At 70.9% G+C, this 57,485-nt stretch carries 50 protein-coding genes (2 of these 50 cut by a window edge); 31 read left to right on the top strand and 19 right to left on the bottom strand.

The annotated features are described in order from the left end of the window. Nucleotides 1–331: the 3' end of a cytochrome P450 gene (locus tag ACFWHU_RS01410; protein ID WP_387223087.1), read on the top strand. It extends 1,259 nt beyond the left edge of the window; 331 of the gene's 1,590 nt are visible here — the last part of the coding sequence; its start codon lies beyond the left edge, outside the window; the stop codon is at nt 329–331. A gap of 49 nt (nt 332–380) precedes the next feature. On the opposite strand, the gene ACFWHU_RS01405 is transcribed toward ACFWHU_RS01410, so the two are convergent. Together ACFWHU_RS01405 and ACFWHU_RS01400 are read right to left on the bottom strand one after the other, a co-directional pair. Further along, nucleotides 381–1,463 (bottom strand): terpene synthase family protein, encoded by a 1,083-nt coding sequence (locus ACFWHU_RS01405; protein ID WP_387223085.1) that lies wholly within the window; start codon nt 1,461–1,463, stop codon nt 381–383. A 383-nt stretch (nt 1,464–1,846) separates the two neighbouring features. Next, complete coding sequence (locus tag ACFWHU_RS01400; protein ID WP_387223082.1) at nt 1,847–3,475, bottom strand: CAP domain-containing protein; 1,629 nt, start codon at nt 3,473–3,475, stop codon at nt 1,847–1,849. Nucleotides 3,476–3,780: 305 nt separating this feature from the next. On the opposite strand from ACFWHU_RS01400, the gene tdh reads away from it, so the two are divergent. From tdh to ACFWHU_RS01370, 6 genes are all read left to right on the top strand, one after another. After that, entirely contained in the window at nt 3,781–4,812 is a 1,032-nt protein-coding gene (gene tdh, locus ACFWHU_RS01395; RefSeq protein WP_385798974.1) for an L-threonine 3-dehydrogenase, read from the top strand. Nucleotides 4,813–4,914: 102 nt separating this feature from the next. After that, nucleotides 4,915–6,096, top strand: a complete 1,182-nt coding sequence (locus ACFWHU_RS01390; protein WP_387223080.1) for a glycine C-acetyltransferase — start codon at nt 4,915–4,917, stop codon at nt 6,094–6,096. Nucleotides 6,097–6,185: 89 nt separating this feature from the next. Continuing rightward, nucleotides 6,186–7,100: a LysR family transcriptional regulator gene (locus ACFWHU_RS01385; protein ID WP_387223078.1), complete on the top strand. Its 915-nt coding sequence runs from the start codon at nt 6,186–6,188 to the stop codon at nt 7,098–7,100. 215 nt (nt 7,101–7,315) lie between these two features. After that, nucleotides 7,316–7,507: a hypothetical protein gene (locus tag ACFWHU_RS01380; RefSeq protein ID WP_387223075.1), complete on the top strand. Its 192-nt coding sequence runs from the start codon at nt 7,316–7,318 to the stop codon at nt 7,505–7,507. 187 nt (nt 7,508–7,694) lie between these two features. Continuing rightward, the gene (locus ACFWHU_RS01375; protein WP_385798983.1) at nt 7,695–8,429 is read left to right on the top strand and encodes a D-Ala-D-Ala carboxypeptidase family metallohydrolase; all 735 of its coding nucleotides are present in this window, start codon (nt 7,695–7,697) and stop codon (nt 8,427–8,429) included. Nucleotides 8,430–8,452: 23 nt separating this feature from the next. Further along, nucleotides 8,453–9,766: an ABC transporter substrate-binding protein gene (locus ACFWHU_RS01370; protein ID WP_387223073.1), complete on the top strand. Its 1,314-nt coding sequence runs from the start codon at nt 8,453–8,455 to the stop codon at nt 9,764–9,766. Between the two features lie 192 nt (nt 9,767–9,958). Here ACFWHU_RS01370 and ACFWHU_RS01365 read toward each other — a convergent pair whose 3' ends face one another. Beyond that, entirely contained in the window at nt 9,959–11,077 is a 1,119-nt protein-coding gene (locus ACFWHU_RS01365) for a hypothetical protein (RefSeq protein WP_387223070.1), read from the bottom strand. 174 nt (nt 11,078–11,251) lie between these two features. Next, nucleotides 11,252–12,727 carry a xylulokinase gene (gene xylB / locus ACFWHU_RS01360; protein ID WP_387223067.1) on the bottom strand — a complete coding sequence of 492 codons (1,476 nt, stop codon included), beginning with the start codon at nt 12,725–12,727 and terminating at the stop codon, nt 11,252–11,254. A gap of 250 nt (nt 12,728–12,977) precedes the next feature. Between xylB and xylA the strand changes: the two genes are divergently transcribed. Next, entirely contained in the window at nt 12,978–14,147 is a 1,170-nt protein-coding gene (gene xylA, locus ACFWHU_RS01355; RefSeq protein ID WP_385798990.1) for a xylose isomerase, read from the top strand. 520 nt (nt 14,148–14,667) lie between these two features. Next, a complete protein-coding gene (locus ACFWHU_RS01350; RefSeq protein ID WP_387223063.1) occupies nt 14,668–15,696 on the top strand; it encodes a beta-propeller fold lactonase family protein in 1,029 nt (342 codons plus the stop codon). 284 nt (nt 15,697–15,980) lie between these two features. On the opposite strand, the gene ACFWHU_RS01345 is transcribed toward ACFWHU_RS01350, so the two are convergent. Beyond that, nucleotides 15,981–17,219, bottom strand: a complete 1,239-nt coding sequence (locus ACFWHU_RS01345) for an ROK family protein (RefSeq protein ID WP_385798994.1) — start codon at nt 17,217–17,219, stop codon at nt 15,981–15,983. Between the two features lie 162 nt (nt 17,220–17,381). On the opposite strand from ACFWHU_RS01345, the gene ACFWHU_RS01340 reads away from it, so the two are divergent. The 11 genes from ACFWHU_RS01340 to ACFWHU_RS01290 all read left to right on the top strand — a co-directional run bounded on the left by ACFWHU_RS01340 (nt 17,382) and on the right by ACFWHU_RS01290 (nt 30,253). Continuing rightward, nucleotides 17,382–19,550: a glycoside hydrolase family 27 protein gene (locus ACFWHU_RS01340; protein ID WP_387223060.1), complete on the top strand. Its 2,169-nt coding sequence runs from the start codon at nt 17,382–17,384 to the stop codon at nt 19,548–19,550. 107 nt (nt 19,551–19,657) lie between these two features. After that, nucleotides 19,658–20,965 (top strand): ABC transporter substrate-binding protein, encoded by a 1,308-nt coding sequence (locus ACFWHU_RS01335; protein WP_387223058.1) that lies wholly within the window; start codon nt 19,658–19,660, stop codon nt 20,963–20,965. Nucleotide 20,966: 1 nt separating this feature from the next. Next, nucleotides 20,967–21,914 carry a carbohydrate ABC transporter permease gene (locus ACFWHU_RS01330; RefSeq protein ID WP_385799000.1) on the top strand — a complete coding sequence of 316 codons (948 nt, stop codon included), beginning with the start codon at nt 20,967–20,969 and terminating at the stop codon, nt 21,912–21,914. Then, nucleotides 21,914–22,765, top strand: coding sequence for a carbohydrate ABC transporter permease (locus ACFWHU_RS01325; protein ID WP_385799002.1), 852 nt, complete (start codon nt 21,914–21,916; stop codon nt 22,763–22,765). The genes ACFWHU_RS01330 and ACFWHU_RS01325 overlap by 1 nt, the downstream gene beginning before the upstream one ends. Continuing rightward, nucleotides 22,762–24,918 carry an alpha-galactosidase gene (locus tag ACFWHU_RS01320; protein WP_387223054.1) on the top strand — a complete coding sequence of 719 codons (2,157 nt, stop codon included), beginning with the start codon at nt 22,762–22,764 and terminating at the stop codon, nt 24,916–24,918. Before ACFWHU_RS01325 ends, ACFWHU_RS01320 begins: the two co-directional genes overlap by 4 nt. Before the next feature lie 78 nt (nt 24,919–24,996). Further along, entirely contained in the window at nt 24,997–25,755 is a 759-nt protein-coding gene (locus tag ACFWHU_RS01315) for an SDR family NAD(P)-dependent oxidoreductase (RefSeq protein ID WP_385799006.1), read from the top strand. A gap of 77 nt (nt 25,756–25,832) precedes the next feature. Then, entirely contained in the window at nt 25,833–26,585 is a 753-nt protein-coding gene (locus ACFWHU_RS01310; RefSeq protein WP_387223052.1) for a FadR/GntR family transcriptional regulator, read from the top strand. Beyond that, the gene (gene dgoD / locus ACFWHU_RS01305; protein ID WP_387223049.1) at nt 26,582–27,727 is read left to right on the top strand and encodes a galactonate dehydratase; all 1,146 of its coding nucleotides are present in this window, start codon (nt 26,582–26,584) and stop codon (nt 27,725–27,727) included. Before ACFWHU_RS01310 ends, dgoD begins: the two co-directional genes overlap by 4 nt. Beyond that, nucleotides 27,721–28,551, top strand: a complete 831-nt coding sequence (locus tag ACFWHU_RS01300) for a hypothetical protein (RefSeq protein ID WP_387223047.1) — start codon at nt 27,721–27,723, stop codon at nt 28,549–28,551. Before dgoD ends, ACFWHU_RS01300 begins: the two co-directional genes overlap by 7 nt. An 83-nt stretch (nt 28,552–28,634) precedes the next feature. After that, nucleotides 28,635–29,273, top strand: a complete 639-nt coding sequence (locus ACFWHU_RS01295; protein ID WP_387223045.1) for a bifunctional 4-hydroxy-2-oxoglutarate aldolase/2-dehydro-3-deoxy-phosphogluconate aldolase — start codon at nt 28,635–28,637, stop codon at nt 29,271–29,273. Further along, a complete protein-coding gene (locus ACFWHU_RS01290) occupies nt 29,270–30,253 on the top strand; it encodes a sugar kinase (RefSeq protein WP_387223043.1) in 984 nt (327 codons plus the stop codon). The genes ACFWHU_RS01295 and ACFWHU_RS01290 overlap by 4 nt, the downstream gene beginning before the upstream one ends. A gap of 69 nt (nt 30,254–30,322) precedes the next feature. Here ACFWHU_RS01290 and ACFWHU_RS01285 read toward each other — a convergent pair whose 3' ends face one another. Together ACFWHU_RS01285 and ACFWHU_RS01280 are read right to left on the bottom strand one after the other, a co-directional pair. Continuing rightward, nucleotides 30,323–30,745 (bottom strand): hypothetical protein, encoded by a 423-nt coding sequence (locus tag ACFWHU_RS01285; RefSeq protein ID WP_385799113.1) that lies wholly within the window; start codon nt 30,743–30,745, stop codon nt 30,323–30,325. Further along, nucleotides 30,745–31,206 (bottom strand): ATP-binding protein, encoded by a 462-nt coding sequence (locus tag ACFWHU_RS01280; protein WP_385799018.1) that lies wholly within the window; start codon nt 31,204–31,206, stop codon nt 30,745–30,747. The genes ACFWHU_RS01285 and ACFWHU_RS01280 overlap by 1 nt, the downstream gene beginning before the upstream one ends. Before the next feature lie 200 nt (nt 31,207–31,406). Here ACFWHU_RS01280 and ACFWHU_RS01275 point away from each other — a divergent pair, with 200 nt between their 5' ends. The 4 genes from ACFWHU_RS01275 (at nt 31,407) to ACFWHU_RS01260 (ending at nt 34,178) form a co-directional block, all read left to right on the top strand. After that, complete coding sequence (locus ACFWHU_RS01275) at nt 31,407–32,267, top strand: helix-turn-helix domain-containing protein (RefSeq protein ID WP_385799020.1); 861 nt, start codon at nt 31,407–31,409, stop codon at nt 32,265–32,267. After that, entirely contained in the window at nt 32,268–32,504 is a 237-nt protein-coding gene (locus ACFWHU_RS01270; protein WP_078074169.1) for a DUF397 domain-containing protein, read from the top strand. A 189-nt stretch (nt 32,505–32,693) separates the two neighbouring features. Then, nucleotides 32,694–33,494: an SAM-dependent methyltransferase gene (locus ACFWHU_RS01265; RefSeq protein WP_387223039.1), complete on the top strand. Its 801-nt coding sequence runs from the start codon at nt 32,694–32,696 to the stop codon at nt 33,492–33,494. Between the two features lie 225 nt (nt 33,495–33,719). Further along, nucleotides 33,720–34,178 (top strand): YchJ family protein, encoded by a 459-nt coding sequence (locus ACFWHU_RS01260; RefSeq protein WP_387223036.1) that lies wholly within the window; start codon nt 33,720–33,722, stop codon nt 34,176–34,178. A gap of 15 nt (nt 34,179–34,193) precedes the next feature. Here the strand turns inward: ACFWHU_RS01260 and ACFWHU_RS01255 are convergent, their stop codons facing one another. Further along, nucleotides 34,194–35,258, bottom strand: coding sequence for an ATP-dependent DNA ligase (locus ACFWHU_RS01255; RefSeq protein ID WP_385799026.1), 1,065 nt, complete (start codon nt 35,256–35,258; stop codon nt 34,194–34,196). A 75-nt stretch (nt 35,259–35,333) separates the two neighbouring features. Between ACFWHU_RS01255 and ligD the strand changes: the two genes are divergently transcribed. After that, nucleotides 35,334–36,365: a non-homologous end-joining DNA ligase gene (ligD, locus tag ACFWHU_RS01250; RefSeq protein WP_387223033.1), complete on the top strand. Its 1,032-nt coding sequence runs from the start codon at nt 35,334–35,336 to the stop codon at nt 36,363–36,365. 52 nt (nt 36,366–36,417) lie between these two features. On the opposite strand, the gene ACFWHU_RS01245 is transcribed toward ligD, so the two are convergent. The 3 genes from ACFWHU_RS01245 to ACFWHU_RS01235 all read right to left on the bottom strand — a co-directional run bounded on the left by ACFWHU_RS01245 (nt 36,418) and on the right by ACFWHU_RS01235 (nt 42,716). After that, on the bottom strand, nt 36,418–37,851 hold the full coding sequence (locus ACFWHU_RS01245; protein WP_387223030.1) for an MFS transporter: 1,434 nt from the start codon (nt 37,849–37,851) through the stop codon (nt 36,418–36,420). A 168-nt stretch (nt 37,852–38,019) separates the two neighbouring features. Beyond that, nucleotides 38,020–40,176: an OmpL47-type beta-barrel domain-containing protein gene (locus ACFWHU_RS01240; RefSeq protein WP_385799115.1), complete on the bottom strand. Its 2,157-nt coding sequence runs from the start codon at nt 40,174–40,176 to the stop codon at nt 38,020–38,022. A gap of 62 nt (nt 40,177–40,238) precedes the next feature. Then, a complete protein-coding gene (locus ACFWHU_RS01235) occupies nt 40,239–42,716 on the bottom strand; it encodes a ThuA domain-containing protein (RefSeq protein ID WP_387223027.1) in 2,478 nt (825 codons plus the stop codon). Between the two features lie 203 nt (nt 42,717–42,919). Between ACFWHU_RS01235 and ACFWHU_RS01230 the strand changes: the two genes are divergently transcribed. The 3 genes from ACFWHU_RS01230 (at nt 42,920) to ACFWHU_RS01220 (ending at nt 45,251) form a co-directional block, all read left to right on the top strand. Further along, the gene (locus ACFWHU_RS01230) at nt 42,920–43,948 is read left to right on the top strand and encodes a multicopper oxidase domain-containing protein (protein ID WP_385799117.1); all 1,029 of its coding nucleotides are present in this window, start codon (nt 42,920–42,922) and stop codon (nt 43,946–43,948) included. A gap of 129 nt (nt 43,949–44,077) precedes the next feature. Further along, a complete protein-coding gene (locus ACFWHU_RS01225) occupies nt 44,078–44,875 on the top strand; it encodes a VOC family protein (protein WP_385799034.1) in 798 nt (265 codons plus the stop codon). A 79-nt stretch (nt 44,876–44,954) separates the two neighbouring features. After that, a complete protein-coding gene (locus ACFWHU_RS01220; RefSeq protein ID WP_385799036.1) occupies nt 44,955–45,251 on the top strand; it encodes a WhiB family transcriptional regulator in 297 nt (98 codons plus the stop codon). Nucleotides 45,252–45,353: 102 nt separating this feature from the next. Here the strand turns inward: ACFWHU_RS01220 and ACFWHU_RS01215 are convergent, their stop codons facing one another. The 7 genes from ACFWHU_RS01215 to ACFWHU_RS01185 form a co-directional block, all read right to left on the bottom strand. After that, nucleotides 45,354–46,271 carry a chitosanase gene (locus tag ACFWHU_RS01215; RefSeq protein WP_385799038.1) on the bottom strand — a complete coding sequence of 306 codons (918 nt, stop codon included), beginning with the start codon at nt 46,269–46,271 and terminating at the stop codon, nt 45,354–45,356. A gap of 168 nt (nt 46,272–46,439) precedes the next feature. Further along, nucleotides 46,440–47,414, bottom strand: coding sequence for an acyl-ACP desaturase (locus ACFWHU_RS01210; protein WP_385799040.1), 975 nt, complete (start codon nt 47,412–47,414; stop codon nt 46,440–46,442). Nucleotides 47,415–47,529: 115 nt separating this feature from the next. Next, nucleotides 47,530–48,306, bottom strand: a complete 777-nt coding sequence (gene ddaH, locus ACFWHU_RS01205; protein ID WP_387223021.1) for a dimethylargininase — start codon at nt 48,304–48,306, stop codon at nt 47,530–47,532. Nucleotides 48,307–48,396: 90 nt separating this feature from the next. Beyond that, on the bottom strand, nt 48,397–50,685 hold the full coding sequence (locus ACFWHU_RS01200) for an ATP-binding cassette domain-containing protein (protein ID WP_385799044.1): 2,289 nt from the start codon (nt 50,683–50,685) through the stop codon (nt 48,397–48,399). 57 nt (nt 50,686–50,742) lie between these two features. Further along, nucleotides 50,743–52,377: an ABC-F family ATP-binding cassette domain-containing protein gene (locus ACFWHU_RS01195; RefSeq protein WP_387223019.1), complete on the bottom strand. Its 1,635-nt coding sequence runs from the start codon at nt 52,375–52,377 to the stop codon at nt 50,743–50,745. A 268-nt stretch (nt 52,378–52,645) separates the two neighbouring features. Next, nucleotides 52,646–53,062, bottom strand: a complete 417-nt coding sequence (locus ACFWHU_RS01190) for an SsgA family sporulation/cell division regulator (protein ID WP_387223016.1) — start codon at nt 53,060–53,062, stop codon at nt 52,646–52,648. Between the two features lie 131 nt (nt 53,063–53,193). Continuing rightward, nucleotides 53,194–53,496, bottom strand: a complete 303-nt coding sequence (locus tag ACFWHU_RS01185; protein ID WP_387223013.1) for a YciI family protein — start codon at nt 53,494–53,496, stop codon at nt 53,194–53,196. A 128-nt stretch (nt 53,497–53,624) separates the two neighbouring features. Here ACFWHU_RS01185 and ACFWHU_RS01180 point away from each other — a divergent pair, with 128 nt between their 5' ends. Then, the gene (locus tag ACFWHU_RS01180; RefSeq protein WP_385799052.1) at nt 53,625–54,320 is read left to right on the top strand and encodes an endonuclease V; all 696 of its coding nucleotides are present in this window, start codon (nt 53,625–53,627) and stop codon (nt 54,318–54,320) included. A 98-nt stretch (nt 54,321–54,418) separates the two neighbouring features. Here the strand turns inward: ACFWHU_RS01180 and ACFWHU_RS01175 are convergent, their stop codons facing one another. Next, nucleotides 54,419–55,609 (bottom strand): saccharopine dehydrogenase family protein, encoded by a 1,191-nt coding sequence (locus tag ACFWHU_RS01175; RefSeq protein WP_387223010.1) that lies wholly within the window; start codon nt 55,607–55,609, stop codon nt 54,419–54,421. A gap of 323 nt (nt 55,610–55,932) precedes the next feature. On the opposite strand from ACFWHU_RS01175, the gene ACFWHU_RS01170 reads away from it, so the two are divergent. Then, nucleotides 55,933–57,105, top strand: coding sequence for a CaiB/BaiF CoA transferase family protein (locus tag ACFWHU_RS01170; protein WP_387223007.1), 1,173 nt, complete (start codon nt 55,933–55,935; stop codon nt 57,103–57,105). Further along, nucleotides 57,102–57,485, top strand: partial view of an acetyl-CoA C-acetyltransferase gene (locus ACFWHU_RS01165; RefSeq protein ID WP_387223005.1) — the 5' end (the start) only. It continues 831 nt past the right edge of the window; only the first 384 of its 1,215 coding nucleotides appear in the window; its start codon is at nt 57,102–57,104; the stop codon falls past the right edge of the window. Before ACFWHU_RS01170 ends, ACFWHU_RS01165 begins: the two co-directional genes overlap by 4 nt.

The raw sequence follows: 57,485 nt of genomic DNA, 5'->3' as shown, positions 1-57,485 counted from the left end.
GCGGCACCTCCAGGAGTTGCCGGTGACGTTCGCGGCACGTCCGCCGCAGGACGTCGCCGGACCGCCGTCGGCCACACCGGGGTACGCGCCGCGCACCGAGTGGCAGGTGGAGTCGCCCCGGCCGGTGCCCGCGCAGGGCGCGCCCGGTGCCTTCGCCGTACCGTCGCCTGCTCGGCCCGCCGGGTCGCCGCCGTCAGCGGCCGCGTCCGTGTCGCCGTCCGACGCCCCGTCCGCGGCGCCGACGCCGGCCGGTTCGATCCCGGCGCAGCGCGGGCCCGGCGCGCCGGCGCGTGCGTGGCAGGCCGTGGTGCGGTGGTGGCGAGGCTACTGACGCCGGGGCGGTGACGAGTGGGGGCGGGCGAGGTGGGAGCGGCCGGAGGTCAGCTGGTGACGTCCAGTTGCTCCCACCACCAGGAGATCGTGGGGATCGGCAGCGGCTCCCGGCCGGAGTCGGAGGGGTCCGGCTTCCACCAGCCGCCCGGCTCCGCCGCCGGACCCGACGGCACCGAGTAGCGGGGACAGACCGACGCCCAGTCCAGATGGCCCCGCACGAACTGCCCCAACCCCTCTGTGTAACCGCGCAGTTCGTCGCTCGCGTCCAGGAGTACCTGCTCGCTCAGCCGGCCGTGGAGCACCATCACCCGGTCCCGCATCGCCACCGCGTGCTTCAGCGCCTCAGGTGGCTCGCAGCCCAGCTCCTGGCAGAGCACGTCGATCAGATTGAGATCGTCGCCCGCCCGCAGCAGTTCCTTGTTCCGGGAGTAGAGGTCGTTGTCCCAACTGACCAGCGTCCAGGCCATTTCGGTGAGCGCCTGGACACGCGGATCCGCCAACTCCTCGTCCCGTACGGAGAATCCGCCGACGATCTCGATCATCGCCGTGGACGGTGCCATCCCTATGGCCCGCATCCACAGGGTGATGTAGTCGTTCAGGGACGGCAGTTCGGCGCTGCGGCGCCAGGACGCCTCCCACACCAGACCCGAGGTGTACACCCGCATGGCGTCCGTCCAGCGGCGCAGCTGCTGCGGGGACGCGTACTCCTCCAGCTCCGTGCGCAGGGCGCGCAGCGCGGCGGTGTGCGGGGAGTCGGCGCGGGAGTTCGCGGCCGGGGCCTCGACCGCGCGGAGGATGCGGGAGGTCTCCTGTGCCATCAGATCCGTGGTGGCGTCCGTCTCGTCGCAGACACCGTCGTCGAGCGAGAAGAGCACGGCGTGGAACTTGGCCATCAGGGTGAGGGGTTCGATTTTTCCGTACGGCATCGTCCAGGCGGTGAGTCCGCCGAAGTCGCAGACGGCGAGGCGCTTGCGCTGCTGCTCGTCGGTGTCCAGATTCTGACGCAGCATCCAGTCCACCGTCAGGTCGTTGAGGACGTCGACGCCGGGATGTACGGCGGGTTCCACCGGGCAGTAGAACGGCACGGCCGGGAGCTGCCGGGACAGGACCTGTTCCTCGACGCACGTCATGACCGGCCTCCTGGGAAACATGTAGGCACAGGGTGGGTTCGGTGAGAATCCGGTGCGGTGTGGTGTAAGTCGGCGGTTGTTCGAGTGGAGCGTATATGCCCATGACGGTTCGTCAATAACAGGGCAACTGATCTACGCCTGGCCGGATTTGACCATATGTGGGGTGGCCGGGATCACTCGGTGCGGCCATATGGCCGGGCTCCCACGTCAGGGCGGTACCGGCGCCACCGTCCGGAGAGGGGAGTGATCGGTTCCGGTGGTGCCTGTTCGGTCGGATTCGATCCTGGCCGAAAACATACTGATGGTGATCACTACGTCACGATCAGGTGGCCGGGTGGGACGAAGTGCGTGGGTTCCGTCAGTCCACGCCACTCGCCCTTCCGTCAGCCGCGCGCGCCGAACGCCTGGGTCCACCACGGTCCGCCGGACTCGTTGTGGACGCCGACACCGATCTCCTTGAAGGCGCAGTTCAGTATGTTGGCCCGGTGGCCCGGGCTGTTCATCCAGCCCTCCATCACCTGGGCGGCCGTCTGCTGCCCCCGCGCGATGTTCTCGCCGTAGGTGCTCCACTGGTAGCCCGCCGCCGTGATGCGGTCGCCGGGGTCCTTGCCGTCCGGGCTGTTGTGGTCGAAGTAGTCCTTGGCCGCCATGTCCTGGGAGTGGCGCAGCGCGGCGGTGTCCAACTGTGAATTGGCACTTACCGGTCCGCAACCGGCCTTGGAACGCTCGGAGTTGACGAGAGTGGTGACCTGGTCGGCGAGGCCGCCGCCACCGCCCGGCTTGGGGTCGTCCGCCGTCGGTGTCGGATCGGGCTTCGGGGCCGGATCGGCGGTGGAGGGGCGCGGGGCGGGAGTTGACTTGCTCGGCTTGGCCGCCTTCTTGGACGGCGAGCGGGTCGGCGAGGGCGACGGGCTCGCGCTGCTGCGCGAGGGTGAGGGGCTTGCGGACTCCGCCGTACGGCTCGCCGCCGACTTGGGCTCCAGCGTCTCCGGTTCGACGGCGGTCGACGCGCGTGACTCGTCCTTGTCCCGGTCGCTCGCGACGAGCTGGGCGACGCCCCCGGCGGTGAGCAGCGCGGCGACGGCCGCGGTCACGGTGACGGCGCGGCGCCGCTTCGCCCGCCGGTCGCGGCGCAGCGCGTCCCTGGCGCCGGTACGACTCCCGTCGCCCGGAACGCCGCCCGAAACGCCACCGTCCGAAGCGCCACCACCGAAACCGCCATCGCCCGAAGCACCGCTACCGAAACCGCCCTCGCTGTACGAGGCGGCGGCCGGGGCCTCGCGGTTGCCCACCGGCACCAGCGGAAGACCGGCCACCAGGGCGTCGGCGGGCGCCAGTCCGGCCGCGTACCCGGAGCAGACGGTGCAGTCGTACGTGTGCCGAGCCGTGCGCTCACGCCAGAGCGGGGACGGTACGCCGTCCCAGCCGCCGACGAGTTGCTCCAGCAGGACGCACGGCGGCTGCGCCGACAGCGCGCGGACCACCACGCGAGCGGTGTCCAGTTCGTGCCACATCCGCTCGATTCGCGCGTCCATCTGCTGCGAGTTGGCGGCCAGGGCGGCGGCGACCTCGGGCCGGGTGAGTTCACCGGCGGTCTCCAGCCACCACAGCGCCACGAGCGCGTGGTGCTCGCGGTCGACCCAGCGCGTGGCCTCGGCGACCTCCCGGTGCTGACCGGAGAGTCCGAGACGGCTGATCATCAGATCCACGAAGTCGAAGTCGGGCCGGGGGAGCGCCGGGTCGTACACGTAGTCCGCGTGCTCACGGATCCGGGCGACCGTGGTGGTGACCAGGTACGAGCGGAAGTCGGCCGGGCGGCGCAGCCCGCCGAGGCCGCCGAGCACGTGGTGCAGCGTCTCCCGCGCCAGCGCGTCCACTTCCGGGTGGCCGTGCAGGGCGTGGCCGACGAGCTGGTGGACAAGCGGCAGCGACTCGACGCCGAGTCGGTCGACCGCCGACCGGTCCCCGGCCTGCGCCGCCTTGACCACTGAGGTCTTGAACGGACTGCTCACGCTGTCTCACTCCCACTCGTGACTCGCGGTGGGCACCGATCGTAAGGGGAACGGCGGGCCCGTGCCCCCTTGATACGGCACGCGGCGCCGCACAAGTGGGCGAATTCATATTCGGCCGCCTGGCCGGATCCCGGCCGGATACCAGTTCGGCGTGAAGCTCAGCTGTCGACCCGCTTAAGAAATCCTCGATGGACTGAACGGTCACGGCGGCGGCAGATTGGTGCCGACATCGATCAGTGCCGCCCGCGTCACGCACCCGCGTGCGTCCGCGTGTCCGCGCACCCGCACCGCCTGGAGCCGCCCCGATGAAGGCACTTGTGAAGCTGACTGCCGAGCCGGGGCTCCGGCTCACCGATGTGCCCGAGCCGGAGGCCGGCCCCGGAGACGTGCTCATCAAGGTCCTGCGTACCGGTATCTGCGGCACCGATCTGCATATCCGCGCGTGGGACGGCTGGGCCCGCCAGGCGGTTCAGGCGCCGCGTGTCCTCGGCCACGAGTTCGTCGGCGAGGTCGCGTACGTCGGCACCGATGTCCAGGACATCGCCGTCGGCGATCTCGTCAGCGGCGAAGGGCATTTGGTCTGCGGCAAATGTCGTAACTGTCTGGCGGGCCGAAGGCATCTGTGCCGCAGTACGGTCGGACTCGGCGTCGGCCGCGACGGCGCGTTCGCCGAGTACGTCGCGCTTCCCGCGTCGAACGTATGGGTCCACCGCGCGCCCGTGGACCTCGACATCGCGGCGATCTTCGACCCGTTCGGCAACGCCGTGCACACCGCGCTCACCTTCCCCCTCGTCGGCGAGGACGTGCTGATCACCGGCGCGGGCCCGATCGGCATCATGGCGGCGGCCGTCGCCCGGCACGCCGGCGCGCGCAACGTCGCCATCACCGACGTCAGCCCCGACCGCCTGGAGATCGCCCGCAAGGTCGGCGCCACACTCGCGCTCGACGTCTCGGCCCCCGGCACCGGCATCGCCGAGGCGCAGCGACGGCTCGGCCTCAAGGAAGGCTTCGACATCGGCCTGGAGATGTCCGGTCGCCCGGAGGCGATGCGCGACATGGTCGACAACATGACGCACGGCGGCCGGATCGCCATGCTGGGCCTGCCCGCCACCGAGTTCGCCGTCGACTGGGCGAAGATCGTCACCTCGATGATCACGGTGAAGGGCATCTACGGCCGCGAGATGTACGAGACGTGGTACGCGATGACGGTGCTGCTCGAAGCCGGCCTCGACCTCGCGCCCGTCATCACCGGCAGCTACGGCTACGAGGACTTCGACACGGCCTTCGACGAGGCGGCCAAGGCCACCGGCGGCAAGATCATCCTCAACTGGGCCTGACCCTCCGGACCTGATCCTCCTGGGCCCGATCCTCGTGCGCCCGGCCCCCACCCTCCCGCGCAGCCCCCTCGCCCCGCCCACTCTTCCCACCGGGAGCCCCGTATGTACGCGTCCGTCCGCGACGACCTCCGCGCCACCCTCGACGAGATCCGCGACGCCGGTCTCTTCAAGCCCGAGCGCGTCATCACCACCCCGCAGAACGCCGCCATCTCCGTCGCCTCCGGTGACGTCCTCAACTTCTGCGCCAACAACTACCTCGGCCTCGCCGACCATCCCGACGTCGTCGCCGCCGCCAAGGACGCGCTGGACCGGTGGGGCTACGGCATGGCCTCCGTACGCTTCATCTGCGGCACCCAGGAGATCCACAAGGAGCTGGAGCGGCGGCTCTCCTCGTTCCTCGGCCAGGAGGACACGATCCTCTACTCCTCCTGCTTCGACGCCAACGGCGGCGTCTTCGAGACCCTTCTCGGCCCCGAGGACGCGGTCATCTCCGACGCGCTGAACCACGCCAGCATCATCGACGGCATCCGGCTGTCCAAGGCCCGTCGGCTCCGCTACGCCAACCGCGACCTCGCCGAGCTCGAAGCGCGCCTCAAGGAGTCGCAGGACGCGCGGCGCCGGCTCGTCGTCACCGACGGCGTCTTCTCCATGGACGGCTACGTCGCGCCGCTCGCCGAGATCTGCGACCTCGCCGACCGGTACGACGCCATGGTGATGGTCGACGACTCGCACGCCGTCGGCTTCGTCGGCCCCGGCGGCCGGGGGACCCCCGAACTGCACGGCGTGATGGACCGCGTCGACATCATCACCGGCACGCTCGGCAAGGCACTGGGCGGCGCGTCCGGCGGCTACGTCGCGGCGCGCGCCGAGATCGTCGCCCTGCTGCGCCAGCGGTCGCGCCCGTACCTCTTCTCCAACTCCCTCGCCCCGGTCATCGCCGCCGCCTCGATCAAGGTCCTCGACCTGCTGGAGAGCGCCGACGGGCTCCGCGAGCGGCTCAACGCGAACACGGCGCTCTTCCGTACGGAGATGACGGCGGCCGGGTTCGAGATCCTGCCCGGCGACCACGCCATCGCCCCCGTCATGATCGGCGACGCCGCGGAGGCCGGGCGGATGGCGGAGCTGCTGCTGGAGCGTGGTGTGTACGTGATCGGGTTCTCGTACCCGGTCGTCCCGATGGGACAGGCGCGCATCCGCGTCCAGCTGTCGGCGGCGCACTCGACCGAGGACGTGCGGCGTGCGGTGGCGGCGTTCATCGACGCGCGGGACGCCCTCAAGAACTGAGGCCGCCGGGCCCGGGAGCGCCGGACCGACGGGCGCCGGGTCCGGCACGTGCCGGACCCGAAAGCGCCGTGGCCTGGCAGGATGGGCGCGTGATCGACCCCCGGCGTCTGCGCATCCTGCGAGCCGTGGCGGACCACCGTACGGTGACCGCCGCGGCTGCCGCGCTGTATCTGACCCCGTCGGCCGTCTCCCAGCAGCTCGCCGCGCTGGAGCAGGAGACCGGCCACGCGCTGCTGACCCGCAGCGGCAGGGGCGTACGGCTGACGGCGGCCGGGGAGATCCTGCTCACACACGCCCACGAGGTCCTCGCGCAGCTGGAGCGGGCGGAGGCGGAGCTGGCGGCGTACGCGGGCGGAGCGGCCGGCGAGGTCACGGTCGCCGCGTTCGCCACGGGGATCGCCGAGGTGCTGGCCCCGGCCGTCGCGCACCTCGCCGCGTCGGACCCGGGCATCCGCGTACGGGTACGGGACTCCGAGGGCGACGAGAGCCTGCCGCTGCTCCTCGACGGCCAGGCGGACGTGGCGCTGGCCGTCGAATACCGGGGCGCGCCCACCGAGGACGACCCGCGCCTGTCGCGCGTACCGCTGTACGCCGAGCCGTTCGACGCGGTTCTGCCCGAGGGGCACCCGCTGCGCCACGAGATCGAGGTGCCGCTCGCCGGGCTGTCGGACAGTGACTGGATCAGCCCGTACCCGGGCAACCCCTGCCACGAAGTGATGCACCTCGCCTGCGAGTTGGCGGGCTTCGAACCGCGCCTGGTGCACTCCTCGGACGACTTCCGCGCGGTGGTCGCCCTCGCTGGCGCCGGCGCGGGGGTGGCGCTCGTACCGCGCTCCGCGCTGCGCGGGATGGAGCTGAAGGGCACGGTCGTACGCCCGGTGTCCGGCCCGCCCGCCACCCGACGGGTCTTCGCGGCGGTCCGCCGGGGCGCGGAGCACCACCCGCTGATCCGCCCGGTCCTGGACGCGCTCACGGAGTCGGCGTCGGGCCTGACGACGGGCTGAGCGCTCCGCCGCCGATCGCCCGGACGGGCCCGCGGCCCGGTCCGGCCGCCCCATCGGGTGCCGCTCCTTGTGGGGCGAACGACCGTCACACTCAGCGATCGGGCCGGACTACTGTGCCGGTCGTACGGGGCCGACACCGGCCGGGGCGCATGACGTCACCGACCCCGGTGGCCCCGCCGGGGAGTCCGTGACCAACACCGAGCAGGGGAGACGCCATGACGAAGCGCGGCCGCCTCCGGCGCTCCCTCGCCCTCGCTCTCACCGCCGCGGCCCTCGCCGCCCTGACCGGCGCCCGCGACGCGCAGGCGCAGGCGCGGCCGGCGGGGTCCGAGTCCACCACCGTGAACAGCGCCATCAGTTCCCATCAGTGGGTCACCACCAACGCCTCCAACAACTGGGCAACCTGACCGGACCTCAGGGCGGCTATCGGCGCCCATGACGTCCTGAAGACCCCCGGCGGGCCACCCGGCCGGTCCTCCGAGGCGGCCCGCCAGGGGCACTCCCTTCGCTTCCGGGCGCGTCCGGTCCGGCCGCGCGGCCGTCCGATTCGCCCCTCCACCGTGCACGAATCGCCTCTACGACACAGGAGTCGCCATGTTCAGAAGCGCGCTGCACACATCGCTCGCACTCGTCATGATCTCGACCGGCGTCATCGTCGGTGCGACGGCCACCGCCGGTTACGCGCAGGCCGCGTCCAACTGCGGCCAGCCCATCACCGGTCTGCCCTTGCAGGAGGGCAGCCAGGGCACCTCGGTGGAGCGCCTCCAGATCCGTGTCGCCGGGTTCGTGGAAAGCGGCGAAGTGCTCTCGACCGACGGGGTCTACGGCGGGCGCACCAAAGAGGCGGTCCGTAAGTTCCAGGCGCAGTACGGCCTCCAGGCCGACGGGATCGCCGGCAGCCAGACGGTCGACAAGATCTACGCGCTACAGGACTCGGACTGCACGCCCATCCATTTCTCGTACGCCGAGTGGAACAAGTGCAACTCCACCTGGTCGGGCGGCGCGGTGTCGGCGGCCACCGCGAAGGCCAACGCGCGCAAGAGCATGTGGAAGCTGGAGGCGCTGCGCGAGAAGCTCGGCGGCAACCCGATCCAGATCTCCAGCGGTTTCCGTTCGAACAGTTGCAACGCGGCCGTGGGCGGTGTCAGCGGCAGCCGGCACACCTACGGGGACGCCGCCGACATGCCGGGGACCCAGACCTGGCGCTGCAAGCTCCACAACGGGGCCAAGCGTTCCGGCTTCACGGAGATCCTCGGCCAGGGCTTCCCGGGCCACAACGACCACACCCATGTGGGCATGACCGGCTCACGGCAGTGGCACGGCTGCTAGGGGGGGGCGACCCGATCGTGTCCATGAGCAGACGGAGCTTCCTCGGCGCCGGCGCAATCACCGTGCTCGGCGCCGGCGCGGCCGGGTGCGACTCGGGCGCGGGCGACGACACCACGGCCACCGAGCCTCTCCTCGCCCTCGTTCCCGAGGACGGCGCCACGCGGATCCACGCGGCGACGGTCCGCCGCTTCAACAAGTCGCAGGCCGAGGCAGGAGCAGAGGCGACCGCCGAACTCCGCGACGCCCCCGTGGCGTCGTACGCCCGCGTGCTGGACAGGGCACTGGACGGCGACCGTGGCCCGGACCTCCTCTTCACCTGGGGAGCCGGAGCCATCCGCGTCTCCGCCGAGGAGCACCGGCTGGTCGACCTGTACAACCTCACCGAGGACTACCCCGAGTTCGGCGAGAGGCTGCTGCCCGGTGTCCTGGGGGGCTGTGCCGTCAACCACCGCCCCTTCGGCATCCCCGTCCGGGGCACCCGGCCCGTCGTCCTGTTCTACCATCGCGCCCTGTTCACGGATCTCGGCCTCGCACCACCCGCCACCTGGTCGGATCTGAAGAAGGCCGAAGCCCGGCTGCGCGCCGCGAACGTCATACCCGTCGCCCTGGCCGGATCCGATCCCGCCGCTGCGGCGAGATGGCTGGAGTACCTGGTGGAGCGCATCGGCGGCCCCGGGGTCGCGGACCGTATCCGCTCCGGGGACAACAGCGCGTGGAGCGACCGGACCGTGCAGCACGCGGCGCAGGAGGTCATCTCCTTGCTCGACAGCGGTTCGTTCGGCGCCGACGGCGGCGCGGCCGGCACCGACAGCGATGCCGCCGCCCTTCTCGCCGGAGGCCGGGCCGGCCTGCTCCTGGCGGAGTCCGCGCAGCACGCGGAGCTCGCCCGGAGGTTCCCGGGGTTCACCGACAAGGACCTGGGGTGGGTGCCGTTCCCGACGGTCGAGCAGGGCAAGGGGAAGCCGGGGAGCCTGCTGGGCACCCCGGCCGGCTATCTGACCATGAGCGGGCGCACCGAGAACCGGCTCGCCGCCGTCGCCCTGCTGAAGGAGTTCACCGGTACGGCACACAGCGAGGCCCTGCTGCGGGCAGGCGAGGTCCCCGCCACGACCACCGCGGCGAAGCTGCTCGACCACGCGCCGTACCCGGAGTTCGCCCGGTTCCAGTACGACCTGGTACGGAAAGCCCCGGATTACACCCTCAGCTGGGAGAGAGCCGTGCACCCGGCCTGGCGCGATCCCCTGCTCACCGAGGTGGGCGACCTGTTCGCCGGCCGGTCCACGGCACGGGAGTTCAGCAAGGCGATGCGGCGGGTGGAACTGCCCGTGGCGCGGTGAGTACGGCCGGCAAGATCCGAACGACAGGCCCTAGGGCCTGTCGTTCGGATCTTGCCGGGCTCGCGGTCCCTGGCACGCACGCCCGCCGCGTTGTCGTCGGTCGCCAACGCTCCGCGTTGTCTCCCTCCTCCGCCTTGCGACCGCACGCACCAGACCCCACTCCCTGATCCGGCCTGATCCAAACGACAGACCCTAGGCGACCAGTCGCACGATCAGGACCACCACGATCACGATGACCGCCCCCGCCGCGATCAGGCGACGCTTCAGCCGGTTCGAGAGGGTCGCGACGACCTCCAGGCTCCGCTCGCCCGGGAAGACGTGGAAGACCCGGTTCGGATCGTCGGTCAGCTCCACACGGGCCAGCGGACAGGTCTCCACGGTCACCCGCCGGGACAGTTCCGCGTTCCGGTGGGCCAGGTGGTTCGCCACGGCGGCCCGGTGCGTGGCATGGACGCCGGGAGGCACCGCGCCGTCCGCCGGGACGTCGTGCGACCGCCACCGGGCGGCGGCCAGCCGCTCGCGGACCTTGTCGGGCCAGTCGGGCTCGGGCAGTGACAAGGAGGCTCTCTCGTGCGCGTACGCGACGGTGCCCTCCACCCAGTGGGTGAGGCTGCCCTTTCCGCCGCACACGTCGTGCGGACCGACACCCCGCCCCGAGCAGCGCGCGCAGGTCTCCCGCCCCCGGCCTTCGCAGTGCGGGCACCTGACGCGGCCCCGCCCCGAGCAGCCGGGGCACCCGGTCTCGGAGGTACCGCACACCGCGCAGGTGACCCGCGGCGCGCCGGGTGCCGTGGCGCGCGGACCGGTCGCGGCGGGGCGCACCTTCGCCGTACGCGTCCGGCGTCCGCCGTTCTTCTCGCACTCCGTGCACGGGGCGACGTCCAGGCACAGGGCGCACGCGGGCGGCTCGTTGCGGCAGGTGCAGTCGTGCCGGCCGCTGCCGGAGCAACTGGCGCACCGCATCGTGCCGTTGTCGCACGGGCAGGGCACGAGCCGGTGGGAGTGCGCGCGGAGCAGGGTGACCTTGCCGGGCTTCTCGGGCGGCGTCAGCCGGTGGTCCGCGAGGGCGCCTTCGTAAAGAGGCAGCGCCGACAGATCCTTCGTACCGAAGGCGGTCCGCTGTGTCTCGGTGCGCCGCTCCGTGAAGCGGACGGCCTCGCAGCGCATCAACTGCCTGCGGGTGACGGCCCGGATCCGGCCCGCGTCGGCCACCGCCCCGCCGCCCCTGGTCGTGTACGGGGCCAGTGCCTTGAGCAGGTCCGCGTCGGGCAGCGCGGCGTGGAGGACGTCGTCGTTCGGTGCGTCGGACATGGGCGTGTCCCGTCCCTCCTCCGGCGCGCGGCGACGCCGCGCGGATCGCAGGTTAGGACTGTTGCCGACCCGCCATCAAGAGGGCGATGTGAGACACGGGCCGGCGGGGCGGGTGGGTGCCCGAGCACTTCCGTACGCCGGTGTCCCACCCGCCCCGCAAACCCCGCTGCGCCCCTACGACAGCAGGCTCGGCGCCGCCCGGTCCAGCACCGAACCGATGCGCTCCCAGGTCTCCATGCCCCGTGCGACCGGCGGGAGTTCGGGGCCGTCGCCGGTCTTCCAGGAGGCGGCGATCGCCACCGGGTCCTCGCCGGTGGCGGCCGACGCCGCCAGCGCCGCCGCGCCCAGGGCGACCAGCTCGCCGCTCTCCGGCACGATCACCGGGCGCCCGGAGAGGCGTCGTACGGTCTCCACCCACGTACGGCCCTGGGCGCCGCCGCCCACCAGACGCAGCGGCCGGTTCGCCGCCTCGGGGTCCGCCGGGTCGAGGCCGCAGGCGCGCAGGACCTCGTCCAGCGCCCGCAGGACCGTGTACGCCGCGCCCTCGTACGCCGCGCCGAGCAACTGCTGCGGCGTCGTGTCGTGCCGCAGCCCCGTCAGCAGGCCGGAGGAGGTCGGCAGGTCGGGGGTGCGTTCGCCGTCGAGGTACGGCAGCAGCACCGCCTCGCCGCCGGGCGTCACGTCCTCGCGGTCGAGGCGCAGCAGTTCGGCGACCTTGTCGACGGCGAGCGTGCAGTTCAGGGTGCAGCCGAGCGGCAGGAACGTGCCGTCGGCCGCCGCGAACCCGGACAGCGCGGCCGAGGCGGGCCTGGTGCGGGTGGCCGCGAAGACGGTGCCCGACGTGCCGAGGCTCAGTACGGGGTGGTCCAGCAGCCCGGCGCCGCCGAGGCCGAGGCCGACGGCCGCGCTCATGTTGTCGCCGGTCCCGGCGGCGACGGCGATACCGGCCGGCAGCCCCAGCAGTTCGGCGGCGGAGGCGGTGAGCGAGCCGACACGGGCGGCCCCGGTCGGGGCGACGGCCGGCAGCAGCGACTCGTCGAGGCCGACGAGCGCGAGCAGTTCGGGGTCGTACGACCCGGTCGCCGTGGAGTACCAGCAGGTGCCCGACGCGTCACCGGGGTCCGTGGCCGCCGTACCCGCGAGGCGTTCGGTGAGGAAGTCGTGGGGGAGCCGGACGGCCGCCGCCGCGCCGGCGGAGGCGGGGTCGTTCTCCCGGAGCCACTGCCACTTCGCCGCCGTCATCGAGGCGACGGGCACGGATCCGGTCCTGGCGGTCCACGCGTCGGGTCCGCCCAGCGCCTCCGTGAGGGCGGCGGCCTGCGGGGCGGAGCGGGTGTCGTTCCAAAGAAGGGCGGGTCGCAGCGGCTTCCCGGCCGCGTCGAGCACCACCAGGCCGTGCTGCTGGCCGGCGACCGCTATGCCCGTGACGGCGGACGCCGGTACGCCGGACTCCTTGAGTCCCATGGCGACGGCCTCACGCAGCGCCTGCCACCACACCTCGGGGTCGGTCTCCCGCGCCCCGGCCTCCCCGGTCACCCGGTGCGGGGCGCGCCCGACGGCGAGCAGCCGTCCGGTCCCGGCGTCGGTGAACGCCGCTTTGGTCGACTGGGTGGAGCTGTCGACGCCGATGACCACCTGGCTGTGCGGCACGCTCGTACCTCTTCCTGATTCCGGGCTTGCGGCGGGATTTTGACCGCAGGCCAACAAATTACGTGATGTTGTCGTGCATCCGGCAGGTACTGGCGTCATTTCCTAGCCCAAGGTGGTGTTCGACGCCTCGAACAGGGTTGGGCGAACGCGGGGTCTTTTCCGTATCCACCCGGACGTGCATTATTAGTCATGTCAGGAAACAAAAAGGTCTGCACCTGCCGGACCTGAGGTATCGAAGGCGGCCAGAGAAATGACGGAACGTTTCACTCCCACCCCCGCGGACAAGTTCAGCTTCGGTCTGTGGACGGTCGGCTGGCAAGGCAGGGACCCGTTCGGGGACGCGACGCGCCCGGCGCTCGACCCCACCGAGTCCGTACAGCACCTCGCCGAACTGGGCGCGTACGGAGTGACCTTCCACGACGACGACCTGATCCCGTTCGGTTCGTCCGACGCCGAGCGCGAGGCGCACATCAAGCGCTTCCGGCAGGCGCTGGACACCACCGGGCTCGTCGTTCCGATGGTCACCACCAACCTCTTCACCCACCCCGTCTTCAAGGACGGCGGCTTCACGGCGAACGACCGTGACGTCCGCCGCTTCGCGCTGCGCAAGACCCTGCGCAACCTCGACCTGGCCGCCGAGCTGGGAGCCAAGAAGTTCGTCGCCTGGGGCGGCCGTGAGGGCGCGGAGTCCGGCGGCGCGAAGGACGTGCGTCTGGCGCTGGACCGGATGAAGGAGGGCTTCGACCTGCTCGGCGAGTACGTCGTCTCGCAGGGGTACGACATCAAGTTCGCCATCGAGCCCAAGCCGAACGAGCCCCGCGGTGACATCCTGCTGCCGACCGTCGGCCACGCGCTCGCCTTCATCGAGCGCCTGGAGCGCCCCGAGCTGTACGGCGTCAACCCGGAGACCGGCCACGAGCAGATGGCCGGGCTGAACTTCCCGCACGCCATAGCGCAGGCCCTGTGGGCGGGCAAGCTCTTCCACATCGACCTCAACGGCCAGCACGGCACCCGCTACGACCAGGACCTGCGCTTCGGCGCCGGCGACCTGCGCGCCGCGTTCTGGCTGGTGGACCTCTTGGAGACGGCCGGCTGGGACGGCTCGCGGCACTTCGACTTCAAGCCGCCGCGCACCGAGGACTTCGACGGCGTGTGGGCGTCCGCCGCCGGCTGCATGCGCAACTACCTGATCCTCAAGGAGCGCGCCGCGTCGTTCCGCGCCGACCCGGAGGTCCAGGAGGCGCTGCGCGCGTCGCGGCTGGACGAACTGGCGCAGCCGACCGCCGCCGACGGGGTGGCCGGCCTGCTGGCCGACCGGGGCGCGTACGAGGACTTCGACGTGGCGTCCGCGGCGAGCCGCGGCATGGCGTTCGAACACCTCGACCAGCTCGCCATGGACCACCTCCTGGGCGCCCGCTGATCCGGCACTGAGACGACCGAGTCCTGACACGACCGCACACGCGGGACGGCCCCACCGCCGGGCCGCCCCGCGTGTGCGCGTACGGAAAACCCCCTCCGTACGGAGGGTCCACGCCCGGAGGGCCCACGCCCGCGACTCCGTCAGGGCGTGTTTCGGAGGTACCGCCCGTCCCGCGACGCCTGGCGCGCGCATGCCGTGAAGTCCCGCCCGGCCCGGGGCGCCCGGCGCGGGACCCCGCCGCGCGGACGGCGTTCTCGAAGGCCCGAGTGCGGTTGACGCTGTCCCGTGCCCGAAGCCGTGGACGAGGGGCCGAAGGTGGGATTCGGATCGTCCATCCAGCCCCAGACACGCGATCTCGGAGCCTTTGTGGGGATACCGGCACATGGTGTGGCCGCAGTCATGCCGCTTCGGTATCGAGTCACTTCAGGAGGTCTCCGTGTCAGATATCGCGGTACAGGGAACGCCGGAACGAAGAATCACCGGGCGACGCCACCTCGGTGAGCGCCCATGGGGGAGGGTCGTGCGGGCCTGGGTAGGGCTGGCGGTGCTCACGGGCCTGACGGTCCCACTCGCCGTGGCATCGCCCGCCGCCGCGCATGACCACCCCGCGCACCACAGCCCCGCCCACGCCTATGTCGCCAACGTCGAGGACGACACCGTCTCGGTGATCAGCACCAAGACCAACACCGTCACCACCACCATCCCCGTCGGCGACCGTCCCCTCGGCGTGGCCATCACCCCGAACGGTCGCCACGCCTACGTCACCAACAACAACGGCGACAGTGTGTCGGTGATCGACACCAGGACCAACGCAGTCACCACCACCGTCCCCGTCGGCGACGGACCTGTCGGTGTGGCCGTCACGCCGAACGGTGAGCGTGTCTACGTCACCAACTTCGCCGACGACAGTGTGTCGGTCATCAGCACCAGGACGAACGCCGTCACCACCACCATTCCCGTCGGCGACGGGCCTTTCGGTGTGGCCGTCACGCCGAACGGTGAGCGTGTCTACGTCGCCAACGACCTCGACGACAGTGTGTCGGTGATCAGCACCAGGACCAACGCCGTCACCACGACCATCCCCGCCGGGGAGGGGCCGGTCAATCTGGCCGTCACCCCGAACGGTCAGCGTGTCTACGTCACCAACGCCGGCAGCGACGACGTGTCGGTGATCAGCACCAGGACCAACGCCGTCATCGCCACCATCCCCGCCGGCGACCTTCCCAACGGTGTGGCCATCACCCCGAACGGTCAGCGCGCCTACGTCACCAACCTCAACAGCGGAACCGTGTCGGTGATCGACATCAGGACCAACACCGTCACCACCACCATCCGTGTCGGCACCTGGCCCCGGGGAGTGGCCTTCACCCCGGACGGTGACCGCGCCTACATCCCCAACCAGCTGGACAACAACGTGTCGGTGATCGACACCAGGACCAACACCGTCACCACGACCATCGCCGTCGGTGACGGCCCCACCGGTGTCGCCATCACTCAGGGATGCCGGAGTCACCATCGGGGCTGTGGAGAAGGGGGAGCGGGGCTGTAGACCGAGGCACAGACACCGGTGTTCCGCGGGGCGGGTTTCCCCCCGACGGCTCGTGCGGCCGAGGCCGGCCAGGACCGCTTCGTACACCCTGGGTGGGGCGCTCGGCGAAGGCCGCCGGACGCCCCACCCCACGTTGTCGCGGGGGTCCCCGGGCCTCCGGAACGCGGCGTCGGTAAGGGCCGCCGAACGTGTGCTGTTCCCCGTGGTGAGGCCGCTGACCGGCCGTCCGGGCGCGGCCCGCCGCCGCGAGCCCGGGGCCGAAACCCGAAACCCCGCGCCGCGCGCTACGCGCTCGTGCGGTCCGCGTACGCCACCGGGTCCGCCAGTACCGCGCGGACCACCAGGGCCGCCGCGCCCCGCGCCGCGTCTCCCGCCGAGGATGACGCGCGTAGCCGGCCGCTGTCGTGCGGCCAGAGCCCCGAGACCACCCGGTCGGTCAACTCGCCGTCGGCGGGCGGCGACAGCCATGGCATCAGGCTCCGGTAGATCCCGCCGAGCACCACCGCGTCGGGGTCGAAGAGATTCACCGCGCCCGACAGGACCCGGCCCAGCATCCGGCCGGCCTCGCCGATCGCGGCGATCGCGCGCTTGTCGCCGGCCCTCGCCAGCGCCTCCAGCTCCGCGACGCCCGGCACCCCGGCGTTCTCGTCGAGCCCGGCGCCCCGCAGGAGCGCCGACTGGCCCGCGTACTGCTCCAGGCAGCCTCGTGAGCCGCAGCGGCACAGGGGTCCTTCGGCGTCCACGACCACATGGCCGATCTCACCGGCGAACCCGTTGGCGCCGCGCAGCAGTTCACCGTCGAGCACCAGCGCGCCGCCGACACCGATCTCGCCCGACAGGTAGAGGAAGCTGCGGATCCCGCCGAGGCCGCCGAACCAGAGCTCGGCGAGCGCCGCCAGATTGGCCTCGTTCTCCGAACGCACCGGCAGTGGTGGCACGGCGGGCTGCGCCTCCGCCAGCGCCTGCGCGAACAGCTCCTCGGCGGGCACCCGGTTCCAGCCCAGGTTCGGCGCCTGCCGGACCGTGCCGCCGGAGACCAGACCGGGCAGCGCGAGCTGCACCCCGACCGGCGACAGGTCCTGCTCCGCGGCCGAGTCGAGGGTGCGCGCGGCGATCCGGGCCCCACGGGCGAGGACTTCGGCCGGCGCGGCGCCGCGGTTGTCGAGGTGTTCGGTGAGGCGTACGCGGTCGGTGCCCGACAGGTCGACCACGCACACCGAGACGTAGTCGATGTTGATCTCGACGCCGATGCCGGCCGGGCCGGAGCGCGTCACCTTCAGTACGGTGCCCGGCCGTCCCGCCTGGCCGCTGAACGTCTTGCCGGACTCGGAGAGGAATCCGCTGTCCAGCAACTGCTCGACCAGCGAGGACACCGCGGCCCGGGTCAGTCCGACCCGCGCCGCCACACCGGCCCTCGTCGCCTCACCCTCGTCCCGCACGGCGCGCAGCACCAGGCTCAGATTGTGCCGGCGCACCGTCTCTTTGTCGGCCTTGGGACCGAGCGATGTGTGGTTGTTCTTCATGGTGCCGTCGAGCCTATGTGATCGGAATCCGGACAGTCGGCCGGTCCCACGAGACCGATGCCCCTTCCAGCCAGTTGTTTAAATTAATTAGTAATAATCATTGACAGGGTCGGGGAGCGCGGCGACAGTCTTCGTCGTGACCCCAACCCTCGGGAGACATCAGTGACTTCGCATCGGGCCACGGTGGCAGCCGTCGTCGCCGCGCTGTTCGCGGTGGCCGTACCCTCCGCGCAGGCGGCCGACGGCAAGGACGCGCCCCCGCCCCGCGCCGTGGAACGGCCCGCCGTCCGGGCCGTCGACCAGGGCGCCCCCGCGTACTACGACAGCGGTCTCGCCCCCACGCCGTACATGGGCTGGAACACCTACTACGGACTCGGCGCCCCCACCGAGCAGGAGGTCAGGTCGGTCGCCGACCACCTCGTCAGCAGCGGGCTCAGGGACAGCGGCTACGACATCGTCTGGCTGGACGGCGGCTGGCAGGCCGACACGCCGCGCGACAGCGAGGGCCGGCTGGCCGCGCACCCCGGCCGCTTCCCCTCCGGCATCCCCGCCCTCGTGACGTATCTGCACCAGCGCGGACTCAAGGCCGGCATCTACACCGACGCGGGCACCTACGACGGCGGCAAGAGCTGCGGACTCGGCAGCCGCGGCCACTACACCGAGGACGCGCGGCAGTTCGCCGGCTGGAAGATCGACGCCATCAAGGTCGACTTCCTCTGCGGGATCACCGCGAAGCTCGATCCCGGCCCGGCCTTCAAGGAGTTCAGCGACGCCGTCGCCAAGTCCGGCCGTCCGATGCTGCTCAACCTGTGCAACCCGCTCACCGACGACTGGGGCCTGCCGCACACCCCCGAGCAGGACGCGCACAACGCGTACGTCTACGGCCCGACGACCGGTGACTCCTGGCGTACGGGCACCGATGTCGCCTTCGGCACCCCCTCCGCCGGCCAGTGGGCCAACGTCCTGCGCAACATGGACGCCAACGCCTGGCACCCCGAGGCCCAGGGCCCCGGCCGCTACAACGACCCCGACTACCTCATCCCCATGCGGAAGCTCGAAGACGGCTCGTACGAGCTGACCGAGGAGGAGTCCACCACCCAGTTCGTCATGTGGGCCGTGATGGGCTCACCGCTCGTCATGGGCTCCGACCCGCGCACGCTGTCGCGGTCGATGACCGACACGCTGCGCAACCCGGAGATCATCGCCGTCGACCAGGACCCGCTCGCCATCCAGGGCGTACGCGTCGCCACCGACTCCACCGGCGACGTCTACAGCAAGACCCTCAAGGGCGCGGGCAAGCGGGCTGTCGTCCTCCTCAACCGCTCGGACAAGGCCGCGACACGGACCGTGACCTTCGCGGACGCCGGACTGACGGGCGACGTCTCCGTACGGGACCTGCGTGCCCGCGCCGACCGGGGCACGCACAGCGGCTCGTACACCGTCACCGTCCCCGCGCACGGCACCGCCTTCCTCAAGCTCGGCGGCCGGGACGACGCGCCGGGAGCCTCGATCGGTACGCGCTCCACAGCCAGCCCCGCGCTGGTGCGTGAGGGTGACCGGCTGACGGCGTTCACCCGGGGCCCGGACGGTTCACTGCGGCAGCAGAGCGGACGCGACGGGCACTGGTCGTCCCGTACGACCGACCTCGGCGGCCCGACGCACGGCCGGATCCTCGGGCAGCCCGCGGCCTACGCCGACGCCTCCGAGCCCGGCCGGATCGACGTCTTCGTACGCGGCACCGACGACGCGGCCTACCGGCGCGCCTTCACCGACGGACGGTGGGGCCGCTGGCAGAAGCTCGGCGGGAGCCTCGCCGACGCGCCGGCCGTCGCCTTCGAGAGCGCCGACCGCTGGACGCTCCTCGCCCACGACGACGACGGACAGATCCGGGCCCGCGGCCCGCACTCCGGTTGGACGACGCTGGGAGCGCCCGAGAACCGGGATGTGTACGGACGGCCGTCCGCCGTCGTGGACGAGGCCGGCCGGACCCATGTCGCCGTACGCACCGCCGAGGACGCGGTGTGGTGGCGGGTACGGGACACCGCCGGCACCTGGTCGGCGTGGACGTCGCTCGGCGGGACCGTCAGCGGCAGCCCGACGCTCGTCGCGGTGGACGGCGGTGTGCGGCTGTACGCACGGGCCGGCGACTACACGCTCTGGCAGCGCGCGTACGGCAACGGCTGGGGTGACTGGTCGGCGCGCAAGGAGTTCGTGAGCGGTGTGTTCGACGGCGCGCTCGGCGCGACCGCCGGACCCGACGGCACCGTACTGGCCGCCTTCCGAGGCGTCGACGGTCGCGTCCACCAGACCGGCTTCCCGGCCGGTCCGTAACGATCGCCGGCGGCCGGCCGGTGACCCCGGCCGGCCGCCGTGCCCCTCAACGCCCCCCACTGTCGCTCGCACCACACAACCCGCACCGTCCGACAGGGAGTTCACCGATGATCACCCCACCCACCTCACCACGCACCACACCACCCGGCCGGCGTCAGTTCCTCGCCGGCACCGGAGCCGTCGGCGCCGCCGCACTGCTGAGCGGCTGCGTCACCTCGGGATCGACCGCCAAGGGCAAGTCGGGCGGCGACGTCACCCTCCAGTCCAACCTCTCCTCGCCGCAGGCCAAGAAGGCCATGGAGAAGGTCGTCGAGGGCTTCGGCAACGAGGGCGGCGCGAAGGCGAAGCTCAACACCGTCGCGTCAGAGACCTTCCGCACCCAGCTGCCGACCTACCTCACCTCCGCCAACCCGCCGGACCTCTACACCTGGTACCCCGGCTCGGTCGCGGAGTCGTACGCGGCCAAGGACCTGCTCCTGGACGTCAGCGACATCTGGACCGGTCCCGAACTGACCGGCTACTCCGACGCGTTGAGCAAGCTCTGCACCTCCGGCGCCGGCAAGAAGGTCTTCGTCCCCACCACCTACTACTGGTGGGGCGTCTTCTACCGGAAGTCGAACTTCGCCAAGTGGGGCGTCGAGGAGCCCAAGACCTGGGACGAGTTCCTGGACCTGTGCGACACCCTCAAGGGTAAGGGCGTCGCGCCGATCGGTCTCGGCGCGGGCGGCAACACCCCCTGGGTGGCCTCCTCCTGGTTCGACTACCTGAACATCCGGATCAACGGCGCCGCCTACCACCGCGAACTCCTCGCAGGGAAGCACCGGTTCGACGACCCGGAGGTCCGCAAGGTCTTCGACCGCTGGGGCGAGGCGCTGCCCTACTTCGACCCCAACAGCACCGCCCTGCCCTTCCAGGACGCCACCACCGCACTGCTCCAGGGCCGTACGGGAATGATGCTGATCGGCACGTTCTTCGCCGACTCCGCCCCCAAGGGGCAGCTGGAGGACATCGACTTCTTCCGCTTCCCGGTCATCGACCCCAAGGTCCCGATCGCCGAGGAGGCCCCCACCGACGGCTACTTCGCCAGCGCCCGCACCAGCCGCGAGGACGAGGTCAAGGAGCTGATGCGGTATCTCGCCACCGCCGAGGCACAGGAGATCTACCTCAAGAACTCCTCCGGCACCGCGCTGCCGACCCACCCCGACGCCAAGGACAGCGGAACCGCCCTGGTGAAGAAGGGCCGTGCGCTGATCGAGGGCGCGGCCGAACTCACCCAGTACTTCAACCGCGACTCCAGCGACGCCCTCCAGCCGCCCGCCGACGCCGCGCTCACCCGCTTCCTCGCCAAGCCCAAGGAGATCGGCTCCATCCTCACCACCTGGCAGCGCGAGTCGCAGAAAATCTGGGGCCGCTGAGATGGCGGCGGTCGTCACCGAGGCCCCCGGGAAGGAGCGCGGGCAGCCGCGGGAGAACAACGAGCCGCGCGGCCGGCGCAAGCGGTCGACCCGGGTCCCGCCCGTGGTCCTCGCCTTCGTCCTGGTGCCCCTGCTCGCCGAGGCCTTCTGGGTGTTCTGGCCCGCGGTCCAGGGCTTCTACCTCTCACTGACCGACTGGGACGGGGTCTCAGCTCCCCGCTTCATCGGCCTCGGCAACTTCCGTGAGATGTTCGGCGACGCCGTCTTCCGTACCGCCGTGCTCGACACCGTCCTGTGGCTGCTGCTCTTCGGCGGGCTCTCCGCGCTCCTCGGCCTCGGTGCCGCACTGCTCCTCCAGCAGGAGCGCCGCGGCGTCGGCTTCTACCGGGCCGCGCTCTTCCTGCCCGTCGTGTTCTCCCTCGTCGCCACCGCCCTGGTGTGGCAGGCGATGTACCAGCCGGACGGCCTGATCAACCAGGCCCTGGAAAGCATCGGCCTCGGCAACCTCACCCGCGCCTGGCTCGCCGACCAGGACACCGCCCTGTACGCCGTGATCGTGCCCGCCCTCTGGCGCCAGATCGGCTACGTGATGATCCTCTACATCGCCGGCCTCAAGGGCATCGACCCGGTGCTCTACGAGGCGTCGAAGGTCGACGGCGCGAACCGGTGGCAGCGGTTCAGGCACATCACCCTGCCGCAGCTGCGCAGCGTCAACGCCGTCGTCCTTTCGGTCATCGTCATCGACTCGCTGCGCTCGTTCGACGTGGTGTGGGCCCTCACCCGTGGCGGCCCGTACCACTCGTCCGAGCTGCTCTCCACGTACATGTACTCCACCGCCTTCCAGTCACTGCGACTGGGATACGGCTCCGCCCTCGCGGTCGTGATCTTCGTACTGGCCTTCGGGGTCATCGCCTCGTACCTCGTCCGCGCCTTCCGGGAGGCCGACTGATGTCCGCCACCTCCGGCTCCACCCGCACCCGCCAAAAGCTGGCGACCGCCGGTTTCCACCTCGGCGCCGGCACCCTGTCGGTGCTGTGGCTGCTGCCCATCGCACTCGTACTGGTCACCAGCGTCCGCACGTTCGACGACATCGCCGCCAACGGCCTCGGCGGCCTGCCGCACTCCTTCACCCTCGACGGCTTCCGCCAGGCCTGGGTCGACGGCGGTCAGCAGCGGGCGCTGATCAACAGCATGCTCGTCACCGTGCCGACCGTGCTCGCCACCCTGGCGCTCGCCTCCATGGCCGCCTTCGCCCTCAGCCGCTACGAACTGCCCCTGCGCCGCACGCTGTTGCTGCTGATGCTCGGCGGCAACCTGCTGCCGCCGCAGATCCTGCTCATCCCGGTCTCCCGCATCAGCGAGACGCTCGGTCTGTACGACACGCTCTACGCGCTCATCGGGGTACAGATCGGTTTCGGCGTCGGCTTCTACGTCTTCGTCCTCTACGGCTTCATGCGGTCCATCCCCGTCGAGATCCAGCAGGCGGCGGTGATCGACGGCGCGAGCCCCTGGCAGATCTACGCGCGCATCGTGCTGCCGCTGACCAAACCCGCGCTCGCCGCGCTGAGCGCGCTCTCCTTCACCTGGATCTTCAACGATCTGCTCTGGGCGATCACCGTGCTGCGGACCGACAGCCAGATGCCGATCACCGCGTCGCTCATCGGACTCCAGGGTCAGTATGTGTCCATGTGGAATGTGATCGCGGCGGGCTCCGTCATCGCGGCGGCCCCGACCGTCGCCGTATTCCTGCGGTTCCAGCGCCACTTCGTGGCAGGCCTCAATCTTGGAGCGGTCAAATGACCCCGCACGACCCGTGGGTGCTGCGCACCGCGAACACGGTCTACGCCGTCACCCTCGCACCGGACGAAGGGTGGGCCGAACTCGCCGCCTGGGGACCGCACGGCGCCGAGCAGGGGCCCTCGCCCCTCGACTGGTCGCGCCGTACACACTTCATCACCCCCGCCGACGCCGCTCCCGCCGAGTACATCCCGTACGGGCCGAGGCCGTTCACCGGCGCCGACCTGGTCGCGCGGCGACCCGGCGAGGAGCGCGGCGTGTGGTGGCGCTTCACCGGCGCGAGCGCCGACGGCGAGAGCGCGCTGCGACTCGTCTTCACCGACGAGACACTCGGACTGACCACGACGCTGTGCTACGAGACAGTGCCCGGCACCGACGTGATCCTCCGCTGGACCGAACTGACCTGTACGGGCGATGCCGAACTGCGCCTCGAACACTTCGACTCGGCCGCCGTGAACATCCCCGTCACCGACACCGCGCGGCTCACCTACCTCTCCGGCCAGTGGTCACGGGAGTTCCAGCTCACCCAGCTCGAACTCACGCGGGGCCGCTTCGAGTTGGCCAGCACGCAGGCCGTCCCCGGACACGCGTACGCGCCGTGGCTCGCCGTCCAGGACGCCGCGCACCCGGCCGAGGGCGCCACCCCCACGTACGGCATCGCCCTCGAATGGCCCGGCAGTTGGCATATGACCGCCGACGCCGAGCCGGGCGGCGCCGTGCGCGTACGGGCGGGCCGGCTGCCCCACGAAGGGGCCGTCCGTCTCGCGCCCGGTGCCACGCTCACCACCCCCCGGCTCGCCTGCGCCTTCAGCCCGGACGGACTCGAAGGGCTCGCCCGCGTCTGGCACCGCTACGAACGACGCCTCTCCGGCGAGCGGTCGCACCGGCCGCGCCAGGTGCTCTACAACTCCTGGGAGGCCACCGGCTTCGACGTCGAGGCCACCGGACAGCTGGAGTTGGCGCGCGTCGCGGCCGACATCGGCGCCGAGCTGTTCGTCGTGGACGACGGCTGGTTCACCGGCCGCGACGACGACACCGGCGGCCTCGGCGACTGGTATCCCGACCCGGCCAAGTTCCCCGGCGGATTCGACCGGTTCATCGCCCAAGTGCGCGAGCTGGGACTGGACTTCGGACTCTGGGTGGAGCCGGAGGCGGTCAGCCCCGGCTCCGCCCTGCACGCCGAACACCCCGAGTGGGTCTACCGCGTCGAGGGCCGCCCGGTCACGCTCGTACGCAACCAGCTCCTGCTCGACCTCGGCCGCACCGACGTCCAGGACTTCGTCATCGCCACCCTGGACCGGCTGCTCGGCACGTACGCCATCAGCTATCTCAAGTGGGACATGAACCGCCCGCCCACCGAACGCGGCAGGCCCGGCGGTGGCCCCGTCGAGAGCCAGGACCTCGACGCCGCGCACGTCGCCGGCTATCTGCGCGTACTCGACCATCTGCGGACCGCGCACCCGCACGTCACCGTCGAGGGCTGCGCGGGTGGCGGGGCCAGGATCGAGCACGCCACACTCGCCCGTACGGACGTGCTCTGGCCCAGCGACAACACCGCCCCGCTCGACCGGCTGTCCATCCAGTACGGCTATCTGCACGCCCACGCCCCGCACACCATGAGCGCCTGGGTGACCGACGCGCCCGGCATCTTCGACCCGCGGCCGCGCTCGCTCGCCTTCCGCTTCGTCAGCTCCATGTCCGGCGTCCTCGGCATCGGCGCCGACATCCGGAAGTGGACGGCCGGTCAGCGCGCAGAGGCCGCGCGCTGGGTGGCCCGCTACAAGGAGATCCGCGACGTCGTCCACCACGGTGAGATCCGGCTGCTGGGCTCGCCCGCCGAGCCGACCTGCGGAGTGCAGTACGACGAGGACGGCCGAGGCCTTGGCGCCCGCACCGTCGTCACCGCCTGGAACACCGGCCCCCTCGACGGCGCACCGCTCGTGCCGGGCCGCGCGGCCCGGCTGCGGCTGCGCGGTCTCGAACCGGCGGCCCACTACCGGGACGAGGAGTCCGGCACGACGTACGGCGGCGGGTATCTCCTGCACTCGGGCCTGCCGTTCCACTGGACCGCCGCCCACGACGCCCAACTCGTGGTGCTCACCCGGGTGGACGGGACCGCACCCGGCTCCCCGACGGGAGCGGGCCGGCAGCAGTGACCTCATGACCCGCACGCTCACTACAGTCGCCGAGGACGCCGGAAGGCGGCCCCGCACCCGGAGGAGACGACCCGCCCCATGAACGCACCAGCCCGCTTCCACGACCGCGTCGCCGTGGTCACCGGAGCCGCGTCGGGCATCGGGGCCGCCGCGGCCTCCCGCCTCGCCGACGAGGGCGCCGCCGTGATCCTCGCCGACATCGACACGGCACTCGGCGAGGCCGTCGCCGCCGGTATCCGCGACAAGGGAGGCCGCGCCGACTTCGTACGGGCCGACGTCGCCGAACAGGACGACTGGGACCGCGTCGTGACCGCCGCCCACCGGCACGGCCCCGTCGGCGTCCTCGTCAGCAACGCCTACACCGTGGACGTCAGCCCCGCGCACGAGACGACCCTCGCCTCCTGGGAACGGCAGATCGCCGTCAACCTCACCGGCGGCTTCCTCGGCTTCCGCGCCGTCCTGCCCGATCTGCGCGCCCACCACGGCGCCGTGGTGCTGACGTCCTCCGTCCACGCCCACATGGGCATCCCCGGCCACCCCGCCTACGCCGCGAGCAAGGGCGCGCTGCTCTCGCTCTGCGGACAACTCGCCGTCGAGTACGGACCGGACGTACGCGTCAACGCCGTACTGCCGGGCCCGATCCTCACCGCCGCCTGGGACCGGGTATCCGGGACGGAGCGGGCGCGGAGCGTCGAGGGAACGGCGGCGCGCCGCTTCGGCACCCCCGAGGAGGTCGCGGCGGCCATCGCCTTCCTGGCGGCCGACGAGGCGTCCTACATCACCGGATCGAGTCTGCTCGTGGACGGCGGATGGAGCGTCGTGAAGGCCTCGGCCTGACGGCTCCCGGCCCGGCGCACGACCACCGCCGCACACGAACGACCAGCGGAACGACCAGCAGAAAGGCAGAACGACACATGACGCCATACGCGCGCCGCGGAGTGCACGGCCAGACCGTGGAGACTCTCGCGCGCCGGGTGCTCAGCGGCGACATCCCCGAGGGATCCACCCTTGATCTCGTGGAACTCCAGCGGGAGTTGGACGTCAGCCTGACCGCCCTGCGCGAATCGCTGAAGGTGCTCGCTGCCAAGGGAATGGTCGACGCGCGCCAGCGCCGGGGGACGTTCGTCAGAGCCCGCTCGGACTGGAACCTCCTCGACGCCGACGTCCTGCGCTGGCAGTTCGCCGAAGGGACCAGCGCGGGCGCGGACCTCGCCCTGCTGCGCAACCTCGGCGAGGTCCGCGGCATCATCGAACCGGCCGCCGTCCGGCTCGCGGCCGAGCGGCGCACCGACGCCGATCTCGCCGCGCTGGAGGCGGCGTTGGCGGAGATGGGGGAGGGGGACGGCGGAGCCGCGCACGCGGTCGAGGCCGACCTCGCCTTCCACCGCGCGCTCCTCGCCGCCACCCACAACGAACTGCTGACACGCATGGAGATGGTCATCGAGTCCGGTCTCGCCCACCGCGACCGGATCGTGCACTCCTCGCCGCACGGCGAGGATCCCGTGCCGAGCCACCGTGCCGTCCTGGACGCCGTACGCGCCAAGGACCCGGACGCCGCCCAGCAGGCCATGCGGGCGCTGCTCGACCAGGCGGTCCGCGACCTCGACAAGGTGCACGGGACGGCCGCCCCGGCCGCCCCCGAGACGAAAGGCTCCGAGGCGAAGTGAAGATTGTTCGCGTGGAGACGTTCCTCGTCCCGCCCCGCTGGCTGTTCTGCCGTATCGAGACGGACGACGGCACCGTCGGCTGGGGCGAACCCGTGGTCGAGGGCCGGGCGGAGGTCGTACGGGCGGCGGTGGACGTACTCGCCGAGTACCTCGTCGGCCAGGACCCGCTGCGGATCCAGGACCACTGGCAGGTCATGACCAAGGGTGGCTTCTACCGGGGCGGCCCCGTGCTCTCCAGCGCCGTCGCCGGGATCGACCAGGCGCTGTGGGACATCGCCGGCAAGACGTACGGCGCCCCCGTGCACGCCCTGCTCGGCGGCCCCGTAAGGGACCGGGTGCGGGTGTACGCGTGGGTCGGCGGCGACGAACCCGCCCGGCTCACCGACGAGGTCACCGCCCAGGTCGAGGCGGGCTTCACCGCCGTGAAGATGAACGCCGCCGGGCGTACGTCCCCGATCACCAGCCCCGCGGAGACGGCCGCCGTGGTCGAGCGGGTGGCGGCGGCGCGCGCGGTCCTCGGCCCGCACCGGGACGTCGCTGTCGACTTCCACGGTCGGTTCAGCCCGGCGGGCGCCCGCCGCGTACTGACCGAACTCGCCCCACTGCACCCGCTGTTCGTGGAAGAACCGCTGCTGCCCGAGCACGGGCATCTGCTGGCCGGGCTGATCGCGTCCAGCCCCGTGCCCGTCGCGACCGGTGAACGGCTGTACGGGCGGGCCGAGTTCCTGCCCGCGCTCGCCGCCGGGATAGCCGTCGCCCAGCCCGACCTCTCGCACGCCGGGGGCATATCGGAGGTGCACCGCATCGCCTCGCTCGCCGACACCTACGGCGCGCAGCTCGCACCGCACTGCCCGCTCGGCCCGATCGCGCTGGCCGCCAGCCTGCAAATCGCCTTCTGCACCCCGAACTTCCTCATCCAGGAGCAGAGCAGGGGCCTGCACTACAACAAGGACGCCGACCTGCTGTCGTACGTCGTGGACACCGAGCCGTTCCGCTTCGTCGACGGCCACGCCCACCGCACCGATCAGCCGGGGCTCGGCGTCACGGTCGACGAGAACGCCGTACGCGCCGCCGACCGGACCGGGCACGCCTGGCGCAACCCGGTCTGGCGGCACGACGACGGCTCCTTCGCGGAATGGTGAGCGGGACGCCCGCCCAGCCCGCGCCTCCCGGCCCGGCGCTCGCCGTCACCACCGACCTCGCGCTCGGCGGGCGCTGGACATCGCTGCGGGCCGGCGGCTGGGAGTGGCTGTGGCGGCGGGACGAGCCGCGCCGCCCCCTCGTCGCGCCGGGCGACGCCTTCGCCGACGCGGGGGGTCTGGAGGAGTGCGTCCCCACGGTGCGCGGCGCCCCCGACCACGGCGACGCGTGGTCCCGGCCCTGGCGCCGGGACGGGGGCGAGGAGTACGTCGACTGCCCGGACTTCCGCCTGGCACGCCGCATCCGTACAGAGGCCGACACCCTCGTCGCCGACTACCGGCTGACGGCCACGCCCGGTTACCGCTTCCTGTGGGCCGCGCACGCGCTCCTGGGCGTGTCGCCGCAGGCCACCCTCGGCATCCGGCACGGTGCGCCGACCCGGCTCTACCCCGACGACGGGGCCCACTGGATCGCGGGCGCCTGGCCGACGGGCCCCGTCGGCGGCCTGCCGCTCGACCGGCTCGGCCCCGACGACGGCACGGCCGTGGGCGCCGTCGTCGCCGCCCCGGAAGTGTCCGTTCGCGACGGGCGGGACACGCTGCGCCTCGCGGTAGAGGCCGAAGGACAGCCGGTGTCGATCGCCCTCTGGCGCAACCTCGGCGGCTTCCCCGCCGGCGCGCCGTACCGCTCCGTCGGTGTCGAACCGATGCTGGGCCGGGTCTTCGACCTGGCGGCGGCGGGAGAGGGCGACGCCGCGCGGGTCCCGGGCTCGGGCGAGGTCCGCTGGCGGCTGACCGTCACGGCCGGACGCGATCCGCGACCATGAAGAGAACAGCCCGACCGAGCAGAGCCTGATCAGTCGGAAACAAGAACCGTGCACGACCGCCCCGTACGAGAGAAGGAACCCCCGTGGATCTGCCGGCCGCCCTGCGCGCCCACCGACTCGTCGCCATCGTGCGCGGCGACGACCCCGAGGCGGCGCTCAGGACCGTCACGACACTGATCGAGGAGGGCGTCGCACTCGTCGAGGTGTCGCTCACCGGTCGCGACGCGCCGGACGTCATCGCGCAGGCCCGCGCCGCGCTCGGGCCCGACGCGCCCCTCGGCGCGGGCACCGTCCTGACCGCCGAGGACGCGCACACCGTCCACCGCGCCGGCGCCAACTTCGTCGTCACGCCCGCCGTCTGTGAAGGTGTCGACGCGGCGCGAAGGCTCCAACTCCCCGTGCTCGCAGGCGTGATGACCCCCACCGAGATCGTGGCCGCGCTGCGCGCCGGAGCCTGCGCCGTGAAACTGTTCCCCGCCGCCCAGGCGGGCGGGCCCGCGTACGTGCGCGCTCTCAAGGGCCCCTTCCCGGACGTTCCGTTCGTACCCGTCGGGGGCGTCGACGCCGAGGCCGCCAGGGCGTATCTGGACGCCGGGGCGCTCGCGGTCGGCGTCGGATCCCCGCTCGTCGGCGACGCGGCCGACACCGCGGGCGGCGGTCTCGACGGCCTGCGCGCCCGCGCCCGCACCTTCCTGGACGTCGTACGCGCGGACGGTTCATGAGTACGGCTCCACTGCCGCGCCCCGGTCCGGTCGTCTGCATCGGCGAGACCATGGCGGCGCTCGCGCCCGACCCGGTCGCTCCGCTCGACACGGCCGATTCGCTGCGGCTCGACGTCGCGGGAGCCGAGTCGAACGTCGCGATGTATCTGGCGGACCACGGAGTTCCGGTCCGCTGGGTGTCCGCGCTGGGGGACGACCCCTTCGGGCGGCGTGTCCGGCGGCGGATCGCCGCTTCGGGGGTCGACATCAGCGGCGTACGCACCGATCCGGCGCGCCCCACCGGTCTGTTGGTCAAGAACCCGGGCACGGACGCGACAGGGGTTCACTACTACCGCACCGGTTCCGCCGCCTCCGCCCTCGGGCCGGGGATTCTGGACGATCCGGCGGTGCGCGGCGCCGCGCTCGTCCATCTCACCGGGATCACCCCGGCGCTCTCGGCATCCTGCCGCGACCTGGTGGAGCGGGCGCTGCGGCCCGGACGGCCGTACGCCGTCAGCTTCGACGTGAACCACCGGCCCGCGCTCTGGGGTGACGAGCCCGCGGCCGGGATCCTGCTGCCTCTCGCGGCCCGCGCGGACATCGTCCTGGTCGGACTCGACGAGGCCCAGGCGCTCTGGGGCGCGGCCCTGCCCGATGACGCGGGTCCGGACGCGGTCCGTGCCCTGCTTCCGGAGCCGCGGGTCCTGGTGGTCAAGGACGGGGCGCGGGCGGCGACGGCGTACGTCGGCCCCGACACGTACACCGTGCGGGCACCGAAGGTGCGGGTGGTCGAGCCGGTGGGCGCGGGCGACGCGTTCGCCGGAGGCTTCCTGGCGAGTCTGGCGCGGTACGACGATCCGGTACGCGCCCTGCGCCTCGGCCATCTGACGGCGGCGTCCGCGCTGCGTGTCACGGCCGACCACGGCCCGCTGATGCCGCCGGACCGGACGAGTGAACTGCTGGCGGCCGACGAGGCGCTCTGGAACACGCTCTCCGTATGACGCGCTGTCTGTGCGACGCGCCGTCCTCATAAGGAGGCGGGAACCAGCCCGTCCTTCTTGTGAAGGCTGTCAGCCGCGCTGCCGTACCGGGATCTCTCCCTGCCGGTGCGTCTCCCATATGGGCGTCGTCCCCGTGAGCTGACAGACCATGAGATAGAAGGGGATCGGCGGGGTGTACGGCGTGGGGGCGTCCGGCCAGTGGATCAGCCGGGGCTGCTGGGCCGGGACCCGGGTCCCGGAGACGTAGCGCGCGGGCAGGGGCCAGTCCAGTTCGAGATCCGAACCGGCCGGGACGATCCACCACCACCACTCGGTGTCGGCGAAGACGCAGCCGGTACTGGGGAGCCGGCCCATCAGCCGGAACCCGTGCCTCGCCGGGACGCCCACCGCGTCACAGCCGAGCGAGGCCGGCAGGGTCGGCGGCAACGGCAGTTGCGCGAAGCCGCTCCGTTCCTCACGCAGCCCGCGGGCGAACCGGCGCATCGCACCCATCAACACGGTTGCCCCACCTCGTGCGGCAGCTCCGCCCATACGACACGACCGGCGCCGTAACCGGACGTGTCGTGCGTTCCCCAGCAGCTGCTCATGGCGTCCACGAGAAGCAGCCCGCGACCGCCCTCGTCGTCGGACACACGGTGCAGCTGAGGACCCGTGGGGCCGAAACCCTGGTCCTCGACGGCTATGTGCAGACGGCCGTTCTCTTCGCGCAATTCGCAGATGACATGGTCGCCGGGCGCGTGGACGACGGCGTTCGTGACCAGTTCCGAAATGATGAGGATCGCCGTTTCGAGCGTCTCGTCCGAGGTACCCCACCGGTCGAGCCGCGCCCGGCTGAGCTGTCTGGCACGACAGACCGACTCGGCGTGGGCGGGTAGTGCGAAACCGTAGCGGCGGACAACGTTGCCAGGGCACACGGTCATCAGTGGGGGGGTGAGCGCGTTACCAGGTGCCACGACCGATTCCTAACGGTGGGGAAGCAGCACCGTGCGAAACCTCCGGGCGGAGCACGACAACTGCATGAACTGGTTCACCGAACCACTCTCCACCCGTGCGAGACACTTGGCAAGTAGCACTGTGAAATTTCCAGAGTGCCGTGTTCTTACTGGCGAGGGCATGGCACACTGCTGGGAACCGTGCATGGGGAGGTTCCAAAGTGAGTGAACCGCGGTCTGCCCCGACCGTGGGACAGGTCGTACTCGGCAAACGCCTGATGGATCTGCGCGAGAGAGCCGGCCTGAAACGCGAGGAAGCAGCGAAGCTTCTCCGGGTGGCATCGGCCACTGTCCGCCGGATGGAGACCGCCGAGGTCACGCTCAAAGTCCCCTATGTGCAGGTGCTTCTCCGGGCCTACGGAGTCGGCGACGACGAAGCGAACGCCTTCGTCGAGCTGACCGAGGAGGCCAACAAGCCGGGCTGGTGGCAGCGGTTCCACGACATTCTGCCGGACTGGTTCAGCATGTACGTCAGTCTGGAAGGCGCCGCCTCCCTGATCAGGGCGTACGAACCGCACTTCGTGCCGGGGCTCCTCCAGACGGAGGGCTACGCGCTGTCGGTCATGCACGCCGGCGCCGTGGGACAGGTCCAGCCGGATGCCATCGACCGGCATGTGGCACTGCGTATGCGACGCCAGTCCCTGCTCACGCGGTCGGACGCACCCAAATTGTGGGTGATCATGGATGAGACGGTACTTCGCCGTCCCGTCGGGACGCCCGAGATCATGCGCGAGCAGATCGACCGGCTCATCGACGCGTCCGAGATGCCCAATGTGACGCTGCAGATCGCGGAGTTCTCCTCCGGACACCACCCCGGAACGTACGGGCCGTTCGTGCTCTTCCGTTTCGCCATGCCCGAACTGCCCGACATGATCTACAGCGAGTACCTGACCGGCGCCGTCTATCTCGACGCGCGCCCCGAGGTGGCGACCCACCTCGAGGTCATGGACCGCATGGCGGCTCAGGCTGCAACTGCACAACGCACGAAGGAGATCCTCAAGGATGTCCGCAAGGAGCTGTGAATGGATCCGATATACAACGGCATGCCCGCCACCGACCTCGGCGCCGAAGGCTGGCACAAGCCGTGGAGCGGCGGCAACGGCGGCAACTGCATCGAGGCCATGAAGCTGGCCGACGGCAGGGTGGCCGTGCGCCAGTCCAACGACCCTGACGGCCCCGCGCTGATCTACACCCACGGTGAGATCGCCGCGTTCATCCAAGGCGCCAAGTCCGGCCAGGCCGACTTCCTGCTGACCTGACCCGACCTCACCTGACTCGACCGCACCGGTACCACCCGAAGTGATCAGACGTGACTCGGTATGACGCGAACCGTTCGCCCGGATCGGCCGGATCCCGCCTGGTACGAGCCGATCAGGCCTGATCGGATCTGAACCCACCTGTTCCTTGCCACTGTTCTTGCCAGCGACGCTGAGACTCATGGAGTGCACATGACCGGGCATGACCCCATCGACACCAGCAGGCCGCACCCGGCCCGGATGTACGACTGGTTCCTCGGCGGCAAGGACAACTATCCCGTCGACGAGGAGATGGCACGCCAGCTCCTCGAACTCAACCCGCTCGGCCGCGAGATGGCCAAATGCAACCGGGCGTTCATGCACCGGGCCACCCGCTGGCTCGGCGACACCGCGGGCGTGCGCCAGTACCTCGACATCGGTACCGGCATCCCGACCGAGCCCAACCTGCACCAGATAGCGCAGGAGGTCGCCGCCGACTCGCGCGTCGTCTACACCGACAACGACCCCATCGTGCTGCGGCACGCCGAGGCGCTGCTGCGCAGCAGCCCCGAGGGCCTGACCGAGTACATCCAGGCCGACGCGCGCGAACCCGACAGGATCGTCGAACAGGCCGGCAAGATCCTGGACTTCGACAAGCCGGTCGCCCTGTCGCTCATCGCCCTGCTCCACTTCGTCCCGGACGAGGACGGCGCGCACGAGCTGGTGCGCAAGCTGCTGGAGCCGCTGGCGTCGGGCAGCTATCTGGTGATCTCCCACGTCACGGGGGACTACGACCCGGAGGGCTCGGAGAAGGCCGCCGAACTCTACAAGGCGAAGGGCGTACCGCTCGCCCTGCGTTCGCGCGACGAGGTCGGCCACTTCTTCGACGGCCTGGAGCTCGTCGAGCCCGGGGTCTCCCTGGTGGCCGAGTGGCGTCCGGAGCTGGGCGAGGTCGTCCCCGTACCGGACAACGGGCTGATCCCCGGCTTCGTCGGCGTGGCCCGCAAGCCCTGACAACCGGCGAGGCCTGACGGCCCCGCAAGCCCTGAGGTACCGCGCGCCCCGACACCGGGCAGTCGCGGGACGACAGGGGGCACAGGACTCACACGGTCCGGACCGGCGGGGGTCCGGACAGGCAAGCGCCTCGGCGCCGCGACACTCTCGGGGGGTGCGCGGCGCCGAGGCGTTTCCCGGCCCTCCCCGGCCGTCCGCCCCTCGGCGGACGGGCACAATATGCGGATGGCCCGACGCCCCACACGCCCCGCGCGCACCTCATCGAGCACACGCGCCGCAGCGACCTCACGCGCTTCCCGAGACGCCTCGCCCTGTCTGTGCGGACTGCCCTCCTCCTACGGAGAGTGCTGCGGCCGGTTCCACGCCGCAACCGCCGCCGCCCCCACCGCCGAGCGCCTGATGCGCGCCCGCTACAGCGCCTTCGCGGTGGGGAACGAGCCCTATCTGCTGACCAGTTGGCACCCCGCCACCCGCCCGTCGCGGGTCGACCTCGACCCGGCGATGCGCTGGGCGGGCCTGGAGATCCTGGCCACCACCGAAGGCAGTGCCTTCCACACCACGGGCACCGTCACCTTCCGCGCCCGCTACACCCGGCGCGGCGAGGAGGGCTCGCTCCACGAACGCAGCCGCTTCGAGCGGCACGACGGCGCCTGGGTGTATGTCGAAGGCACCTTCGTGGAGTAGCGCGGCCCGTCGGGATCAGCCCGACGCCAGCACCTCCGCCAGGTCGTAGCGCACCGGCTCCTCCAACTGCGCGTACGTGCACTCCTCGGGCGTACGGTCCGGGCGCCACCGGCGGAACTGCGCCGTGTGCCGGAAGCGGTCGCCCTCCATATGGTCGTACGCCACCTCGCACACCAGCTCCGGCCGCACCGCGATCCACGACAGGTCCTTCTTGCCCGTCCAGCGGCTCGGCGCGCCGGGCAGCCTGGCACTCTCGTGGGCCGACTCACGCGCCCACGCCGCCCACGGATGCCCCTCGGTGGAATCCATCACCAGCGGAGCCAGCTCCTCCACCAGCTCGGCCCGGCGCTTCATGGAGAACGCGGCGCACACCCCCACGTGCTGAAGCGTCCCGGCCGTGTCGTGCAGGCCGAGCAGCAGGGAGCCGACGACCGGGCCGCTCTTGTGGAGGCGGTATCCGGCCACGACCGCGTCCGCCGTCCGCTCGTGCTTGATCTTGTACATCACGCGTACGTCCGACCGGTACGGCAGGTCCAGCGGCTTGGCCACCACCCCGTCCAGCCCCGCGCCCTCGTATCGCCGGAACCACTCCTGGGCCAGCTCCGGGTCCGTGGTGGCCGGTGCCAGATGGACGGGGGCCGAGAGGTTTCCGAGGGCGTCGACGAGAGCGGCGCGGCGTTCGGACTGCGGGGTGGACAGCAGCGACCGGTCGCCCAGAGCCAGCAGGTCGAAGGCGACGAAACTCGCCGGGGTCCGCTCGGCGAGCGTCCGCACCCGCGAGTCCGCCGGGTGGATGCGCTCGCTGAGCCGGTCGAAGTCCAGCCGGCCCTCGTACGCGATCACGATCTCGCCGTCGATAACGCACCGCTCGGGCAGCTCGCGCAGGAAGGCGGTGACCAGCTCGGGGAAGTAGCGGGTCAGCGGCTTGCCGTTCCTGCTGCCGATGACGACCTCGTCGCCGTCCCGGTGGATCAGGGCACGGAAGCCGTCCCACTTGGCCTCGTACTGCATACCGGGCGGGATTTTCGCCACGGACTTGGCCAGCATCGGTTTCATCGGAGGCATCACCGGCAGATCCATGCGTCCGATTGTGCTCGGGAGAAGGCCGGTCCGCCCGATATGCGGGCCGGGGGAGCCAGGCCTACGGTGGCGCGTATGGCGAGCAAGGGCGCGGCGATGGAGCTGGAAGTCGGCGGGCGGGCCGTGCGGCTGTCCAGCCCGGACAAGATCTACTTCCCCGAGCGGGGCTTCACCAAGCTGGACGTCGCCCGGTACTACATCGCGGTGGGGGAGGGTATCACCCGCGCCCTGCGGGACCGGCCGACCACCCTCCAGCGGTACATCGAGGGCATCGGCGGCGAGTCCTTCTACCAGAAGCGGGCGCCGAAGAACCTGCCCGACTGGATCCCCACCGCCCGTATCGCCTTCCCCAGCGGACGCACCGCCGACGAGATCTGCCCCACCGAACCGGCCGCCGTGCTCTGGGCGGCGAACCTCGGCACGCTGACCTTCCACCCCTGGCCCGTACGGCGCGGGGACACCGAGCACCCCGACGAACTGCGCATCGACCTGGACCCGCAGCCGGGCACCGACTTCAACGACGCCGTCGGGGCCGCCCACGAACTGCACGGCCTCCTGGAGGAGCAGGGTCTCCACGGCAGGCCCAAGACCTCCGGCGGACGCGGCCTGCACGTGTTCGTGCCGATCGAACCGCGCTGGACCTTCACCCAGGTACGGCGCGCCGCGATCGCCGTCGGCAGGGAGCTGGAGCGGCGCATGCCCGGCCGGGTGACCACGGCGTGGTGGAAGGAGGAGCGCGGGGAGCGGATCTTCGTGGACTACAACCAGACGGCGCGCGACCGCACCATCGCGTCGGCCTACTCCGTACGCCCCAACCAGTACGCCACGGTCTCCGCGCCGCTGCGCTGGGACGAGCTGGACGATATCGCCCCGCGCGACTTCGACATCATGACGATGCGGACCCGCTTCGCCGAACTCGGCGATCCGCACGCGGACATGGACTCCGAGGCGTACAGCCTGGATGGCCTGCTGGAGCTGGCGGCGCGGGACGAGCGGGACCACGGCCACGGCGATCTGCCGTACCCGCCGGACTATCCGAAGATGCCGGGCGAACCGAAGCGGGTCCAACCGAGCCGCGCGCGACCGGACACACCGGACACCCACTGAGTCCTCGATCGCCGTACGGCTGCTTTCTCTGTTCTCAATCGCCGTACGGGCTTCATAGCTGGTCGCCCCGCGAGAGCTGGTCCCCCCGCGCCCGTGTCGCCAGCAGTGCCGTCAGGACGCCCGGTACCACCAGCATCCCGAACACCGCGCCGTACGCCACACCCTCGGCCCCCGCCGCCAGGAAGCCGTTGAACAGCGCCGAGCCCAGTCCCAGCACCGCGATCTGACCCAGGTTCTGCGTCGTCTGGAGCGCGCTGCTCGCGTAGCCCTGCCGGCCCGGCGGACTGTGCACGAGCGAGAGCAGCGTCACCGAGGGGGCCAGCAGGCCCATCCCCAGGGCCGCCACGACCATCGCCGACGCGGCGATGTACGGATGCGTCGTCGGCAGCGTCCCCACGACGGCCAGCACGGCGGCCAGCGCCATCACCGACGCCCCGGTCACCACCAGACGGTGGCGCGGCCAGTGCGCCAGCGTGTGGGCCTGCACCCAGGACGAGGCCGCCCAGCCCACGGCGGCGCCCGTGAAGGCCAGCCCCGTCACCACGGCGGGCACGCTCCCGTCGCTGATCAGGAACAGCGGCACGAACGCCTCCAGTGTGAAGAAGGCGCCCGAACTCAGGCCACGCAACAGGGCCGTCGCGGGCAGCCCCCGGCCGGCCCGCCAGGTGCCCGGCGGCAGCAGCCGGGCCGCGAACACCGCCATCAGCGCGAGACCCGCCACCGCGCACAGCAGCCGCCGCGTGTCCCAGCCGGAGACGCCGTACTGCCCCAGCGCGGCGCCCACGCTCACCGCGAGCGCGACCGTCAGCGCCGGTCGCGGCGGCCGGTCCTCCGCCGGCAGTGGCGCGGCCCGCCAGGCACGGCCGCGCAGCAGGACCACCACGGCCACCGCCGGAAGCACGGTCAGCGCCGCCAGGCCGAAGAAGACCGCACGCCACGACCACCAGGTGACGACGAGCCCCGCCAGCGGCGGTCCCACCAGTGACGGCACGAGCCAGCAGGTGCTCATCAGGGCCAGTACGCGCGCCCGCAGCCGCTCCGGGTACGCCTGGGCGACGGCGGTGTTGACCGCCACCGCCACCATGCCGCCCGCGAGACCGTCCAGGAAGCGCCCGGCGGCCAACTGCCAGACGGAGCCGCTGGTCGCGGAGACCAGCAGGGTGACCACCGACAGCGCCACTCCCGCCGCCAGCGGACGGCGGGCGCCGGCCCGGTCCGCCCAGTAGCCCCCGAGTACCCCGCCCAGCAGGCTCGCGGCCACGAAGCAGCCGGCCACCAGCGGATACAGCGACACGCCGTCCAGATCGCGCGCGGCGGCCGGCAGGATGGGCATCACCGCGAGCGCGGCGAACCCGGTCAGGAACATCACCACGGCGAAACCGGCGGTGACGGAGGCGTACCTTCCGGAGAACAGCCCCTCCGCGGCGGCCGGTTCGCCCTCGACGGGCCCCGGCGCCCCGGACGCCACCTTCAGTTGATCAGTCACGGGCGCTCAAGCTATACGCGCGCCGCGCGCCCCCGCCATCCGTTTTCGCGTGGCCGCCGCCTCCCCGCCCGCCAGTTCCGTGAACGGCGAAGTGCCCCCTCCCGTAAGGGAGGGGGCACCTCTTTCGCACATCCTCCTACTGACGCATCCCGTCAAGGACGCGCCAGGTCAGAGCTGCTTGATCCGGATGTCGCGGTACGAGATGACGTCCGTCGTGCCGTGCACCTGGAGACCGACATAACCGGACGAGTAACGCCGGCCGTCGGTACCCACGTCACCGGCGCGCGGCGGAGTGAACTCCTGCCCGCCGATGTTGTCGAACTCGTTGATCACGACACCGTTGCGCAGGATGGTGTAGTGCTGGTCGACCACCTTGATCTCGTAGTCGTTCCAGGTGCCCTTCGGAGTGACGGCAGCACCGGCCAGACCCACGCGGTCGAAGCCGTAGATCGAACCCGTCTTGTAGATGTCGCCGTCCGGGCGGTCCAGGATCTGGACCTCGTGCCCGTAGTTGATGGCGACCCACTCCGGCCGGCTCTCCAGCGGATGACCGTTGACGTTCGGGAAGCGCACGAACACACCGCCGTTGGCGTTGCCCGTACCCGGAGCGTCGTCACGGAACTGGAGCTTCAGCGAGAAGTCGTCGTACTTCCGCTCAGGGAACCACAGCATGCCCATGCCCTGGACGGTGGTGCTGCTCGTCATGGCACCGTCCGCGGAGAGCGCGAACTTGCCGCCGCCGACCTGAGCCCACTTGGAGAAGGTGGCGTCCGTGCCGTCGAAGAGCGTGCGGTAGCCGGTCGTCTGACCCGGCCGGCCGATCTTCGACTGCCTGGCGGCCTTCGTGATCTTCGTGAACTCGCGCTGGTCGATGACACCGGCCGTCTTGAGCTTGGTCAGCACCGACTCGACGTGCTTGAGGAACAGAGCCTGCGAGGACCAGTCCTTCTCGTCCTCGATCAGCTCGTTGATCGTGCACCGGCTGGTGGTGAGACGGTTCGGCACACCCGTGTCGACGGCGCCGACGATGACCGTCAGACGTACGTCGTACTCGGGGCAGTTGGGGGCCGGAACGCCACCGCCCTTGGCGATGGTGAACGTGACCTCCTTGGCGGCCGAGGTGTTGCCCGCCTTGTCCGTCGCACGGTGCGCGAGCTTGTGATAGCCCACCGCGTCGACGATCACCGGCTTGGTGTACGCGAGGTACGGACCACCGTCGAGCGAGTACTCGATCTTCTCGACACCCGAGTCGTCGTCCGTGGCCTTGATGGTCGCCGTGGCGCTCGTGATGAACGCCCCGTCGGAGTTCTTGTCACCGCTCACCGCCACCGTGGAGACCGGCGCGGTCGTGTCCTGCGCCGGAGGGGTGACCACGGTGAAGTCGACGGCCTTCTCGGCCGCGGCGTTGCCGGCCTTGTCGGTCGCGCGGTAACGGATCTTGTGAGTGCCCACCTCGTGGACCATCACCGGCGCGTCGTAGGCCTGCCAGGCCCCGTCGGCGCCGATCGCGTACTCGATCTTGTTGACACCGGAACCGGCGTCCGACGCGGTCACGGTTACCGTGGCCATGTCGAGGTAGGCGCCGTTCGCGTCCTGTTCGCCGGTCACCGTCGCCGAGGTCTCCGGCGCGGTGGTGTCGTCCGTGGGCGGTGCGGCGACCTTGAACTCGGCAGTCTTCTCGGCGGCGACGTTGCCCGCCTTGTCGGTGGCCCGGTATCTGATCGCGTGATCACCGACCGTGTTGACCACCACTGGTGTGGTGTAGAGCTGCCATTCGCCGTCGGCCCCGACCGCGTATTCGATCTTGTCGACACCCGATCCGGCATCGGTGGCGGAGAGCGTCACCGACGCCTGGCCTATGTAGGCGCCGGCCTCATTCTGATCGCCGTCGAGCTTGACAGCGGTCTCGGGCGCGGTGGTGTCTTCGCCGCCGCCACCTTCGGTGACCGTGATGATGCCGGTCATCATGCCGTGTCCCGGTATCGTGCAGTAGTACCGGTAGGTGCCTACGGTCAGGTTGACCTCGGCCGTCTGCTTGCCGCCCTGAGCGTCGTCCGGGCTGGCCATCAGGTTGAGCGTCACGTCGTTGTTGTAGTCGGGGTTCGACGTGTCGAACGTGACCGTGTGCGGCATCGACGTGGTGTTGCCGGTGGCCTTGCTGTTCTCGAAGACGATCGTCGCGGGACCCGCGACGGCCGTCTTCGGAAACGTCAGGTACTCCGTGGTGGAGTTGCCCGCGGTCCAGTTCAGTACCTGGGCCGCCGCAGCCTGCCGGTTGTCGTCGCGTCCGTACGCCTGTGTGGAGGTCAGCCCCAGCACCAGCATCAACGAGCCCAGCAGGGCCGTCCACAGATGCAGAGGTCGTTTTTTCGCTGCGCCACCCTGTCTCACTGCGCCGCCTTCCTTGCCAGATCCGCGGCGGCGGGAGTGGCCTCGCCGCCCTTGTACGTCACACGCCACAGTGCCGACTTCGCGTCCGAAGTAAAGAAGCCACGCCCGTAGTCCAGTACGTAGAGCGAGCCGTCCGGAGCAAACTTCCAGTCCATCAGGTTACGGATGCCGCTGTCACCGACCGGAATGATCTTCTTCAGCGACTCGGCGTGCACGGGCAGTCCGCCCTTGCCCGCGGTCTTCGGGTCGAGTTCGACCGCGTGCCGCGGCTGGGTCTGGTCGTAGAAGTCGCCCACGAACCACTTGCCGTCCCAGTACGACGGCCAGCTGTCGGCGGTCGCGTTCGCGGCGTCGAATCGGTAGAGCGGACCGTTCATGGTCGCCTGGCCGCCGCCCTTGAGCCACGGGAGGAGGTAGGTCGCTTCCTCCGCCTTGTAGCTCGGGACGCCGTTCGCGTCACGCGGGAAGTCCGGCGCGCCGCCCTGGGGCGAGTACCAGATGGTGTTGCCGGTGATCGGCGGGATGTTCACGAGACCGTCGTTGTTCGGCGACTCGTTCTTCGGCGCGTCGCAGTTGTACCAGCCCAGCGGCTTCGTCGGGTCCGGCAGGTTGCGGTCACGGTAGGGCTGCTTGTTGCCCATGCAGTACGGCCAGCCCTGGTTGCCCGCCTTGGTGATGGCGGCGAAGGTGTCGTACTTCGCCGGGCCCCAGGTGGTGCTCGGGGCGCCCGCGTCGGGGCCGACCCAGCCGGCGTAAAGGGTGTCGGTCTTCTTGTCGACGGAGATGCGTGCCGGGTTGCGGACACCCATCACATAGATCTCGCCGCGGGTCTTGTCGCCGCCCTCGGCGGTCTCCTCACCCGTGAAGAGGTTGCCGTCGGGCAGGGTGTACGTGCCGTTGTCCTCGGGGTGGATCCGCAGGATCTTCCCGTTGAGGTTGTTGGTGTTACCGGCCGTACGGCGCGCGTCCGCGAAGGAGACGCCCTTGTAGTTCGGCTGCGGGTTGTTGCCCGAGTAACCCTCGCTGAACTGCGAGGAGTTGTTGTCCCCGGTCGCGATGTAGAGGTTGCCCTCGGAGTCCCAGGCCATGCCGCCACCGGAGTGGCAGCAGCTGTTGATCTGCACCGGCCAGGCGAGCAGGGTCTTCTCGGTGGCGAGGTCGAGCTTGTTCGTCGCGAGGTCCAGCGTGAAGCGGGAGACGCGGCGCTCGGCCATCCGGGTGTCACGGTTGATCTCGGAGTGGGGTGTGTAGTGCAGGTACACCCAGCCGTTGGTCATGAAGTCGGGGTCCAGCTCAATACCGAGCAGGCCCTCCTCGTTCTTGACCAGCTCGTCGCCGCCGCCCTTGTTGCCGAAGATGGTCAGGCCGCCGGCCTTGGTGACCTTCTTGGTCTTCGGGTCGTAGACGTGGATCTGGCCCTCGCCCTTGCCGATGTCCGGGTTGGCCCAGTCGGTCACCACGGGCTGGGTGTTGTCGCCGCCGCCGCGGCCGATGTAGAAGACGCGGCCGTCGGGCGCCACGACGGTGCCGTGCGGCTCGCCGATCTGGTCCGACTCGCCCGGCTTGTTGGGCTGAGTGACGCGCTCGGCCGCGTAGTTGGCGTTGATCGTCGCCTTGCAGTCGGCGCGCGAGATGCGCGTGGTCCATTGGAGTGCGCCACGCAGGTGGTCGCGGAAGTCGGCCTCGGCGTACGAGTCGACCGTGGCGCCCATGCCCGTGTAGAAGGACCGGCCGCCGTCGTAGTCACGGCACCAGGAGATCGGGTGGTCCGCGCCGTTGGCGCCCTCACCCGGCTTGTAGGTGCTCTCCCTGAGCCGGGCCACGGTGTGCACGTCGCCGGACGGGTTCTTGTCCCAGTTGAACCACTTGTCGGAGCGCTTCCACTCCTTCGGGAGGTTCTTGGTCGCGGGGTGCTGACGGTCACCCACCTCGACGGTCGCGCGCTGGACGGAGTCCGGGCTGGCCGAGGCGGGACGGGCACCGATCAGCCCGGTGAACCAGTCGGAGTAAGGCTCGGTACGCGCCGCGTCCCGGATGCCGAGGAAGCCTCCGCCGGCCTCGACGAAGGCTTCGAGTCCCGCCTCCTGCTCGGGATCCAGTACGTCGCCGCCGCCCGTCAGGAAGACGACCGCGTTGTACTTGCCGAGCTTGGTGGCGTTGGTGAAGACCGAACCGTCACCGTTGGTCTCGGTCTTGAACCGATGTGCGGCGGGGCCGGAGATGCCGATCTTCTCGATGGCCTCGATTCCGGCGTTGACGATCGGGGATTCCTCGGACGTCGAGCCGTAGAAGACGAGTACCTTCACGTCCTTGCCGCCGGGCGGCGAAGGAAGGGACAACGTTGTCGACGGCGGTTCAGGGTACGGACCGGCCATGGCGTTTCCGCCTAGCAGAGACGCGGCCATCGTCCCGGCCACCACGGCCGCGGCCATTGCGCGCCGGGATCTTGACCGGCGATGTGGTACGCGCTGCATGTGTTCACCCACCCATCTTTGGTCACAGCAACAGGCGTGAAGCTAGACCTCTTTGGGCGGTGAGCCAAGAGGTATCACCGGAATGGAACTAACTTTGTCCTGAGTGTGGATAAACGAAGATCCCCGAGCTACCGTGTGGCCGTCCCGGGGCTTCACTCTGTCCCGAAAGTCTCAGCACCGCACGTGGGGAGTTCGGCATGGCGATGGACAGAAGGAGTTTCAACCGGCGCCTGGTGGCCGGCGGCGCGGTCGCGGCAACTGGCGTGACATCGTTGTCCGTTGCCTCGGCCGCCCCCGCGCCGATGGCCGCCGCGGCGGGCCCGAAGCGGGCACCCGCCGGAGGCAAGGTGCACCATCTCACGATGGTGGCCGAGCGGTTGGGCACGGGGAAGATCGGCTACGGCTTCGAGAAGGGCAAGGCGACGGTCCCCGGGCCGCTGATCGACATCGTCGAGGGCGACACGGTCCACATCGAGTTCACCAACCTCACGGACATCGACGCCAGCCTCCATGTGCACGGTGTCGACTACGACATCGCCAACGACGGCACCCGTATGAACAAGAGTCACGTTCCGCCGGGCGGCAAGCGCACGTACACCTGGCGCACCCACAAGCCGGGCAAGCGCGCGGACGGCACGTACCGCGAGGGCAGCGCGGGCTACTGGCACTACCACGACCACGTCGTCGGCACGGACCACGGCACCGGCGGCATCAGGCAGGGGCTGTACGGCGGTCTGGTGGTCCGCCGGGAGGGTGACATTCTGCCCGACAAGCAGTTCACGATCGTCTTCAACGACATGCAGATCAACAATCTGCCGGGCGCCCAGAGCCCCAACTTCGAGGCCACCGTGGGTGACCGCCTCGAAGTCATCATGATCACGCACGGCGAGTTCTACCACACGTTCCACATCCACGGTCATCGCTGGGCGGACAACAGGACCGGCCTGCTCGGCGGCGCGGGTGACACCAGCCGGATCATCGACAACAAGATCACCGGCCCCGCGGACTCCTTCGGGCTCCAGATCATCGCGGGCGAGGGGGTCGGAGCGGGCGCGTGGATGTACCACTGCCACGTACAGAGCCACTCCGACAACGGCATGGCGGGCCTGTTCCTGATCGCCAAGCCGGACGGCACCATCCCCGGTTACGAGCCGCACCACCCGACTGCGGCGAAGAAGGGTGCGAAGGACTCGAAGGGCGCGAGCGCCCAGGGCTCCCACGCGGGTCACTGACGGGCGAGGCCGGCGCCTGGCGGACCGCTCAGCGGCCCGCCGGGCGGGCCCCCGTGTACACATGCGGGGGGACCCGATCGGTAGCAGACTCGGGAGGGCAAGAGCGGGGGCCCTCACGAAGGAGCGACGATGCTCACCACCCGTTATGTGCAAGGTTCACCGAACTGGGCGGATCTCGCCACGCCCGACATCGAGGGTGCGAAGACCTTCTACGGAGGCGTCCTCGGCTGGAACCACGTATCCGCGGGGCCCCAGTTCGGCGGCTACGGCATGTTCCAGCTGGACGGCAAGACCGTCGCCGGGGCCATGCAGCTCCCGGCCGAGCAGGCCCCGCCGGCCTGGACGCTCTACTTCCAGACCTCCGACGCCACGGCCACCGCCTCGGCCGTGAAGGACAACGGCGGCACGGTCGTCAACGAGCCGATGGATGTCGAGGACCTCGGCCGGATGACGCTCTGCGCCGACCCGGCCGGGGCATCCTTCGCCACCTGGCAGCCGGGGAAGAACAGCGGCCTGGAGGCCGTCGACGCCCCGGGCAGCCTCTGCTGGGCCGAGCTCTCCACCCCGGACACGACCGCCGCCATCAGCTTCTACGGGTCCGCCTTCGGCTGGGAGACCACCACCATGCCGATGCCCGGAGGCGGGGGCGACTACATCATGGTCCACCCGGCGGGTAAGGGCTCGGAGGGCATGTTCGCGGGGATCGTGCCCACCGACGCCGTTCCCGGCTCCGCCGCGACGGGGCCGAGCTGGCTCCTGTACTTCGGCACGAGCGACTGCGATGCTGCGGTGGCGGCCTCGGACCGGCTGGGCGGCACGACCGTGCAGGAGCCCACGGACATCGAGGGCGTCGGCCGGTTCGCCGTGGTGAGCGACCCGTACGGCGCGCGTCTGGCGTTCATGCAGGGCGCCTCGCAGGACGCGTGAGCGGGCAAGGGCGCCTCTCCGACGGTTGCCCATCAGGTCATTGATCGAATGTTTATCGGCACCAGGCAGCGTGTGTGCCATGCCGATCAATCCCATGAACTCCCTCACCAGCATCACCGGGCGCACGGGGCAGGAACTCGCCTGGCAGGAGAGCGCCCTGTGCGCCCAGACCGGGCCCGAGTTCTTCTTCCCGGCCCCCGGCTCGTCGACCCGCGAGGCGAAGCAGCTCTGCGGTGCCTGCGACGGGCGCCTGGAGTGTCTGGAGTACGCCCTGGACAACGACGAGCGCTTCGGGGTGTGGGGCGGTCTGTCGGAGAAGGAGCGCGAGCGCCTGCGACGCGCCGGTACCGGGACACGGACGGCCGAAGTCGCCTGAGGCGGTGACCTGTTCACCCGGTCGGCCGGTCGGTCCGGCCAGTCCGGCCGGTCCGATCAGAGGGGATCCGGTCGACTCCGGACAACCGCGGGTCAGGACCGGTCAGGAAGCGGGGAGCTGGAACGTTTCGCCGTACATCTTCCATCGCAGAGGCGACGCGAGGTCCATGTTGCCGTCCTTGAGGAAGACCCGCTGCGCCGTGTCGATGCGCGAGGTGTCCCGCTGTGTCTCCGTGACCTTGGTCTTGATCACGTGCCGGCTCTCGTCGAGGAAGGCGTTGAGGTACTTCTTCTCGGAGCCGCCCTCGGCCGCCGTCTTCGCCTCCTTCATCGCCGCGTGCCGGATGCCGTAGAAGCCGCCCGCCTCCAGACCGGGGCCGTGCAGCACCATCGCGTCGTAGTAGATGAACTGGCCGAGCGTGCTCAGGCCGTCCATCTTCGCCAGCCGAACCGCCGGGTCGAAGTACACCTGGTCCCGCGTGCTGTCCTGCGCCTTGCGGAAGGCGGGATCCCCGGCCGCCGTCGCCCACGCCTCCGTGAATCCCGGGTCCAGCCCGTCGTGCGAGTCCGTACCGTCGACCTCGCGCAGCGCGGGGAGGTACGAGGCCAGCGGGTTGTCCGGGTGGTGCTTCGTGTACTCCTCGACGAGCTGGAGCATGTCGTTGGTGCCCGAGCAGAATCCGATGATCCCGGCCGTGTAGCCGTTGCCGTCGTCCAGGTCCTCGATCGCGTCGTACTGGCCGCGCCAGTCCAGCGTGGAGTTCTCCGCGCTCGCGACGATCTGGGCGGCCATCTCCTTCTTGCCGGGGGCCGCGAGACCGGGCGGCATCTTCCTGATCCGCTCCTCCAGCTTCTCCTTCTCGCCGTCGCTCGCGGAGGCGAGGGGGTTGGGAGCGGCGCTCGCCGTGTTCTCCGGCGGATTGTCGGCCAGCACTGCGGAGTCGTCGCCTCCGCCGAAGACGACGGAGACGACGACAACGATGGGCGCGGCTATGAGGAAGAGACGGGTGACAGGCTTCACGCCGCAAAGCGTACGATGCCGGATTCGAACACCCGTGGGGAGCTCCCCCTCAGTGCCAACACACCCTGGTGGGAAGCGTGCTGAAGCCTTGGTGACCCTGGATGGGCCGGAGCCTCGGCGTTCCGGCGTCCGGGCGCCGGCGGTGACGCCCGGACGCGCCGTACCGGGTCAGCCCGCGGCGCGCGCGGCCATCCGCGCCTTGCGGGCGGCGAGCTTCTCGTCGAACTTGCTCGCCTCCGAGTCGAGCCCGCCCATGTACAGACCGAGCTCCTCCTGTGCCTTGAGCCCCTCGGGACCGAGCCCGTCGATGTCGAGCACCTTCAGATAGCGCAGCACCGGCTGGAGTACGTCGTCGTGGTGGATCCGCATGTTGTAGATCTCGCCGATCGCCATCTGCGCGGCGGCGCGCTCGAAGCCGGGCATGCCGTGTCCGGGCATCCGGAACTGCACGACCACGTCGCGTACGGCCTGCATGGTCAGGTCCGGTGCGATCTCGAAGGCCGCGCCGAGCAGGTTGCGGTAGAAGACCATGTGCAGGTTCTCGTCGGTGGCGATACGCGCCAGCATCCGGTCACAGACCGGGTCGCCCGACTGGTGGCCGGTGTTGCGGTGCGAGACGCGGGTCGCCAGCTCCTGGAAGGCGACGTACGCGACGGAGTGCAGCATCGAGTGACGGTTGTCCGACTCGAAGCCCTCCGCCATGTGCGCCATCCGGAACTGCTCCAGCTTGTCCGGGTCGACGGCACGCGAGGCGAGCAGGTAGTCGCGCATCACGATGCCGTGCCGGCCCTCCTCGGCGGTCCAGCGGTGCACCCAGGTGCCCCAGGCTCCGTCGCGGCCGAAGAGGCTGGCGATCTCGTGGTGGTAGCTGGGGAGGTTGTCCTCCGTCAGCAGGTTCACCACGAGGGCGATCTTGCCGATGTCGGTCACCTTGGACTGCTCCGGCTCCCAGACCGTGCCGTCCTCGAAGAACCCGGGGAAGTTGCGGGCGTCGGACCAGGGCACGTACTCGTGCGGCATCCAGTCCTTGGCGACCTTGAGATGGCGGTTGAGTTCTTTCTCCACCACCTCTTCCAGCGCGTACAGCAACCGGGCGTCGGTCCACGCCTCAGAACTGCCGAGATGGGGAGAGGTGAGTGTCACGGGTGCTCCTGGGGACGGGAGTAGTACCTACGGGTTCGTAGGTTACGTGACCGTAGGTTAAGGGCGCGATAAGGCGGGAGCCAAGCCCGGATACGCGATGCCCGCCTACGCGCGGTTATGCGCGCAGGTCACGCAGCCGTACGGAGAGGCAGGTCACGCACCCTTCGAGCTTCTCGAACTCGCTGATGTCGACCGGAACAGGTTCAAGACCGAGATCCGCGAACAACTCGGCGCTGCGCGGCGCGCTCGCCGCCATCAGCAGCTTTCTGCCACCGAGCAGCACCACGTGCGACCCCGCCTCCTCGGGAACGGCCAGGAAACGCGGGAAGAGCGACGGATCGTCAACGAGCGGCGTATGGCCGATCACGGTGCCGTCCGGCAGCGCGGTCACCGCCGACTTCAGATGCAGCACCTTGCTCACCGGTACGGCGACGACCCGCGCGCCCAGCGGCTCGAACGCGGCGCGCACCTGCCGTACGCCCGCCTCGTTCGTCCGCCCGCCCTGGCCCACGTACACCGTGTCGCCGACCTTCAGGACATCGCCGCCATCGAGTGTCCCCGGCTCCCGTACCCGCTCGACCGAGCAGCCGAGCGCGCTCAGCGCCTCCTCCACGGCCGCCGTCTCCGGCCGGCGCGACTCGGCGCCGGAACGCGCGATCAGCGCGACGTCACGGAACACCACCACCGTGTCCTCGACGAACACCGCGTCCGGGCAGTCGTCGGCCGGCGCCGCCTCCGTCGTCTCCCAGCCGTGCGCCCGCAGCGCGTGTGTGTACGACTCCCACTGCGCGAGGGCCAGTCCGGCGTCGACGGGAGTGCGCTCCAGATGGGTCACCAGACCCTCGGTGAGACGGGGGCCGGGGCGTCGGATCAAGGCTTTCCTGCTGGGCATAGGGACCTCCGGACGGATCGTCGCCGCCCCGGCCGGGGCGGCGACGACCACGCTAAGTCAGCAGGGGTCCGCGCGGCAGCGGGTTCGTCCTCAGTCGCCGGACGGGTCCGACAGGCCCAGCTCCCGCCGGAGGTACTGCGCCGTGAACGACTTGGGGTGGCGCAGCAGTTCGCCCGGCGTGCCCTCGAACACGATCTCGCCGCCGTGCTTGCCACCGTCCGGGCCCATGTCGATCACCCAGTCGGCCCGCTTGACCACATCCATGTTGTGCTCGACGCAGATCACCGAGTTCCCCGCGTTCACCAGCCGGTCGAGCAGTGCCAGCAGGGTGCCCACGTCCGCCATGTGCAGCCCGGTGGTCGGCTCGTCCAGGACGTACACGCTGCCCGTACGGTGCAGTTGGGTCGCCAGTTTGATGCGCTGCCGCTCCCCGCCGGACAGCGAACTGAGCGGCTGGCCGAGCGTCAGATAGGTCAGGCCCACGTCGTTCAGGGTCCGAAGCTTGCGCAGCAGCGCCTTGTCGCCGCTGAACTCCTGGAAGAACGGGATCGCTTGAGCGGCCGTCATGTCCAGGACGTCGACGATCGATTTGCCGCCCACCTTGAGCGCGAGCACGTCGTCGTTGAACCGCCGGCCCTCGCACACCTGGCAGACGGTCGTCACCGGATCCATGAACGCCAGATCGGTGTAGATGATCCCGCGACCGGCGCACTCGGCGCATGCCCCCGACGAGTTGAAGCTGAACAGCCCCGGCTGGACGCGGTTCACCTTCGCGTACACCTTGCGGACGGTGTCCATGACGCCGATGTACGACGCCGGGGTGGACCGCGACGAGGCCGTGATCGCGCTCTGGTCGATGACGATCGCGTCCGGGTGGGCGGCCGTGAAGACCTCCGAGACCAGCGTCGACTTCCCCGACCCCGCGACACCGGTCACCGCCGTCAGCACACCGGTCGGGAACTGTACGTCGATGCCCTTCAGATTGTGCAACGCGGCTCCGCGCACCGGCAGTTGGCCGGTGGGGGAGCGGAAGCGCTCCTTCATGGGGGTACGGCTCACCAGATGCCGCCCGGTGAGTGTGTCGGCCTCCCGCAGCCGCTCCACGGTCCCCTCGAACACCACCTGTCCGCCGTCCGCGCCCGCCCGCGGCCCCATGTCGACGACATGGTCCGCGATCGCCACCACATCGGGGTCGTGCTCCACCACCAGCACCGTGTTGCCCCGGTCGCGCAGCCGCCGCAGCAGATCGTTCAGCCGTCCCACGTCGCGCGGGTGCAGGCCGACGCTCGGCTCGTCGAAGATGAATGTGAGCCCCGTCAGTGAACTCCCCAGATGGCGCACCATCTTGAGCCGCTGTCCCTCACCGCCGGACAGTGTCGTCGTTTCCCGGTCCAGGCTCAGATAGCCGAGTCCGATCCCGACCAGCCGGTCCAGCCGGGCGCGAGCGGCGGCGGCGATCGGCGTCGCCACCGGGTCGTCGATCCGCGCCAGTACCTCGGCCAGGTCGGCGACCTCCATCCGCGTGAAGTCGGCGATGGACAGGCCGTCGATACGGGTGGCCAGCGCCGCCTCGTTCAGCCGGGCCCCGCCGCACGCCTCGCACACACGCTCCGACGTGAAACGGCTCGCGGCCTCCTTGCGCTTCTCGGACATGCCGGCCGTGTCGCGCTTGAGGAACAGCCGGGTGAAACGGCCCACGACGCCCTCGAACCGCATGTCGGCCGATCCCGTTTTCATCTCCACCTTGACGGTGAAATCACCGCCGTGCAGGAGCAGTTGACGCTCCTCGGCGGTGTACTGGTCGATCGGCTTGTCCGGGTCGAAGTGCCCGGACCCGGCGTACAGTTTCCACTCCCAGCCGCCCACCGTCAGCCCCGGCAGCAGCAGCGCGCCGCCGTTCAGGGACTTCGACCAGTCGAACGCGCGGTCGAGGTCGAGGCGCACGACGCGGCCCACGCCGTCGCACTCCGGGCACATGCCGGACGGGTCGTTGAAGGAGTACGCGGTGGCCGCCCCCGCGCTCGGCGTGCCGTACCGCGAGAACAGCACCCGGATCACCGAGTAGATGTCGGTCATCGTGCCGACGGTGGAGCGGACGTTGCCGCCGACGGGCTTCTGGTCGATGACGATCGCGACCGACAGATCGTCGATCGCCTCGACGTGCGGCCGTTCGTACTTGGGCAGCCGGTTCCTGATGTACGCCGTGAAGGTCTCGTTGAGCTGTCGCCGTGACTCCACGGCGATGGTGTCGAAGACGATCGAGGACTTGCCGGAGCCGGAGACGCCGGTGAAGACGGTGATCCGGTCCTTGGGGATGGTCAGCGAGACGTTCCTGAGGTTGTTCTCACGGGCGCCCACGATGGTGATGTTCTGTGGCATGCGCCCGAACCTAATCGGGAAACCAGACAGCTCCTGTCCGGTTTCCCGAAGAGATCCTCAGGAGGTCTGACCTGCCCGTACCTCCTCCGCCGTGGTGTCGCGCAGCTCGCCGTCGAGCAGCAGCCACCGGGTGACGCCGATCGATTCCAGGAACGGCACGTCGTGGCTCGCCACGACCAGCGCGCCGCGGTACGACCCGAGCGCCGCCGTGAGCGCGCGCACGCTCGCCAGGTCGAGATTGTTCGTCGGCTCGTCCAGCATCAGCAGCCTGGGGGCCGGCTGAGCGAGCAGCAGGGCGGCGAGCGAGGCGCGGAACCGTTCCCCGCCCGACAGGGTCCCGGCCGGCTGGTTCGCCCGCGCGCCCCGGAACAGGAAGCGGGCGAGCCGCGCCCGGATCTCGTTGTCGGTGGCGCCGGGCGCGAAACGCGCGACGTTCCCCGCCACGCTCAGCGCGTCGTCCAGGACATCGAGCCGCTGTGGCAGGAAGCGCGTCGGCACCAGCGTCTCGGCCTCGCCGGAGACCGGGGCCAGCTCCCCGGCGACCGTCCGCAGCAGCGTCGTCTTGCCCGCGCCGTTACGTCCCACCAGCGCGATCCGCTCCGGGCCGTGGATCGCGAACTCACCCGCCGCCCGCGCGCCGTACCGCAGCTCCAGCTCGCGCAGCCGCAGCACGCCGACACCGGCGTGGACCTCCGTGGCGGGCAGCTCGATCCGGATCTCGTCGTCGTCGCGCACCGCCTCCACCGCCTCGTCGAGCCGCTCCCGGGCCTCCGTCAGCTTCGCGGTGTGCATGACGCGGTGCTTGCCCGCCGAGACCTGCGCCTGGCGCTTGCGCTGGGCCATGATCGCCTTCGGCTCGCGCTTGGTGTCCCACATCTTCTGTCCGTAGCGCTTCCGCCGGGCCAACTTGACCTGCGCGTCCGCCAGTTCGCGCTTCTGCCGCTGCACGTCGCCCTCGGCGGCACGCACCATCCGTTTCGAGGCCTCCTGCTCGACGGCGAGGGCTTCCTCGTACGCGGAGAAGTTCCCGCCGTACCAGGTGACCTCGCCGTCCCGCAGATCCGCGATCCGGTCGACGAGATCGAGCAGCTCGCGGTCGTGGCTGACCACGACCAGCAGGCCGGACCAGGCGGCGACGGCCGCGTGCAGCCGCCGACGCGCGTGCAGATCCAGATTGTTCGTCGGCTCGTCGAGCAGCAGCACCGAGGGCCGGGCCAGCAGCAGGGCCGCCAGCCGCAGCAGGACGCACTCGCCGCCGGACACCTCGCCGATGGTGCGGTCGAGGCCGACATGTCCGAGCCCGAGCTGGTCGAGGGTGGCGCGCGCCCGCTCCTCGACGTCCCAGTCGTCGCCGACGGCGGCGAAGTTCTCCTCGCTCGCGTCGCCCGCCTCGACGGCGAGCAGCGCGGCGCGGGTGCCCGCGATACCGAGCGCCTGGTCGACGCGCAGAGCGGTGTCGAGAACGGCGTTCTGCGGGAGGTAGCCGATCTCGCCCACCACGTCCGTCCGGCCACCCGTGGGGGCGAGCGCTCCGGCGATGAGCTTCAACAGGGTTGATTTCCCTGACCCGTTGACTCCGACGAGGCCGGTTCTGCCGGGACCGACGGCCAGTTGGAGGTCGTCGAAGACGACACTTCCGTCGGGCCAGCCGAAGGAGAGCGCGGAGCAGGTGATTTGGGGGGAAGTAGACATACGGTCTCCTGGCTGCTGCGAAAAGGATGCGGGGCAACGGTGGGAGACACCGGCGTGGGGCACCGGGGAAGGGACGGCTCGATCGCCGAGGTCGCACGCGGTGCGCGCGGGCGGAAAGCCGCGCGGCACGGTGTCTCAGGACCTCAGAAGAGCAACGTCCTACTCCGTTCGGTGACAACAGGAACGCTGAACACCGTACGAGCGCGCCGGGGAGGAGGCAACGCGTTTTTTGGCTGGTGGCTGGTGGCGGGTCGGTCGTTTGAGTGGTTCAGCAGGCGTCGCGCAGCAACTCGGCGAGGTCGTGGTCCAGATCGAGATGGAGATGCTCGCGGCCGACCGGGACGACGCCCAGGGAGCGGTCGAGGAAGTGCCGCACCTCCGACGTACGGACATGGACCATCGCGACGCCCTCGGGGGCGTGGAACTCCAGGACCGTACGGTCGTAGCCGAACGGCCGCACCCGTACGTCCCCGAGTCCGGCCGGCTCGTCCATCCCGACGGTCAGCAGCTCGCGGGAGAACGCCCAGGACACCTCCGTGCCCTCCAGCGTCGCCGTGGGCGGGAACGCCATCCGCACGGCGAACGGATCCTCGCCGTCGTAGCGCAGGGTGGCGGGAACGGTCTCCAGCTGCGGCGCCGAGGCGACCAGCCGGGCTTGCAGGGCCTGCTCGATGACGTTGGACAAGGCCAGCTCCCCTTCGCACGGCTCGGGCGGATGTGCGTCTTCCGCTACAGGGAAGGACGACGTAACGCGCCGAAGAGTGCTCGTGGAACGGCGTGACCTACGTCACCGTTTTCGCTACTCGCGAGTCGGGGTCACCGCGGCGGCTGCGGCTCGCGGTACTCCGCCAGTCCGGGCGCGGTGCGGGCCACGGCGAACTCCGTGATCCGGTACGCGCACACACCGCCGACCACGAAGGGGTCCGCGTCGACGAGCGCCTCGACCGCCGCGCGATCGTCCCCGACGGCCAGGATCACACCCCCGTCGCGGGGCTTCTTGCGGCCCGACGCGATGAAGGTCCCCGCGGCGAAGTGGTCGTCGACCCAGGCGAGATGGTCCGCCGAGAGCGCGTCGACACGGTCGAGCGGGGCGGTGTAGGTCAGCTCCAGTACGAACATGATCGCCAGGCTAACGGCGGGAACGCCGACCACGCGGCCGGGCTTGTCCTCAATCGCCGGACGGGCTGCAAACGCAGCCCGTCCGGCGATTGAGGACGAACCGGCCGGCAGCTCTAGGCTGGCGCACCATGACGACGATCAGGACACCCGCCGACGAGGCCGAAGCCAGGGCCGTGCAGGACGAGTTGCGGCGGCTCGTCGTGCTCGACGAGGTGGGGCCCGCGGCCGGGACCGGGCTGGTGACCGGGGTCGACGTCGCGTACGACGACGAGCGGGACATCGTCGCCGCCGCGGCCGTCGTCCTCGACGCGGCAACCCTCGACGTCGTGGACCGGGCGACCGCCGTCGGACGGGTCGCCTTCCCCTATGTGCCGGGGCTGCTCGCCTTCCGTGAGATCCCCACCGTCCTCGCCGCGCTCGACGCCCTGACGTCGGACCCGGGACTGATCGTCTGCGACGGCTACGGCCGCGCCCACCCGCGCCGGTTCGGCCTCGCCAGTCACCTCGGGGTGCTGACCGGGCTGCCGGTCATCGGTGTCGCCAAGAACCCCTTCACCTTCTCGTACGAGCAGCCCGCCGCCCGGCGTGGCGACTTCTCGCCGCTGCTCGCCGACGACGGCGAGGAGGTGGGCCGGGCGCTGCGTACACAGGACGGTGTGAAGCCCGTCTTCGTCTCGGTCGGACACCGGACCGATCTCGACACCGCCTGCGCGCACACCCTGCGCCTCGCCCGGGACTTCCGTATCCCGGAGACGACCCGCCAGTCCGACACCCTCTGCCGCCAGGCTCTGCGCGACGCCGTCGAGGGCACGCGCGGAATGTGATCCGGCGCGCGGCGATGAGTTTTTCGCACCACCCCGGTCTGCCCTCCGTACGAGCGTGGCGGCCCGTGCTGGGGGCGGGCCGCCACGCTCTCGCGATCTCAGCGCGAGTGCGCGACCCGGAAGGTCATCCCTGCCGACCGCAACCGCTCCAGCAGCGCGTCACCCATCGCGGCGACCGTGGTGACCTGGCCCGACGTGTGGGGAAGATCGTCGAAGGCCAGGCTCAGCGAGGCCTCGGCGAGTATCTTCGCCGTCTCGTCGTACCCCGGATCGCCGCCCGCGACCTCCGTGAACACCCTGCGCCCACCGCCCTCGCCCACGAACCGCACCGTGAACCAACTGCTGCCCCTGCGTGCCTCGCTGGGCCCCGAACCCGGCTCGAAGCGGTTCATCAGCGCCCGCCGCACCGCGGGCACCTGCGCCAGCGCGGCGCCCGCGCCGGCGGCCACCGTGCCGCCCAGGGCGACCGGCAGCGACTTGACGGCGGCGAAGTGCCGGTAGCGGAAGTCGGGGCCGTAACGCGGTACCGCCGCCGCCGAGCGCGCCACCACCCGCGCGTCGAGCGTGGGCAGCGGCAGCGCCCAGGCGCCGGTCTCCTTGCTGAAGTGCGGCGCGCCCAGCGGCCCGACGGCCCGGCGCCCCACCAGCCGAGGCTCGTGCAGCCGCCGCTGCCTCGCCGCCTCCACGGTCTGCCGCCCACGGCTCAGCGCGTTCAGGGCCGAGGCGAGCGTCCCGCCGGAGAAGAACGCGTTGGTGCGGACGAAACCGTCTATGCGGAGCGGCACGTCCGCCGGCAGCTGCTTGACCGTGAAGTAAGCGCCCAGATCGTGCGGTACGGAGTCGAACCCGCAGGCGTGCACCAGCCGTGCCCCGGTCTGGCGCGCCCGGTCCTCGTACGCCACGTACATCCGGTCGACGAACTCCGGCTCGCCGCAGAGATCCGCGTAGTCCGTCCCGGCCTCGGCGCAGGCGGCGACGAGGTTCTCCCCGTGCCAGACGTACGGGCCGACGGTCGTGGCGAGCACACGCGTCGACTCGGCGAGCGCCCGCAGCGACGCCGGGTCCTCGGAGTCGGCCACCAGCAGCGGAAGGTCCGCGCAGCGCGGGGAGAGCCGGGCCAGCCCGGCCCGCAGCTTCTCCAGCTTGGCCCGGTCCCGGCCGGCGATCGCCCACCGGCAGTCGTCGGGCGCGGTGAGGGCGAGATACTCGGCCGTGAGCGTTCCGACGAAGCCGGTCGCCCCGAAGAGCACCACGTGGTACGGGCGTTCTGCCCCGTTCTGCCTGTTCATCGAGTCTCCGCCGTTCGAGCCGCGCCGTCGCCGGTGCGGTGGTCGGTGCCGTTGTCCGTGCCGTTCCATGCCCTGTCCGTGCGTTGTCGGGGGCCGAGGCTAGCGCCTGTGGTGGCGGACCGGCATAGCGGGTGACCAGCATCGGACGTCATGGGTGTCGCGCGGGGCGGCGATCGCGCGGAAGTCTGCGACCATCGGAGAGGACAGGCGGCAGAACAAGCGCTTGCTTGCCCAGTGCCCCGGCGGGGCTTGTGCACCGTGGTGGGCGTTCCTAACATCATTGCTGTTACATCGTTGGTGTCACACCGCTGGGAGAGCTCACCATGACGGCGACAACGAACGGCCCGCTGGCCGGGGTGCGAGTGGTCGAGCTGGCCGGCATCGGGCCGGGCCCGTTCGCCGCGATGCAGCTGGCGGACCTCGGCGCCGACGTCGTACGCGTCGACCGGCCGGGCGGCGCCGGGCTCGGGATCGACCCGAGGTACGACCTGATGAACCGCAACAAACGCTCCGTACTCCTCGACCTCAAGTCGGACGACGGACCCGCCCAGGTCCTCGACCTCGTCGAACGCGCCGACGTCCTCATCGAGGGCTACCGGCCGGGCGTCGCCGAACGCCTCGGCGTCGGCCCCGCGGAATGCCTCGCCCGCAACCCCCGGCTGGTGTACGGCCGGATGACCGGCTGGGGCCAGGACGGACCGCTCGCCCAGCGAGCCGGGCACGACATCGACTACATCGCCGTCACCGGCACCCTCTCCATGTTCGGCGACGCCGACCGGCCGCCCACCGTCCCCGCCAACCTCGTCGGCGACTACGCGGGCGGCTCGCTCTACCTCGTCATCGGGATCCTCGCCGCCCTCCAGCACGCCCGCACACCCGGCGGCACCGGACAGGTCGTGGACGCGGCGATCGTCGACGGCGCCGCCCATCTGACCACGATGATCCACGCCATGTCGGCGGCCGGCGGCTGGCAGGACCGGCGCGGGGCGAACCTGCTGGACGGCGGCGCGCCCTTCTACGGCAACTACGAGACGGCCGACGGCGAGTACATGGCAGTCGGCGCGCTGGAGCAGCGCTTCTACAACGAGTTCATCGACCTGCTCGGCATCAAGGACGACGTCCCCGCCCGTAAGGACTTCGCCCGCTGGGACGAGCTGAAGGCCGCCGTCACCACCCGGTTCAAGGAGAAGACCCGCGCCGAGTGGACGGCCGTCTTCGAGGACTCCGACGCGTGCGTGGCGCCCGTCCTGTTGCTGCGCGAGGCCCCCGGACATCCGCACCTCGTGGCCCGTGGCACCTTCACCGACCACGCGGGCATCACCCAGCCGGCCCCCGCACCGCGCTTCTCGGCCACACCCACCTCCGTACGGAGCGCGCCCGCGCTGCCGGGCGCGGACACCGAGCGGATCGCCGACGACTGGGACGTTCCGAGCATCAAGAGCAGCACCGCCACGTCCAGCAGCACCTCCAACGCCCCCGAAAGGCCGCTGTCTTGAGTACCGAAGCGTATCTGTTCGACGCGATCCGCACCCCGCGCGGTCGCGGCAAGGCCAACGGCGCCCTGCACGGCACCAAGCCCATCGATCTCATCGTCGGCCTGATCCACGAGATCCGCGGCCGGTTCCCCGGTCTCGACCCGGCGGCGATCGACGACATCGTGCTCGGTGTCGTCAGCCCCCTCGGCGACCAGGGCTCCGACATCGCGCGCACCGCCGCCGTCGCCGCCGGACTCCCCGACACCGTCGCCGGCGTCCAGGAGAACCGCTTCTGTGCCTCCGGCCTCGAAGCCGTCAACCTGGCCGCCGCCAAGATCCGTTCGGGCTGGGAGGACCTGATCCTGGCCGGTGGCGTCGAGTCGATGTCCCGCGTCCCGATG

The organism is Streptomyces sp. NPDC060366, from assembly GCF_042725135.1.
Lineage (GTDB): Bacteria > Actinomycetota > Actinomycetes > Streptomycetales > Streptomycetaceae > Streptomyces.
Note: the sequence above shows the minus strand (reverse complement) of the source record. Positions and strands in the feature narration are given on the sequence as shown.

Coding starts and splice junctions, on each gene's coding strand:
- ACFWHU_RS01380 (WP_387223075.1), top strand. CDS start 7,316: ATGACGAAGCGCGGCCGCCTCCGGCGCTCCCTCGCCCTCGCTCTCACC.
- ACFWHU_RS01325 (WP_385799002.1), top strand. CDS start 21,914: ATGTCCGCCACCTCCGGCTCCACCCGCACCCGCCAAAAGCTGGCGACC.
- tdh (WP_385798974.1), top strand. CDS start 3,781: ATGAAGGCACTTGTGAAGCTGACTGCCGAGCCGGGGCTCCGGCTCACC.
- ACFWHU_RS01320 (WP_387223054.1), top strand. CDS start 22,762: ATGACCCCGCACGACCCGTGGGTGCTGCGCACCGCGAACACGGTCTAC.
- ACFWHU_RS01375 (WP_385798983.1), top strand. CDS start 7,695: ATGTTCAGAAGCGCGCTGCACACATCGCTCGCACTCGTCATGATCTCG.
- ACFWHU_RS01345 (WP_385798994.1), bottom strand. CDS start 17,219: ATGAAGAACAACCACACATCGCTCGGTCCCAAGGCCGACAAAGAGACG.
- ACFWHU_RS01335 (WP_387223058.1), top strand. CDS start 19,658: ATGATCACCCCACCCACCTCACCACGCACCACACCACCCGGCCGGCGT.
- ACFWHU_RS01235 (WP_387223027.1), bottom strand. CDS start 42,716: ATGCAGCGCGTACCACATCGCCGGTCAAGATCCCGGCGCGCAATGGCC.
- ACFWHU_RS01290 (WP_387223043.1), top strand. CDS start 29,270: ATGAGTACGGCTCCACTGCCGCGCCCCGGTCCGGTCGTCTGCATCGGC.
- ACFWHU_RS01200 (WP_385799044.1), bottom strand. CDS start 50,685: ATGCCACAGAACATCACCATCGTGGGCGCCCGTGAGAACAACCTCAGG.
- ACFWHU_RS01405 (WP_387223085.1), bottom strand. CDS start 1,463: ATGACGTGCGTCGAGGAACAGGTCCTGTCCCGGCAGCTCCCGGCCGTG.
- ACFWHU_RS01315 (WP_385799006.1), top strand. CDS start 24,997: ATGAACGCACCAGCCCGCTTCCACGACCGCGTCGCCGTGGTCACCGGA.
- ACFWHU_RS01170 (WP_387223007.1), top strand. CDS start 55,933: ATGACGGCGACAACGAACGGCCCGCTGGCCGGGGTGCGAGTGGTCGAG.
- ACFWHU_RS01195 (WP_387223019.1), bottom strand. CDS start 52,377: ATGTCTACTTCCCCCCAAATCACCTGCTCCGCGCTCTCCTTCGGCTGG.
- ACFWHU_RS01225 (WP_385799034.1), top strand. CDS start 44,078: ATGCTCACCACCCGTTATGTGCAAGGTTCACCGAACTGGGCGGATCTC.
- ACFWHU_RS01270 (WP_078074169.1), top strand. CDS start 32,268: ATGGATCCGATATACAACGGCATGCCCGCCACCGACCTCGGCGCCGAA.
- ACFWHU_RS01310 (WP_387223052.1), top strand. CDS start 25,833: ATGACGCCATACGCGCGCCGCGGAGTGCACGGCCAGACCGTGGAGACT.
- ACFWHU_RS01390 (WP_387223080.1), top strand. CDS start 4,915: ATGTACGCGTCCGTCCGCGACGACCTCCGCGCCACCCTCGACGAGATC.
- ACFWHU_RS01265 (WP_387223039.1), top strand. CDS start 32,694: ATGACCGGGCATGACCCCATCGACACCAGCAGGCCGCACCCGGCCCGG.
- ACFWHU_RS01230 (WP_385799117.1), top strand. CDS start 42,920: ATGGACAGAAGGAGTTTCAACCGGCGCCTGGTGGCCGGCGGCGCGGTC.
- ACFWHU_RS01365 (WP_387223070.1), bottom strand. CDS start 11,077: ATGTCCGACGCACCGAACGACGACGTCCTCCACGCCGCGCTGCCCGAC.
- ACFWHU_RS01175 (WP_387223010.1), bottom strand. CDS start 55,609: ATGAACAGGCAGAACGGGGCAGAACGCCCGTACCACGTGGTGCTCTTC.
- ACFWHU_RS01300 (WP_387223047.1), top strand. CDS start 27,721: ATGGTGAGCGGGACGCCCGCCCAGCCCGCGCCTCCCGGCCCGGCGCTC.
- ACFWHU_RS01220 (WP_385799036.1), top strand. CDS start 44,955: ATGCCGATCAATCCCATGAACTCCCTCACCAGCATCACCGGGCGCACG.
- ACFWHU_RS01260 (WP_387223036.1), top strand. CDS start 33,720: ATGGCCCGACGCCCCACACGCCCCGCGCGCACCTCATCGAGCACACGC.
- ACFWHU_RS01185 (WP_387223013.1), bottom strand. CDS start 53,496: ATGTTCGTACTGGAGCTGACCTACACCGCCCCGCTCGACCGTGTCGAC.
- ACFWHU_RS01285 (WP_385799113.1), bottom strand. CDS start 30,745: ATGGGTGCGATGCGCCGGTTCGCCCGCGGGCTGCGTGAGGAACGGAGC.
- ACFWHU_RS01330 (WP_385799000.1), top strand. CDS start 20,967: ATGGCGGCGGTCGTCACCGAGGCCCCCGGGAAGGAGCGCGGGCAGCCG.
- ACFWHU_RS01240 (WP_385799115.1), bottom strand. CDS start 40,176: ATGCTGGTGCTGGGGCTGACCTCCACACAGGCGTACGGACGCGACGAC.
- ACFWHU_RS01180 (WP_385799052.1), top strand. CDS start 53,625: ATGACGACGATCAGGACACCCGCCGACGAGGCCGAAGCCAGGGCCGTG.
- ddaH (WP_387223021.1), bottom strand. CDS start 48,306: ATGCCCAGCAGGAAAGCCTTGATCCGACGCCCCGGCCCCCGTCTCACC.
- xylA (WP_385798990.1), top strand. CDS start 12,978: ATGACGGAACGTTTCACTCCCACCCCCGCGGACAAGTTCAGCTTCGGT.
- ACFWHU_RS01255 (WP_385799026.1), bottom strand. CDS start 35,258: ATGGATCTGCCGGTGATGCCTCCGATGAAACCGATGCTGGCCAAGTCC.
- ligD (WP_387223033.1), top strand. CDS start 35,334: ATGGCGAGCAAGGGCGCGGCGATGGAGCTGGAAGTCGGCGGGCGGGCC.
- ACFWHU_RS01370 (WP_387223073.1), top strand. CDS start 8,453: ATGAGCAGACGGAGCTTCCTCGGCGCCGGCGCAATCACCGTGCTCGGC.